At 54.0% G+C, this 55,216-nt stretch carries 61 protein-coding genes, 2 tRNA genes and 1 riboswitch (1 of these 64 cut by a window edge); of the genes, 34 read left to right on the forward strand and 29 right to left on the reverse strand.

Annotation, left to right across the window (positions count from 1 at the left end):
- Positions 1–154 precede the first annotated feature (154 nt).
- The 5 genes from Q0796_RS14175 to Q0796_RS14195 all read right to left on the reverse strand — a co-directional run bounded on the left by Q0796_RS14175 (position 155) and on the right by Q0796_RS14195 (position 5,328).
- Positions 155–1,333: an aminotransferase class I/II-fold pyridoxal phosphate-dependent enzyme gene (locus tag Q0796_RS14175; RefSeq protein ID WP_298444337.1), complete on the reverse strand. Its 1,179-nt coding sequence runs from the start codon at positions 1,331–1,333 to the stop codon at positions 155–157.
- A gap of 153 nt (positions 1,334–1,486) precedes the next feature.
- Entirely contained in the window at positions 1,487–2,956 is a 1,470-nt protein-coding gene (locus Q0796_RS14180; RefSeq protein WP_298444339.1) for a glutathione synthase, read from the reverse strand.
- A 113-nt stretch (positions 2,957–3,069) separates the two neighbouring features.
- Positions 3,070–3,609 carry an RNA polymerase sigma factor SigZ gene (gene sigZ / locus Q0796_RS14185; RefSeq protein WP_298444342.1) on the reverse strand — a complete coding sequence of 180 codons (540 nt, stop codon included), beginning with the start codon at positions 3,607–3,609 and terminating at the stop codon, positions 3,070–3,072.
- Positions 3,610–3,837: 228 nt separating this feature from the next.
- Positions 3,838–4,152 carry a DUF1330 domain-containing protein gene (locus Q0796_RS14190; RefSeq protein WP_298444344.1) on the reverse strand — a complete coding sequence of 105 codons (315 nt, stop codon included), beginning with the start codon at positions 4,150–4,152 and terminating at the stop codon, positions 3,838–3,840.
- 9 nt (positions 4,153–4,161) lie between these two features.
- The gene (locus Q0796_RS14195; protein WP_298444346.1) at positions 4,162–5,328 is read right to left on the reverse strand and encodes a saccharopine dehydrogenase NADP-binding domain-containing protein; all 1,167 of its coding nucleotides are present in this window, start codon (positions 5,326–5,328) and stop codon (positions 4,162–4,164) included.
- Positions 5,329–5,696: 368 nt separating this feature from the next.
- On the opposite strand from Q0796_RS14195, the gene Q0796_RS14200 reads away from it, so the two are divergent.
- Positions 5,697–6,053 (forward strand): DOPA 4,5-dioxygenase family protein, encoded by a 357-nt coding sequence (locus tag Q0796_RS14200; RefSeq protein ID WP_298444348.1) that lies wholly within the window; start codon positions 5,697–5,699, stop codon positions 6,051–6,053.
- Between the two features lie 77 nt (positions 6,054–6,130).
- Here the strand turns inward: Q0796_RS14200 and Q0796_RS14205 are convergent, their stop codons facing one another.
- On the reverse strand, positions 6,131–6,667 hold the full coding sequence (locus Q0796_RS14205; protein WP_298444350.1) for an acyl-CoA thioesterase: 537 nt from the start codon (positions 6,665–6,667) through the stop codon (positions 6,131–6,133).
- 178 nt (positions 6,668–6,845) lie between these two features.
- The gene (locus Q0796_RS14210; RefSeq protein ID WP_298444352.1) at positions 6,846–7,895 is read right to left on the reverse strand and encodes a 2-dehydropantoate 2-reductase; all 1,050 of its coding nucleotides are present in this window, start codon (positions 7,893–7,895) and stop codon (positions 6,846–6,848) included.
- 255 nt (positions 7,896–8,150) lie between these two features.
- On the opposite strand from Q0796_RS14210, the gene Q0796_RS14215 reads away from it, so the two are divergent.
- On the forward strand, positions 8,151–8,573 hold the full coding sequence (locus Q0796_RS14215; RefSeq protein ID WP_298444354.1) for a UPF0158 family protein: 423 nt from the start codon (positions 8,151–8,153) through the stop codon (positions 8,571–8,573).
- Between the two features lie 117 nt (positions 8,574–8,690).
- On the opposite strand, the gene Q0796_RS14220 is transcribed toward Q0796_RS14215, so the two are convergent.
- The 7 genes from Q0796_RS14220 to Q0796_RS14250 form a co-directional block, all read right to left on the reverse strand.
- Positions 8,691–9,416 carry a DUF533 domain-containing protein gene (locus Q0796_RS14220; RefSeq protein ID WP_298444356.1) on the reverse strand — a complete coding sequence of 242 codons (726 nt, stop codon included), beginning with the start codon at positions 9,414–9,416 and terminating at the stop codon, positions 8,691–8,693.
- 80 nt (positions 9,417–9,496) lie between these two features.
- Positions 9,497–10,117 carry an HAD-IB family hydrolase gene (locus tag Q0796_RS14225; protein ID WP_298444357.1) on the reverse strand — a complete coding sequence of 207 codons (621 nt, stop codon included), beginning with the start codon at positions 10,115–10,117 and terminating at the stop codon, positions 9,497–9,499.
- A 38-nt stretch (positions 10,118–10,155) separates the two neighbouring features.
- On the reverse strand, positions 10,156–10,605 hold the full coding sequence (locus tag Q0796_RS14230) for a hypothetical protein (RefSeq protein WP_298444359.1): 450 nt from the start codon (positions 10,603–10,605) through the stop codon (positions 10,156–10,158).
- Positions 10,606–10,660: 55 nt separating this feature from the next.
- On the reverse strand, positions 10,661–12,121 hold the full coding sequence (gene cls / locus Q0796_RS14235) for a cardiolipin synthase (protein WP_298444360.1): 1,461 nt from the start codon (positions 12,119–12,121) through the stop codon (positions 10,661–10,663).
- The gene (locus tag Q0796_RS14240; RefSeq protein WP_298444361.1) at positions 12,114–12,941 is read right to left on the reverse strand and encodes an endonuclease/exonuclease/phosphatase family protein; all 828 of its coding nucleotides are present in this window, start codon (positions 12,939–12,941) and stop codon (positions 12,114–12,116) included. Before Q0796_RS14240 ends, cls begins: the two co-directional genes overlap by 8 nt.
- A 118-nt stretch (positions 12,942–13,059) precedes the next feature.
- Positions 13,060–15,150 (reverse strand): M13-type metalloendopeptidase, encoded by a 2,091-nt coding sequence (locus Q0796_RS14245; RefSeq protein ID WP_298444364.1) that lies wholly within the window; start codon positions 15,148–15,150, stop codon positions 13,060–13,062.
- A gap of 122 nt (positions 15,151–15,272) precedes the next feature.
- Positions 15,273–15,692, reverse strand: coding sequence for a DUF1801 domain-containing protein (locus Q0796_RS14250; protein ID WP_298444365.1), 420 nt, complete (start codon positions 15,690–15,692; stop codon positions 15,273–15,275).
- Between the two features lie 218 nt (positions 15,693–15,910).
- Between Q0796_RS14250 and Q0796_RS14255 the strand changes: the two genes are divergently transcribed.
- The 5 genes from Q0796_RS14255 (at position 15,911) to Q0796_RS14275 (ending at position 20,723) form a co-directional block, all read left to right on the forward strand.
- On the forward strand, positions 15,911–16,300 hold the full coding sequence (locus Q0796_RS14255) for a VOC family protein (protein ID WP_298444366.1): 390 nt from the start codon (positions 15,911–15,913) through the stop codon (positions 16,298–16,300).
- A 132-nt stretch (positions 16,301–16,432) separates the two neighbouring features.
- The gene (gene pdxH / locus Q0796_RS14260; protein ID WP_298444368.1) at positions 16,433–17,071 is read left to right on the forward strand and encodes a pyridoxamine 5'-phosphate oxidase; all 639 of its coding nucleotides are present in this window, start codon (positions 16,433–16,435) and stop codon (positions 17,069–17,071) included.
- A gap of 197 nt (positions 17,072–17,268) precedes the next feature.
- A complete protein-coding gene (locus tag Q0796_RS14265; protein ID WP_298444370.1) occupies positions 17,269–19,488 on the forward strand; it encodes a diguanylate cyclase in 2,220 nt (739 codons plus the stop codon).
- Positions 19,489–19,520: 32 nt separating this feature from the next.
- Positions 19,521–20,171, forward strand: a complete 651-nt coding sequence (gene can, locus Q0796_RS14270) for a carbonate dehydratase (RefSeq protein ID WP_298444372.1) — start codon at positions 19,521–19,523, stop codon at positions 20,169–20,171.
- 21 nt (positions 20,172–20,192) lie between these two features.
- Entirely contained in the window at positions 20,193–20,723 is a 531-nt protein-coding gene (locus Q0796_RS14275) for a hypothetical protein (RefSeq protein ID WP_298444374.1), read from the forward strand.
- Positions 20,724–20,787: 64 nt separating this feature from the next.
- On the opposite strand, the gene Q0796_RS14280 is transcribed toward Q0796_RS14275, so the two are convergent.
- The gene (locus tag Q0796_RS14280) at positions 20,788–20,970 is read right to left on the reverse strand and encodes a hypothetical protein (protein WP_298444376.1); all 183 of its coding nucleotides are present in this window, start codon (positions 20,968–20,970) and stop codon (positions 20,788–20,790) included.
- A gap of 68 nt (positions 20,971–21,038) precedes the next feature.
- The gene (locus tag Q0796_RS14285) at positions 21,039–22,796 is read right to left on the reverse strand and encodes a PDZ domain-containing protein (RefSeq protein WP_298444378.1); all 1,758 of its coding nucleotides are present in this window, start codon (positions 22,794–22,796) and stop codon (positions 21,039–21,041) included.
- A gap of 177 nt (positions 22,797–22,973) precedes the next feature.
- Between Q0796_RS14285 and hinT the strand changes: the two genes are divergently transcribed.
- From hinT to Q0796_RS14350, 13 genes are all read left to right on the forward strand, one after another.
- Positions 22,974–23,324, forward strand: a complete 351-nt coding sequence (gene hinT / locus Q0796_RS14290; protein WP_298444380.1) for a purine nucleoside phosphoramidase — start codon at positions 22,974–22,976, stop codon at positions 23,322–23,324.
- Positions 23,325–23,332: 8 nt separating this feature from the next.
- The gene (locus Q0796_RS14295) at positions 23,333–23,827 is read left to right on the forward strand and encodes a PaaI family thioesterase (protein WP_298444382.1); all 495 of its coding nucleotides are present in this window, start codon (positions 23,333–23,335) and stop codon (positions 23,825–23,827) included.
- Positions 23,828–24,259 carry a PaaI family thioesterase gene (locus Q0796_RS14300; protein WP_298444383.1) on the forward strand — a complete coding sequence of 144 codons (432 nt, stop codon included), beginning with the start codon at positions 23,828–23,830 and terminating at the stop codon, positions 24,257–24,259. It abuts the gene before it with no gap.
- 40 nt (positions 24,260–24,299) lie between these two features.
- A complete protein-coding gene (locus Q0796_RS14305) occupies positions 24,300–24,704 on the forward strand; it encodes a DUF1425 domain-containing protein (RefSeq protein ID WP_298444386.1) in 405 nt (134 codons plus the stop codon).
- A gap of 737 nt (positions 24,705–25,441) precedes the next feature.
- A riboswitch (TPP riboswitch) is annotated at positions 25,442–25,566 on the forward strand.
- A gap of 100 nt (positions 25,567–25,666) precedes the next feature.
- Positions 25,667–27,778, forward strand: a complete 2,112-nt coding sequence (locus Q0796_RS14310) for a TonB-dependent receptor (protein ID WP_298444388.1) — start codon at positions 25,667–25,669, stop codon at positions 27,776–27,778.
- A gap of 11 nt (positions 27,779–27,789) precedes the next feature.
- Positions 27,790–28,050, forward strand: a complete 261-nt coding sequence (locus Q0796_RS14315) for a YkoF family thiamine/hydroxymethylpyrimidine-binding protein (protein ID WP_298444390.1) — start codon at positions 27,790–27,792, stop codon at positions 28,048–28,050.
- Between the two features lie 34 nt (positions 28,051–28,084).
- A complete protein-coding gene (gene pnuC, locus Q0796_RS14320; RefSeq protein ID WP_298444454.1) occupies positions 28,085–28,663 on the forward strand; it encodes a nicotinamide riboside transporter PnuC in 579 nt (192 codons plus the stop codon).
- Positions 28,647–29,495, forward strand: coding sequence for a phosphotransferase (locus Q0796_RS14325; protein WP_298444392.1), 849 nt, complete (start codon positions 28,647–28,649; stop codon positions 29,493–29,495). The genes pnuC and Q0796_RS14325 overlap by 17 nt, the downstream gene beginning before the upstream one ends.
- A gap of 29 nt (positions 29,496–29,524) precedes the next feature.
- A complete protein-coding gene (locus tag Q0796_RS14330) occupies positions 29,525–30,367 on the forward strand; it encodes a DUF6279 family lipoprotein (protein ID WP_298444394.1) in 843 nt (280 codons plus the stop codon).
- Positions 30,368–30,420: 53 nt separating this feature from the next.
- Complete coding sequence (locus Q0796_RS14335) at positions 30,421–31,008, forward strand: DoxX family protein (protein ID WP_298444396.1); 588 nt, start codon at positions 30,421–30,423, stop codon at positions 31,006–31,008.
- An 81-nt stretch (positions 31,009–31,089) separates the two neighbouring features.
- Positions 31,090–32,499, forward strand: a complete 1,410-nt coding sequence (locus tag Q0796_RS14340; RefSeq protein WP_298444398.1) for an Ada metal-binding domain-containing protein — start codon at positions 31,090–31,092, stop codon at positions 32,497–32,499.
- Positions 32,499–32,978, forward strand: a complete 480-nt coding sequence (locus tag Q0796_RS14345) for a methylated-DNA--[protein]-cysteine S-methyltransferase (RefSeq protein WP_298444400.1) — start codon at positions 32,499–32,501, stop codon at positions 32,976–32,978. The genes Q0796_RS14340 and Q0796_RS14345 overlap by 1 nt, the downstream gene beginning before the upstream one ends.
- Before the next feature lie 53 nt (positions 32,979–33,031).
- Complete coding sequence (locus Q0796_RS14350) at positions 33,032–33,580, forward strand: NAD(P)H nitroreductase (protein WP_298444401.1); 549 nt, start codon at positions 33,032–33,034, stop codon at positions 33,578–33,580.
- 4 nt (positions 33,581–33,584) lie between these two features.
- Here Q0796_RS14350 and Q0796_RS14355 read toward each other — a convergent pair whose 3' ends face one another.
- On the reverse strand, positions 33,585–34,670 hold the full coding sequence (locus Q0796_RS14355) for an SMP-30/gluconolactonase/LRE family protein (protein ID WP_298444403.1): 1,086 nt from the start codon (positions 34,668–34,670) through the stop codon (positions 33,585–33,587).
- A gap of 243 nt (positions 34,671–34,913) precedes the next feature.
- Here Q0796_RS14355 and Q0796_RS14360 point away from each other — a divergent pair, with 243 nt between their 5' ends.
- The gene (locus tag Q0796_RS14360; RefSeq protein WP_298444405.1) at positions 34,914–36,104 is read left to right on the forward strand and encodes an ectonucleotide pyrophosphatase/phosphodiesterase; all 1,191 of its coding nucleotides are present in this window, start codon (positions 34,914–34,916) and stop codon (positions 36,102–36,104) included.
- Positions 36,105–36,225: 121 nt separating this feature from the next.
- Here Q0796_RS14360 and Q0796_RS14365 read toward each other — a convergent pair.
- Positions 36,226–36,313: transfer RNA gene (locus Q0796_RS14365), tRNA-Ser, on the reverse strand.
- Positions 36,314–36,490: 177 nt separating this feature from the next.
- Positions 36,491–36,578, reverse strand: a tRNA-Ser gene (locus tag Q0796_RS14370).
- A 390-nt stretch (positions 36,579–36,968) separates the two neighbouring features.
- On the opposite strand from Q0796_RS14370, the gene Q0796_RS14375 reads away from it, so the two are divergent.
- Complete coding sequence (locus Q0796_RS14375; RefSeq protein WP_298444407.1) at positions 36,969–37,919, forward strand: putative sulfate exporter family transporter; 951 nt, start codon at positions 36,969–36,971, stop codon at positions 37,917–37,919.
- On the opposite strand, the gene Q0796_RS14380 is transcribed toward Q0796_RS14375, so the two are convergent.
- Positions 37,904–38,050 (reverse strand): hypothetical protein, encoded by a 147-nt coding sequence (locus Q0796_RS14380; RefSeq protein WP_298444408.1) that lies wholly within the window; start codon positions 38,048–38,050, stop codon positions 37,904–37,906. The two genes, Q0796_RS14375 and Q0796_RS14380, sit on opposite strands and share 16 nt — an antisense overlap.
- A gap of 201 nt (positions 38,051–38,251) precedes the next feature.
- On the opposite strand from Q0796_RS14380, the gene Q0796_RS14385 reads away from it, so the two are divergent.
- From Q0796_RS14385 to Q0796_RS14415, 7 genes are all read left to right on the forward strand, one after another.
- Positions 38,252–38,614 carry a hypothetical protein gene (locus Q0796_RS14385; protein ID WP_298444410.1) on the forward strand — a complete coding sequence of 121 codons (363 nt, stop codon included), beginning with the start codon at positions 38,252–38,254 and terminating at the stop codon, positions 38,612–38,614.
- Positions 38,615–38,780: 166 nt separating this feature from the next.
- Complete coding sequence (locus Q0796_RS14390; RefSeq protein WP_298444412.1) at positions 38,781–39,596, forward strand: phosphate ABC transporter substrate-binding protein; 816 nt, start codon at positions 38,781–38,783, stop codon at positions 39,594–39,596.
- A 68-nt stretch (positions 39,597–39,664) separates the two neighbouring features.
- Positions 39,665–40,579: a phosphate ABC transporter permease subunit PstC gene (gene pstC / locus Q0796_RS14395; protein WP_298444414.1), complete on the forward strand. Its 915-nt coding sequence runs from the start codon at positions 39,665–39,667 to the stop codon at positions 40,577–40,579.
- The gene (pstA, locus tag Q0796_RS14400) at positions 40,579–41,424 is read left to right on the forward strand and encodes a phosphate ABC transporter permease PstA (RefSeq protein WP_298444415.1); all 846 of its coding nucleotides are present in this window, start codon (positions 40,579–40,581) and stop codon (positions 41,422–41,424) included. The genes pstC and pstA overlap by 1 nt, the downstream gene beginning before the upstream one ends.
- A gap of 26 nt (positions 41,425–41,450) precedes the next feature.
- On the forward strand, positions 41,451–42,200 hold the full coding sequence (pstB, locus tag Q0796_RS14405; RefSeq protein WP_298444417.1) for a phosphate ABC transporter ATP-binding protein PstB: 750 nt from the start codon (positions 41,451–41,453) through the stop codon (positions 42,198–42,200).
- A 140-nt stretch (positions 42,201–42,340) separates the two neighbouring features.
- Positions 42,341–42,667: a TM2 domain-containing protein gene (locus Q0796_RS14410; RefSeq protein WP_298444419.1), complete on the forward strand. Its 327-nt coding sequence runs from the start codon at positions 42,341–42,343 to the stop codon at positions 42,665–42,667.
- A 221-nt stretch (positions 42,668–42,888) separates the two neighbouring features.
- A complete protein-coding gene (locus tag Q0796_RS14415) occupies positions 42,889–43,521 on the forward strand; it encodes a YchE family NAAT transporter (RefSeq protein WP_298444421.1) in 633 nt (210 codons plus the stop codon).
- A 113-nt stretch (positions 43,522–43,634) separates the two neighbouring features.
- Here Q0796_RS14415 and Q0796_RS14420 read toward each other — a convergent pair whose 3' ends face one another.
- The 8 genes from Q0796_RS14420 to Q0796_RS14455 all read right to left on the reverse strand — a co-directional run bounded on the left by Q0796_RS14420 (position 43,635) and on the right by Q0796_RS14455 (position 49,408).
- Positions 43,635–43,850 (reverse strand): hypothetical protein, encoded by a 216-nt coding sequence (locus Q0796_RS14420; protein WP_298444423.1) that lies wholly within the window; start codon positions 43,848–43,850, stop codon positions 43,635–43,637.
- Positions 43,851–43,993: 143 nt separating this feature from the next.
- Positions 43,994–45,334, reverse strand: coding sequence for an anti-phage deoxyguanosine triphosphatase (locus Q0796_RS14425; RefSeq protein ID WP_298444425.1), 1,341 nt, complete (start codon positions 45,332–45,334; stop codon positions 43,994–43,996).
- A 31-nt stretch (positions 45,335–45,365) separates the two neighbouring features.
- Positions 45,366–45,977, reverse strand: a complete 612-nt coding sequence (yfbR, locus tag Q0796_RS14430; RefSeq protein WP_298444427.1) for a 5'-deoxynucleotidase — start codon at positions 45,975–45,977, stop codon at positions 45,366–45,368.
- A gap of 8 nt (positions 45,978–45,985) precedes the next feature.
- Entirely contained in the window at positions 45,986–47,200 is a 1,215-nt protein-coding gene (locus Q0796_RS14435; protein WP_298444429.1) for a pyridoxal phosphate-dependent aminotransferase, read from the reverse strand.
- Between the two features lie 242 nt (positions 47,201–47,442).
- On the reverse strand, positions 47,443–47,967 hold the full coding sequence (gene fldA / locus Q0796_RS14440; protein ID WP_298444431.1) for a flavodoxin FldA: 525 nt from the start codon (positions 47,965–47,967) through the stop codon (positions 47,443–47,445).
- A gap of 43 nt (positions 47,968–48,010) precedes the next feature.
- Complete coding sequence (gene ybfE, locus Q0796_RS14445) at positions 48,011–48,298, reverse strand: LexA regulated protein (RefSeq protein WP_298444433.1); 288 nt, start codon at positions 48,296–48,298, stop codon at positions 48,011–48,013.
- A gap of 12 nt (positions 48,299–48,310) precedes the next feature.
- Positions 48,311–48,532, reverse strand: coding sequence for a DUF2788 domain-containing protein (locus Q0796_RS14450; protein ID WP_298444434.1), 222 nt, complete (start codon positions 48,530–48,532; stop codon positions 48,311–48,313).
- A gap of 102 nt (positions 48,533–48,634) precedes the next feature.
- Positions 48,635–49,408, reverse strand: a complete 774-nt coding sequence (locus tag Q0796_RS14455) for an alpha/beta fold hydrolase (RefSeq protein ID WP_298444436.1) — start codon at positions 49,406–49,408, stop codon at positions 48,635–48,637.
- Between the two features lie 208 nt (positions 49,409–49,616).
- On the opposite strand from Q0796_RS14455, the gene seqA reads away from it, so the two are divergent.
- The 3 genes from seqA (at position 49,617) to ylqF (ending at position 52,878) form a co-directional block, all read left to right on the forward strand.
- Complete coding sequence (seqA, locus tag Q0796_RS14460; RefSeq protein ID WP_298444437.1) at positions 49,617–50,171, forward strand: replication initiation negative regulator SeqA; 555 nt, start codon at positions 49,617–49,619, stop codon at positions 50,169–50,171.
- Between the two features lie 18 nt (positions 50,172–50,189).
- A complete protein-coding gene (pgm, locus tag Q0796_RS14465; RefSeq protein ID WP_298444439.1) occupies positions 50,190–51,827 on the forward strand; it encodes a phosphoglucomutase (alpha-D-glucose-1,6-bisphosphate-dependent) in 1,638 nt (545 codons plus the stop codon).
- 121 nt (positions 51,828–51,948) lie between these two features.
- Positions 51,949–52,878, forward strand: coding sequence for a ribosome biogenesis GTPase YlqF (ylqF, locus tag Q0796_RS14470; protein ID WP_298444441.1), 930 nt, complete (start codon positions 51,949–51,951; stop codon positions 52,876–52,878).
- 55 nt (positions 52,879–52,933) lie between these two features.
- Here the strand turns inward: ylqF and msrA are convergent, their stop codons facing one another.
- The gene (gene msrA / locus Q0796_RS14475) at positions 52,934–53,416 is read right to left on the reverse strand and encodes a peptide-methionine (S)-S-oxide reductase MsrA (protein ID WP_298444443.1); all 483 of its coding nucleotides are present in this window, start codon (positions 53,414–53,416) and stop codon (positions 52,934–52,936) included.
- Positions 53,417–53,601: 185 nt separating this feature from the next.
- Between msrA and astE the strand changes: the two genes are divergently transcribed.
- Both astE and Q0796_RS14485 read left to right on the forward strand, forming a co-directional pair.
- Entirely contained in the window at positions 53,602–54,609 is a 1,008-nt protein-coding gene (astE, locus tag Q0796_RS14480; RefSeq protein WP_298444444.1) for a succinylglutamate desuccinylase, read from the forward strand.
- Positions 54,610–54,781: 172 nt separating this feature from the next.
- Positions 54,782–55,216, forward strand: the start of a protein-coding gene (locus tag Q0796_RS14485) for a thiamine pyrophosphate-dependent dehydrogenase E1 component subunit alpha (RefSeq protein WP_298444446.1). The gene runs 750 nt beyond the window's last position; only the first 435 of its 1,185 coding nucleotides appear in the window; it begins with the start codon at positions 54,782–54,784; the stop codon falls past the right edge of the window.

Consider the following 55,216-nt stretch of genomic DNA (forward strand, 5'->3'; position numbering starts at 1 on the left):
AGCAGTGCCATCGAAGCTCGCCGCAGGCGACAATAGCTACCGCGCAGCAACGCCAACAGTTAACTAATACACAGCCCTTTTTTGTGGCGGGATGATTGGCGCAGGGCTGAGCAGCATCGTATGGCTGGGGGCCATCGAAGGCACTAACGGCGAATTAGGCCTCGAATTGCTCAACCGCACGGTGCAAGGCATGAAACGAGGTTTGGAGCTGGGCTAAAGGTGCGGCGAAGTTCATGCGGTAAAAGTGTGCGTCGGGCTCGCCAAACCAGCTGCCCGGCGTTAATGCGAGTTTGGCGTGTTGGGTGAGCAGTAACGTGAGCTGGGTGGGGGTGAGCCCTAAGCCGGTAAAGTCGAACCAAATTTGATTGGTGCCTTCGGGGGCAAAGGTTTTAACTTGCGGCAGCTCTTTGGCCATAAACGCCACAATCCAATCTCGGCTGGTTTCGGTGTAACGCAAAAAGGCATCAAACCACGGCTTACCCTGTTGGTAGGCGGCAATGGTGGCGTAGGTGCTAAAGGCGTTGCCGTGATCAAGCGACATCGACGCTGAGGTGGCTTTAATTTTGTCGCGCAGCTGGGGGTTATCGCTGTAAATATAACCGTTGGAGATGCTGTTTAAGCCGAAGTTTTTCGCCGGAGAACCGATGATGGTCAGGCTGTTGTCGTAATCCAAGGCGGCCATGCTGGTGAAGGTGGCGCCGGAAAAGATGATGTCGCTGTGCACTTCATCGCTGATGATCAGGGTGTGGTATTTGTTGGCGATGGCGACCAGTTGTTGCAGCTCGGCTTTCGTCCAAACTCGGCCAACCGGATTGTGTGGATTACATAGCAGCACCATTTTTACCTTGCCTGTTTTTAACTGATTTTCAAAACCTTCAAAATCAATTACATAGCGGTCTTGCTCGATCTTCAGGGGGTTGCTGACCGCCGTTCGTCCCGCCGATTCAATTAAGCGGCGAAACTGATGGTACACCGGCGTTTGAATCAATACGCCGTCACCTTCGTTGGTAAAATCGCGGATCAATAAACCAATTGCGCTCAATACTCCGGGCACTTGCACAAAATGATCTGGGTTCAGATCCAGATTGTGGCGATCTTTATTCCACGCAGAAATGGCTGAAAACACCGTGTGCGAATCGAATTCGTACGAATAGGATTCTCGCTCAACCAACTGCTGCAGGGCATGGCTGATTGGCGCGGCAATGGGAAAGTCCATGTCGGCAATCCAATAGGGCGTTAATTGATCGGTGCCATAGATTTGGTTCAGCATGTTGCGGTCGTGCTTAATGAACTTATGGCTGACATCGGTGCGGCTAGGGGTAACTTGAAACATCGGTTCTCTCCGTTATTTTCACTTGCTACTGCTAAGACGCAGCAGCAAGGAAAAAGACGCAAACAACAGCCAACGGGGGAGCGGCACATTCAAATTGTTGAGCGTCATTCCTGCACGCCATTCCTGCCCGCCTTGGTGTCGGCGGTGCTGGCGTCAGTTGCTCAGCGTGAGCGAGTCTAAAATGCCTTGGCCACTATGAATGCCCCCCTCATTTTCACTGGCCGGTTTACTGCGGATCAGGTAGCCAGCGTAGCCATCGAGTTCGGTGACGGGTTCGCCATCAAAATAGGCGCTGAACAAGCCGATCTCGCTCACCAGATCATCAATCTGAGTTGGCTTACCATCGCGCACCGCGAGGGTGGGCTGTTCACGTTCATGGGGGTACAAACGCTGCATCAACGCCCAAGCGCCATATTCTGCCGGGGCAAGTTGCGCCAGCTTGTGGCTGATGTCGTCACCAAAAATGCAATGGCCACCGCCTTCCCCTTGGTTTTTGAGGACCCATTGTTGTTTGTTGGCTTCGGTTTGAAACCAATGGATGCTGTCTGGGGTTACGGGCTTCATCTCGGCCAGCACGCTTTTAACCTGCTGGGCTTGCGCTTGGGTGAGCCCCCAACGGGCGTACTCTGCCGCGGGCATCATGGTCAGTAGCATCTGCATGGTTTTACTGGTGGCCAGTTGTTGGCTGAAGGTGGCATTAACGGCCACATGGTGCTGCTCTATAAATTGCCGAGTTTGGCTTAAGGTGTGGCAACAGATGGCTTCATTTAGCTGCGGCGAGCAGTAATCCACATATTGGTAGCCCGCCCGCAGGTACACCACATCAATGGCGCCAACGCCCGCCAACAGCAAACGCTGATCGTCGCCGCTGGTAAGCTGAGTGCTGAGCTGTTCAAAGGTGCGGCGTACCGTGCGCAGCCCCTGCTGTTGCAGCTCGATCTCCAGCAGGTGCTGATCGTATACGTTATCTTCGTCGGCCTGAACCACCATCAAGAAGGTGGGGTTGGGCTGACTGGGATCCACTGGGAAGGCGGCTTTTATTTGCCGAGCCGCCTGTGCAATGCCGTAGGCTAATTGGGTTAGCCCTTGGTTTGGGGCTGGGGTTGCTTGGGGGTGTTCTAACCACGGTTGCTGCGCTTGAGACCACTGGCTGTGCAAAAAGGCGTGCAGTTCGCTGGCGCGCTGGCCGAAGGGCGCCATGCCTGCGGCGATGCCATTAAATTCGATCACCTTGGCCCCATGTTGGCGGTCGTCCATAAAGTCGGTACGCATCAACAACAGTGGTTTGCGCGCGGGTTGGCGATGCTGCTGAGCTTGGCCATGAACCTGCTGGTGCAACGACAGCAACCGCGCAAAAAAGGGATCCGCCTTGGCCACCCCCGCCAGTGACGTTTGCAGAAAGTCGTGATCTTCAGACAGGTTGCTGATCAACTTGGTGATCAGCGGGGTGACTTGGCGTAGGTGCTGAAAGGTGGCGCGCGCCATGGTGATGGGGGCAATGCTAAAAGGGCAGTGGCGGGCGCTGTTGTCTGCTTGGCGAAACGCCACGCCGTGCATGATGGCCCATTCACTGGCAGCGTCGATCACGCTTTGGGAAAGCGCAGGGGCGGTTTGGTGGTTCATGGTGACTCCAAGGTATCAATTTGACGCAGAGGCGCATGAGCTGGTACTGCGGGGAATAAACGCGAGGGGAATGGCCAGCGTCAGTTAGCGCTCAGGTGAGCGCCGCCGAGCCATCAGCATTTCAGTCGCCGCCCCTTTGCTTTGGGGGAATAGTCGGTAATGCCGTATTGGTCAATCTCAAAATCACAGCACGCCATCATCAGCTCTCGAAATTTTACTCGGCTGCGTTGCACCCGACTTTTGGCGCCAGACAGGGATAACCCCAGCTGATCGGCAATCTCTTGCTGGGATACGCCCTCTAATTCCGCCAAACGCAATGGCGTGCCGTATTTCTCTGGCAGTTCGGCAATTAACGGGCGCAAACATTGGGCGACTTCTTCGCGCGCCTGCTTACCTGCATCTTGCTCTTCTGCAACCAGATCCTCTGGCAGGGGGTCATGCACCCGCTGGCCACGATAGAAATCCATGATGGTGTTATGGGCAATGCGGTAGAGCCAGCCTTTCAAGCTGCCTTTGGATTTAAGCTGGTGCAGATTGCCACTGGCTTTGATGTAAACCTCTTGCAGGATGTCATCGACCATATCAGCGTCATCCACCCGCTTACTGACGTAGCGGCGAAGTTGCTCTTTGTGATTTTGCCATTCAGAGATCATAGAAACTCAGCCCCAACTCATAACGATTTTCTGTTCTGTTGCCTTAAGACGCAGGCGGGCGCCAAAAGACGCAAAATTTTTGAAAAAATGTGGCGGCAGTCCGCCGTTGCCTACACGTTAGCATAATCGGTTGGTGCGACACTGGAACGAAGAAGCCCCATCGGGCGATGGGGCTGTGAGGAGAGAGCGTTATCGGTGGTGGCGCTGATTCTGAGTGCCAGTGGTGGGCTAGTCCGGTTGCGGAATGCCCGGCACCATCACCACCGAGCCGCCGTCGGTTAAGATCTGCTGACGCAGCTCAGCCAGTTGGCGATACTCTGGCGATTCCCACCAGCTGATGGCGCTGTCGTAGTCCGGCACCTTGCCAACCACGGTCCAATTGCCAAGCCATTCGCCTTCTTTTACCTCTTTGCTGGCGGTGGCCACTAAGATCTCGCCACCAAGCTGCTCCATCTGCGCGAGCACTTTCAGGCCATAACGCTGATGGTAATCGGCGTGATCTTTTACCTGCATCTGAGCAATAAAAAAGTAGGGCTTTTTCATCGCTGGCCCCTATTCAACGTGGCTGCTAAAACGCAGTACGTTTTTGTCGCTCAGGCGTTCGATTAAGGCCGCACCCATGGCCGAGGCCGGAGTCCAAAATCCGCCGTTCAGCGACTGCTGCAACAAACACAGGGCGGATTCAGCAATCATCATGCTGGTGCAACCGTAGCCGGGATCTTTGTCGCCACTCACGCGCACACTCAGGCGACCTTGGTCGCTGCTGCCGTGGAAGCCCAAGGTAAAGAAGCCATCCTCTTGTTCTTGCGGGCTTGGGCCTTCGCCGGGCTTGGGCGCGTTGCCTTTACCCACTAAGCCATCGCCTTGAGTCAGCGCAATCGCCACTTGTTCGCCTTTGGCACCAGGGCCGGTGGCGATCATCTCGTCGTATTGGAAATCGCTGCCGTAGGGGTGGCCCAACAAGAAATTAGTGCGGTGGACGTTTTTGGTGTTGATCACCGCCATCACAAATGGGCTGGCCCAACTGCCTAACTCTTCGTCGTGCACGGGTTTGGTGCCGGAAGGTTGTTTGCAGCCCGGGAAATCTGGGGTTAAGGCGAAGGGGTTGATCATCAAGGCGCCGATGGCGGGATCTTGCTTGGCGTTTTTGGCTGACACCATAAAGCTGGCCACGGTGCCGCCGGATGGCCCGCCTTGCATTTTTTCCACTCGACCTTTCACTCGCTGCAGCGGCGCGCCGTGGTGCTGTGTGGCTAACTGTTGCAGTTGGAACACCCCCAGATCGGAAGGCACGGAATCAAACCCGCAGGAGTGCACGATGTTGGCGCCGCTTTCCTGTGCTTGTGTGTGGTATTTGTCGATCATCTGTCGCATCCAAGTGGGCTCGCCACACAAGTCGACGTAATCGGTGCCAGCGGCGGCACAGGCGGCCACTAAGGATTCGCCATACAACTGATAAGGGCCGGCAGCGGCAATCACCACTTTGGTGTGCGCCACCAGTTCAGCTAAGGCGCCGCTGTCGTTGGCATCGGCGATGATCAGCGGCACGTCGTTGCTGATGTTTAATTGGCTTCGAACCGCTTGCAGCTTAGCGAGATCCCGCCCAGCCATGCCCCAGCTTAATTCGCTGTTGTGGTAGTGGCGTTGCAAGTACGCCGCAATCAGTTGGCCGGTAAATCCGGTGGCGCCAAACACCACCACATCCAGTTGCTTATCCATGCGCTAATCCTTAAACGTTCGTTTGATTCTTTCTACGATAACAAGGCATCAATGGCAGCAAGGGGGTGAAAAGTGTCAGATCTGCGCGGTGACTACGCCAAGTTGCAGGCAAAGTGAACGAGATTAAGCCGAATAGGGGGGCGGAATGGCACCGCCTGAAACAGAGCTGCACACCGATATTGAGCGGCATTCAGGATCGATTTTTTGTTGCCGTTAATCGGAAAAATAGGATAACGATTTGCGTTAAAGTCAGTTACTCTCGAAATGAAAATGTTAAGAATGGCCAACAGTTAAGCCGTCATGGGCCGCTGTTGTTGGTTTTTATCCTAGATGTTTCGTATTCATCTTTTAGTGTTGAGAGCAAGGGAATGAACTCCATAAAAAGACCGATCAATAGACATCAGATCTATCATGCCCACGTGTATTTTGAGCAAGAGACGTTGGCGCAAGCGCAGCAGTTATGTGCTCAAGCCGGTGAGCAGTTTGGCCTTCGGGTTGGCCGCGTGCACCAGCGCCCCATTGGCCCACACACCATGTGGAGTTGCCAGATAGTATTTGATAACAAAGAGTTTGAATCTTTGATCCCGTGGCTGGACGCCCACCGCAATGGCTTGAGTGTGTTGGTGCACGGGCTGACCGGTGACGATCTGCAAGATCACACCGAGCACGCTTACTGGTTAGGCGAACAGGTGATCTTAGACTTGTCTGAGTTTGTGATGGCTTAGCCGTTACGCAGCGACCAAGCCCCAGAACAACACGCCCCGCACATTGCGGGGCGTTTTTTCTGTTCACCGCGCCGCAGCTATTCTGGCCGCTGGGGCGGCCAGGGGCGATGTTGTTCCGAGTCGATCCATTGGTGCACCCAATCCGGCAGGGTGAATTCGCTCTCTTCCGCCCCCAACGCTGCTTTGATTTCCGCGGGGGCAATCAGCCCTTGTTTGCCGGTGACACCGCCACGGATCAAAATGGACGAGCAGGGCTCGCCGCGTACCCACATCGATTGTTCAAGGTACATCCAGCGATCATCAAAGCCGATAAAGCGGCTGTGCATGGTGATTTTATCGAACATGTGAATGCGCTTGCGATAACGAACCGAGCTGCCTGCCACCACCAGTGCCCATTTGTTTTTCAGCAGTGCTGGCATCAACTTGCCGCGGATCGACAGGTCGATGCGGCCCAGATCGTACAGGGTCGCGACCCGGCCGTTGTTCATTTCGTTAAACAGATCCAAGTCCCACGGGTGGCAACGAAACTCAATGCTGCTGGGATCGGTATAAGCGATCTGACTTTTTTTCTTGGCATTAAAAATGGTTTTTGCGAGGCGAAAAAACGGGTACATCGATTGCGTCCGACACTGCCAGCGCTGCGGGGATCGCGACGCGGCCAAATTGATTTGAGTTAACACTCTATATTGGTGCGAGTGTGAGGTACAGGCAGCGCGGCTGAAATTCCCGCTAATCACCTGTAAATCATTGTGTTTATTTATGATTGCTGCTGCATCAGCAGGCGACAACGGCCTACTTTTGCAGTTGTTGCAGCAAGGCTGGTGCGCTTAACTGCGGCGATCCTACCTCGGCCTGTTCCGCTTGTTTTACCAGTGCCACAATTGCGCCGTTGGCGTTGGCACTGAGCCGATGCTGCTGCGCCAACTGCACGATTTCGCCGTTCAGGTAGTCAATTTCGGTTTTACGGTGCAGCTGCAAGTCTTCATACATGGATGAGCGTGCCTGTGGATCAACCTTGAGCATGGCGCTGGCCACGCGGCGAAACAGAACATTAGGCAGGCGTAAAATGTGCGGCAGCAAAGCGGGCACCACTTTGCCAGAGCGGGCCGGGGTGATCCCCGCTTGTTTGAGGATCCCCAGAGCTTCGGTGATCACTAAGGCCATCACTTGGCGGTACTGACGGTGATTGAGTTGATCCCGCAGCGGAATGCCAGCCAGTGCATTGACCGCGTTGTTGAGGTTGATGATCAGTTTGCCCCATTGTACCTCAAGCATATTCTCGTATTGGCGCAGCGGCAGTTGCGCCTGAGCCAAGCCGCGGATTAACCCCGCCACCGCTGGGCTGTCACTGGCGCTGATCGCCTCTAATGCCAAGTCGCCTTCGGTGCCGCAATGGAAGTGACCATCGCCTTGGTTAAACACATTAAACGGCACCATACCGCGCAGAATGCGCTGATTTGGCAGCAATGATTGCAGCAGTTCTACGTTACTAACCCCGTTTTGAAAACTGATTACCGTGGCGGCAGGATTGGCGTATTGCACTATCTGCGCGGCAGCGGCGGCGCTGTCGCCACTTTTTACTGTCAGCAAAATAACGTCTGCTTTCGCCAGCACAGCGGGAGACAGCGCAAACTGGATCTGGCTGGCCATCACTTGGCTGTTGCGGCCACGCCAGTCGGTAACGGTTAAGCCGTGATCGGCTATTTGTTGCTGTAATCGCTGCCGACCAATCAACGTGATTTTTAAGTCGGGGTTATTGCTGGCCGCAAGGCAGCCACCTAAATAGCAGCCAATGCTGCCAGCGCCGAGGATCGCAATGTTAATGGGCGTAACGGAAGCCATAGTCACCTTGGGGTTATCAGGCTGCCAACAGGCAACAAGGTTGGGATAATGGCGCTAAGGTGCGCTGCATTAGTGCACTAAGTCAACGGTTGGAGCGGGCGGCAGGGCACATCAGCAGCGGCACTTGGTATTGAGCGCGAGGATCATGGCCGCAGATTAAGTGGCGGACATTGCTTAATGTTTCCTCAATGGCGGTCGCCTTGTATGGCTATAACCAATAACAATGGTCGCCGCCGCAGTGTAGGCGAAACAGCAATGACAATAACCGTATCCCGTTTATTGGCGGCGGTGGCGCAGGTGTCCACCGCTTCACTCACCTCGGTCGCTCAGGTTGAAGGCTATTTGTGCGTCGAAAATGGCGCGATTTACTTCGATAACGAGGCCAATGGGGCATTACCCGACGATGTTGATGATTGGGAACGCTACCTTGAGATCCCCAGCTACGATGATCTCGATTTAGGGATCGGCTTACGTTATCGCTTTATTGAGCATCACGGCCAAGAATGGGCGGCAGAATTAACCGAGTTGCTGCAGGGGGCTGGATCGCTGCAGCAGTTTGATCAGCAGCTGCAAGCGCATGCGCTGGGGCCAGCGTGGCAGCACTATCAACAGACCCAGTCGGTGCGCGCGTTGCAGGAGTGGGCGGCAGAGCTGGAGCTGAAGCTGCGCCGTGGCTGAGGCCAAGTGTGTTTTGGTTCGTTGCCGTTTGATGGAGAGGGGCTCGGCGCTTGGCCGAAATGACCAAGGGCAGGGGATCCTGCCCTTGAAAGTACCAGCACATACAGCGGTTAGCCGTTAGCCGCCCGTGGCTTGCAGCTCCAACTGCTGCGCCAACTCTGGGGCAATGTTTAACTGGCGTGCCAGTTCCTGCAGGTAGGATTTCTCCATAAAGCTTTGTTCATCCACCATCATCACCGACACCAGATACAGCTCGGCGGCCAGCTCTGGCTGGCTAACCCCAGCGGCCACATCGGCGGGATCCAGCGGCTTGGCCAGCTCCGTTTCCACAAACTGCAGTACGGCGGGGCTGGCACCGGCCTGTTGTACGGCTTGATTTAGGTGTTGGCGCTCTTGTTCATCCACATGGCCATCGGCCTTGGCTGCGCCGATCATCGCCTTGAGCAGCTGTTTTGATGCGGTTTCATCGACCACGGGCAACTGGGCGGGGGCGGCTTGTGCTGCAACGGGGGCGACATTCGGTGTGGCCGCCGGGGCAGAATTTGGCGCAGCAGTGGCGGCGCTGGCTTGGTTGCTTTGCCAAGTTTGGTAGGCTTTTAAGGCTAAGGCGCCTAAGGCGGCAGCCCCGCCCACTTTGGCGACCCCTTTGCCCATCTTGCGGCCTTTTTTGCTGCCCATCATCATCCCCATGATGGTGCCGCCAATGGCACCGGAAGCTAAGCCGCTCAGGGCAGGGTTGATGCCTGCGCCAGAGGAGGGTGACGATGGCTGGTTGGGATTGTTCGCTGACTGGGGTGACGACTGCGCCCCCAGTACCTGATTGAGTAAACCTTGAAAGTCCATATGTGCTCCTGTTGGCCGTAGGACGGCGTGCCTGTACTCGACAGAGTTAAAGCATAGACAACAGAATTATCAGTTGAGTTTCAAGAAGTAAGCGGATTGGTGTAGGGCTGGCCATTCAGGTAGGGGTGATCCGCTAACGCCAGCATTGGCAGATCCTCGTCGGTATCGCCATAGGCGTACACCGCGTGATAGTGATCCAAATTGTAACGGGCTTGCACGCGCTGCGCTTTGTAGTGATTGGCGCAGTCGCCCGCCACATAACCGCCGGTGGCGCGGCCGCCAACAAAGCGCAGTTCGGAGCACAGCAGCTCAATATTGTGTTGCTGACACCAGGGTTGCAGATACACATGTAACGAGGCCGACACCAAAACCACGGTGTCGCCATTGGTTTGGTGCCAGCGCAGCCGTTCTATGGCTTCTGGGCGGAGGATCTGCTTGGCGCGACCGGCGATATAACGCTGGCCGAGGTGCTCTAAGCTGCGTTGGCGTCGGCCACTGTAGGCTAAGCGGCTAACCCAGCGCCGAGTAAAGGCGCTGGATAACCAGCCCCGTTGCCAACCCCATTTAAGCGGCAGTAACAGAGGGCTGGCCAGCAGCAAGCGCCACCACGGGGTGGCGTACCACAAAAACGCACTGAAATTGTCGTTGTCGGTTAAAGTGCCGTCAAAATCAAACAGGGCGAGATTGCGAGTGCGAGACATCAGCGCAGGTGGTGCATGGTGGGGATCAACACCGGGACTTAGTGCTGACTTGGAAAGATGATGGCGTCGGTTTCTTGGGCAAACATCTCGCCAAATTCCACCTGACCATCAACCAGCTGATAAGGGATAAACACCATCATCGCCAACCCTTGTTTGTGATCCAGATTGATGCCAACGGCATCTTGGGGTTCTTGATCGTCGTCGCTGATTAAAATGCCGGTGTCGTACACTACCGCGGTCGCGATGTATTCCCCTTCGCCAGCGGCTTGGCGTAGCACCAGTTGCAGATCCGCAACCATCGCTTCGCTTGGGTTTTCCTCTTCCAGATCCTCTGGCACATCCACGCTAACAAACTCAGCGGCTGGGGTCATCGCTGCCGCAAACGGCATAAATTCACCGGCTTCATTTAACAGTTTTTCTGCCAGAGGCATGGCGGCGTTCAACAGTTGTTGAGCCTGCGCTTGGCCGTTGTCTTGAGTTGATTCCATCGAAAACTCCGAGGTGGTTAATTGGGTCGGCTAATGTAGTGAGCTTTGGCCGCGGTTACAACAGTGGCGCAAACATATAGAAAAATTGCTCGACCAGTTTGCTGGGCAGCGAGCGTTGTTGCCACAAAGTGTAGTCATGGGCATAGCTCTGATCACGATAGCTGGCCAGCAGTTGCCCCAGCTCTCGGCACAGTTTGGGATCGTCCAGTGCTAAGGTTACTTCGCTGTTCAGCTGCAAGCTGCGCATGTCTAAATTAACGGTGCCCACCAAGCAATGTTCCTCATCAAACAGCACCGCCTTGGTGTGCAGTAAGCCGCCCTGAAACCGGTAGATGGTTACGCCAGCGCTGAGCAGCTCGGCAAAGAAAGAACGGCTGGCCCAGCCCACCATCAATGAATCGTTTTTCTCCGGTAGGATCAGCTCGACTTTGACCCCACGGGCGGCGGCGGTGATCAAGGCTTCCAGCAGGTGTTCACTGGGCACAAAGTAGGGGGCGCATAACGTGATGCGCTGGCGGGCGTGATAGATCCCCAGCAGCAGCACTTTTTGGATCACATTGCTGGGCAGGGCGGTGCCCGATGGGATCACCTGTACCGCATAGGCGTTCAGTTCGGGCTTGGCGCTGGCCAAGCGCGTTGGCAGCAGCGGCAATAGGGCTTCGCCGCCTTCCACCTGCCAATCCCACGCATGAATGGCGCTCAGGGCCGTCACGGCGGGGCCGCTGATCCGCACCATCACATCAATCCACTGGCCAACCCCCACGTTTTGCTTAAAGTGCGCCGGATCCACCATGTTCATCGAACCGGTATAGCCGATTTGATTGTCGATCACCAAAATCTTGCGGTGCTGACGCAGATCCATCCGTCGCAGAAAGATCTTAAATGGGTTGACGCTTAATGCGTCTACCACATTGATGCCGGCGTAACGCATCCGTGTGGGCCAGCGGCCATTAAAGAAGTCGCGGCTGCCGGCGGCATCCAAGATTAAGTGTACCTGCACCCCTCGTTTGGCGGCGGCGATCAGTAACTCTGCGACGTGATCCGCTTGGCCACCGGCGTGCCAGATATAAAACTCCAGCTGAATGCTGTGCTGAGCGGCGCAGATGTCTTGACAGATCTGGGTGAAAATGTGGTTGGGGGTGGTCAGCAGCTGCAATTGATTGCCAAGGGTGCTGGGGATCCCCAGTTGATTAAAGCAAAGGCTGTGGATGGGGTGAGCATGGGGGCCAAGGTTGCCTTGGTATTGTTTGTTTTGTTGTTCGAGCTGCAGCAACCAGTTCCGCAGCTCTTGATACAGTTGCTGGGCGCGGCGGCTGCGGGCGCGGCCAAGGTAACGTTCGCCAAACATCAAATAGATGATCACCCCAACCACCGGCACGATAAAAATCAGCAGCAGCCACGCCAGAGACACGCCCACAACCCGGCGTTTTAATGCCACCCGCAGCGAGACCGCGGCAATCAGCAGGTAGTACGCGCTGAGCCCAAGCCATAGCGCCAATTGATACAGTTTATCCATCGTTTTGTTGTACCTGAAATTGCACCAGCATTGGCGCGTGATCGCTGCTTTGATATTGATCCAGCACCACGGCCGTGGTGACCTTGAGCGCCGGACTGGCAAACACATGATCCAGTGGCGATCCCAAAAAGGCTTTGATTTTATCTGGGTTAGTAAACTGAACGGGGTGCAATCCAAGCTGGCTCATCTGCTGTTGTAACAGGGTTAATCGTTGCGGGCTCCAGCTGTTAAAATCGCCGCTGAGCAGCAGCAAGCCAGAGTGCGCTTGCACGGTGCTGAGCAGATCCGAGAGTTGCCGTTGGTAGGCGCTGTTGCTGACAAAGTTGATGGCGTGAATGTTCACCAGCAACAGTTGCTGATCGCCAATGGAGTAGTGGCTATAAAGCGCCAGTTTCGGGGTGTTGGCCAGCGGCTCGGTATCCTTGCTAAAGCGCACCTGGCTGTGGGTGGGCAACGATGGCGCGGCGTTTAGTAGGCCCGAATAGCCCTCGCTCAGCATCAGATTGGCGGCAAAGACGGCATTGTGGTTGGTTGGGTTCCGCCGTTTTGCGTCCAGCACGACCTCTTGCAGGGTCAGCAGCTCGGGTTGATATTGGCGCTGGATCTGGTCGAACTGCTGCTGCCACTGGGGCTGTTGACTGCGCTTTTGAATGTTCCAGTTCAGCAGGGTGAACTGGCTTGGCAGTGGCGCCTGCGCAGCACTGCGCAGCAACCACGTTTGTGGCGTGGCGGCGTTAGGCAATAAGGCAGTGGCGCTAAGCAGCAATAACGGCAGCGCGAGAGTGGTAAGCAGTAAAGCCAGCTTTGCTTGGCGCGTCACGTGTTACTCCTTACGGTTTAATTAGGGGGAAAGCAGCGAAGCCAACCCATTGTGACCTTTACCATAGCAATAAAAAACCCCTGCACAATGGCAGGGGTTGGTTAGCTAAGGTAATGAATTACCAAATCTTTACGCGTTTATCCGGTTCGATGTACATGGTGTCGCCTTGTTTCACATCAAAGGCTTGGTAGAACGCATCTACGTTGGCCAATGGGCCGTTGGCGCGGAACTGCGGTGGCGAATGCGGATCGGTAGCAACACGGTTACGCAAAGCCGCTTCTTTGTACTTGGCTCGCCAGATTTGGGTAAAGCCAATGAAGTAGCGTTGATCGCCGTTCATGCCATCCAGTACCGGTGCCGGTTGGCCATTCAGCGATAACTTGTAAGCTTTGTAACCAATGGTTACGCCAGACAAATCACCGATGTTTTCGCCAAGGGTCAGCTTGCCGTTTACGTTCAGATCGTCAAACACCGCGAAGCTATCGTATTGGCCGATCAGCGCGTTGCCCAACTCTTTGAAGGACGCCAGATCTTGCTCGGTCCACCAGTTGTTGAGGTTACCATCGCCATCGTAGCGAGAGCCTTGGTCATCAAAACCGTGGCCCATTTCGTGGCCAATCACCGCACCAATGCCGCCGTAGTTCACGGCATCATCCGCTTCCATGTTAAAGAACGGAGGTTGCAAGATGGCTGCTGGGAACACAATCTCGTTAGAGGTTGGGTTGTAGTAGGCGTTCACGGTTTGTGGGGTCATGTGCCATTCCCACGTGTGGATTGGGCCACCGATTTTAGCCACATCACGGGCATGCTTAAGCATGTTAGAACGCATGTGGTTACCCACTAAGTCGTCGGCTTTAATTTCCAGCGAAGAGTAGTCTTCCCATTTGTCGGGGTAACCAATTTTTGGCTTGAACGCGGCCAGTTTGGCTTTCGCTTTGGTCTTGGTTTCTGAGCCCATCCAGGTCAGTTCATCAATCGACTGGCCATAAGCGCTGCGTAGGTTTTCCACCAGTTGGGTCATGCGGGCTTTGGCTTCTGGGGTGAAGTGCTTCTTCACGTACACCTTACCCACCACTTCGCCCAGATCGCTGTTCACAATGTCAACGGCGCTCTTCCAACGCGGCTTCATCTCTTGTTGGCCATTCAGCTTGCGCGAGAAAAAGTCGAAGTTTTCGGCTTCCAGATCGCTGCTAAGCATCGAAGCGTAGCCGGTCAGCACGTGCCAGCTTTGGAACGTTTTCCAATCCGCTAAGCTGAACTGCTTCATCACATCTTCAACGGCGGTGATGTAGTTTGGCTGGTTTACGATCAGGTATTTGGCGTTCCCAATCCCGGCGCTATCTAAGTAGGCTTTCCAATCGAATTCGCCATTCAAATCGGCCAGCTTCGCGGTTTCAAACTTGTTGTAACGCTTTTCGCTGTCACGGTTTTCCACCCGAGTGTTGTGGTGCTCAGCCAGTGCGGTTTCCATCGCCATCACCTTGGCTGCGGCGGCTTTTGGCTGCGGCAGTTTCGCCAGAGTGAACATCTTTTCGATGTGCGCTAGATACTCAGCACGCAGTTGTACCGAGCGCTCATCATCTTTGAAGTAGTAGTCGCGATCCGGCAACGATAGGCCAGCCTGCCACAGGTGGGCGGCGTAGGTGCTGGAGTCTTTGGCATCAATGCTGACGTACGGCACAAATGGGCTGTTTACGCCGATTTGAGTGCTGGCACCAAAGTAGCTAGCCAGTTCCGAGGCGTTGCTGATGGCCGCAATCTTATCCAACTGCGCCTGAATTGGGGCTAGGCCCAACTGGTTGATGGTGTCGGTATCCATGGCGCTGTTGTACAGGGCCGATACTTTTTGCTCGTCGCTGCCATCAACCAGATCGGTTTTGGCGGCCAGCTCGTTGATGATGGTTCTGACATCTTCATCGGCTTTTTCACGCAGATCGTAAAACACGCCGGTGTTGGTGCGATCCGCAGGAACTTCATTGTTCTTTAACCACGTTCCGTTGACGTAGTTGTAGAAATCATCCTGAGGACGAATGCTGTTGTCGAAGGTGCTGAGATCAATACCGGAGCTCAGCACTTGCTTTACTGCTTCGGCAGTGACGCTTGGTGCTGGTTTGGCTGGGGCGGTTTCGGTCACCGGCTGAGCCGACTGGCTGCAGCCAGCTAATGCGATGGCGGAAGCGCAAAGGCCACCTAAGAGTTTCTTTTTCATCCACTTGTCCCTATGGCTTTGAGTCAGACTAACCCAGCGATAGTACCTGCGGAGGGGAAAAGCGTCAAAACTGATGGTAGCCAAAACGTAACGGGATTTGTCTTGTTGTGTTGCAACTTGGGTTAACTGCCGTGTCGTTGCTTCAATGCGGCGACATCGGCCGCGATGATCTGCTGCAAAATTTGGTTATCTACTTTATTTAGTGCCTTGATGTATAAGCAGCTTACCCCATGTTGATAAGGCCCCAGTTGCTGCAGGAGTTCGTGGTGTTGCTCAACGCCGCCCATCAGGTACACCGTCAGTGCCTGTTTGCGGCTAGAGAAACCGGTAAGCAGCCAACGGCCACTGCGGCCCGCATCGGTGCGGTAATGGTACTGGCCAAAGCCGACAATGCTGGTGCCCCACATCACTGCCGTTTCGCCGGTGATGGCACTCATCCATTGGCTTAACTGTTGGCATTGTTGTTGGCGTTCGTCACTCAATTGGGCGAGATAATCCGCCACCGGCATATCATTGGCTTGGTTTTTGTTGCTGCTCGCCATGCTTGGCCTCCATCGCTGCTGCGGGCATGATGACACTGGACATCACCACAGGGTGTAAACCCAGTTTATCCTATCTGCCTGATCCCGCTGCGTTGGCAACGGCGCTGCCGCGATGCATGATGGATGGTCGGCGGTCAGATTGCGGTGGCATTGAGCGAGCCCGGCGGCGCTACATACGGCGGTAACATGGCCGAGAGCTAAGACAAGGACAGTAAAATATGAGCAGCAACATTGGTGACATTCTTTGGCAAGATTTAACGGTGAACAACGCCGACGACGTGGCGGAGTTCTATCAGCAGGTGGTGGGCTGGCAAAAAAAGCCGGTGTCGATGGGCGAGTATGACGATCATGGAATGATGGTGGGCGACACCATGAAAGCGGGCGTATGCCATGCCAAGGGCAGCAACGCTGGGATGCCTCCTCAGTGGCTGATGTACGTTGCGGTTGCGGATCTGGATAACAGCATCGCCACCGCGCAGCGCCTTGGCGGGGAATTGATTGTGCCAGAGCGCGCGATGGGTAAGGATCGAATGGCGGTGATCGCCGATCCGGCTGGGGCCGTATTGGCGCTGTATCAAGTGGCCAGCAGCGACAACACCAACGCATAGCGGTGCCGCAATGGCAGGCTAGGGCGGTTAAGAACCCCGGCGCGGCGAAACTCTAAAATTGCGGTGGCGGCAGGGTTCGCAAACCGTCGCCTTCGGGTACACTGCTCTCATTGAAGGAGTAAGGAGTTTAGGGTGAAAGAGTTAACCGACATCCGCCGCGAGTATTTGCAAGGTGGGCTACGCAGTAATGAACTGCCGGCGTCGCCACTGCCACTGTTTGAACGGTGGATGGCCCAAGCCAACGAAGCGCAATTGATTGATCCAACCGCCATGAGCTTGGCCACGGTCGATCAACATGGTCAGCCATTCCAGCGCATCGTGTTGTTAAAGCAGTATGACCAAGACGGCTTTGTGTTTTACACCAACTTAGGCAGCCGCAAGTCGCAACACATCGCTGACAACAATCAAGTGAGCCTGATGTTTCCGTGGCATGCGTTAGAGCGCCAAGTGCACATTACCGGCCGTGCTGAACGCTTATCGACCACGGAAGTGCTGAAATACTTTGCATCGCGCCCGCGTGACAGCCAATTAGGCGCTTGGGCTTCGCCCCAAAGCAGCAAGCTGTCTGCCCGTGGCGTGTTGGAAGGCAGCTTTATGAAGATGAAAGAGAAATTTGCTAAGGGCGAAGTGCCGTTGCCGGATTTCTGGGGCGGTTATCGAGTGAAAGCCGACAGCATTGAGTTTTGGCAAGGCGGCGCCAAGCGTCTGCACGACCGTTTCTTATATCAGCTCAACCAAGATCAATGGCAGTTGGATCGCTTAGCGCCCTAACCCTCTTTTGAGCTTCCCCCAACAACACAGCTTCGGCTGTGTTTTTTTTATGGAAAAAAGGGCTGGCCGCGGCGGCTTAACATTGCAGCGTTGAAAAAACATTGATCTAGTTAAAAAAATGATACTCAGCTGATGGTTCTTGTTAACATTGGCGTTCCATTATTTTTGTAAGGATTGCGGCCACTGCAAGCGTATTAATGAGTCGCCTTTTCAGCTATTCCACCACCGAGCAGCGTCACTTTTTCCGCTTTGCCGTGGCCTCCATTTTGGGGCTGCTGGGGCTAGAGCTGAACTGCTTGCCGATCCCGCTGTTTGCGAACGCTGAGCTGGCGTTGGGCAATGTGGTGGTCTTGCTGTGCGCCAGTCGCATGGGGCGCTGGCCGGTGTTGTGGTGCGCCTTGGTGGCCTCCACCGGCATGTACATGAGTTGGGGCAACCCGCTGCTGTACGTCACTTTGGGGCTAGAGGCGTTGGTGGTGTGTGAAATGCGCCGCCGGGGCTTTTTCCTGCTTTACGCCGATCTGCTCTATTGGATGTTTATCGGTATGCCGCTGTCCTATTGGGTCTTAAGTTACGCGGCGATGCCAAGCGAATACCTGACCTTTGCGGTGATCAAACAAGGCTTCAACGGCTTGCTTTACACCGCCATTGCCAGCGTGATCCTGTTTATTCTGCCCAAATATTGGTTACGAGGATTACGGCAACAGCCGGTGATGCGGCGCGACTTTCGCGAGAAATTAACCCACGGCGTGGTGGTGCTGATCACCCTGTCGTCGATGTTATCGTTGCTGGTGTACAGCGCCTATTTGATGCGAACTCAGCAAGAATTGCTGTTTCGGCAGATGGAAGTGACCGGTCAGCGGATCTCGACCCACATTGAACGCTACATCAGTCGCCATGCCGATGCGGTGGCGATAGCGGGTAAGTGGCTGCCTGCCACGGTGGAAACTCAGCAACAACAACTGACTCAACTGCATGGCCAGTACGATGGCTTTTTGTCGATGCTGGTGACCAACCAACAAGGTGACATCATTGCCGCCAGCCCCAGCAGCACCAAAGTGTTGGGGCTGAATGTGGCCCAGCGCCCCTATTTTCGGAATGTGATCAACAGCGGCCAGGTCTATGTCTCCAGTGCCTTTCGTGGCCGCGGTTTTGGTAACGATGCCATTGTCGCCATTAGCGCCCCTTGGTTTGATGGCCACGGCCAGATTGCCGGCATTATCGAGGGCTCGTTAGACATTCAACGCTTACGCATGCTGATGGACATCGATTACGAGTTAAAACTGGTGCTTACCGACACCGCCGGTGCCGTTGTCGTGGCGTCAAATGGGCTTGGGATCGAGCCGTTATCGATGGTGGACGTGTTTAATGTTCGCCATGATGGCACCGCCCATCGGGTTGAATTGATCAGCCTTGGGGCCAACAGTAATCAGCGGCAAGATTACTTTGAATTGGATTTCGAGTTGGGGGCGAACTGGATGCTACGGGTGTTGATGCCCTATCGGCCCGTGGCGATGCGTGCAGAGCAGCAGTTTTTGATTGGCCTAAGCCTGCTGATTGGCGGCTTGTTGTTGTCGATTTTCCTGACGCGTCAACTCAGCGGCTTTTTAACCAAGCCGTTAGAGCGGTTGGCGCAAGAGGTTGCAAAACCGTATCACCCAGACCGACCGATGCGTGCTTTGCCGCGGGGCTCAGCGCGGGAAATTTTGCTGCTGCAACGGGAATTGGATAAACAGCGCCACTCGATCTACGAACACCAAGAAGAGTTAGAAGATAAGGTGGCTAAGCGCACCGCCCAGCTGGCGGCGGCGAACACCAAGTTGGCGCGTCTGGCGTTACGGGATGGCTTAACCGGTGCCTATAACCGCCGCCACTTTAACCACAGTTTTGAATCTTTCCGGCAACACAGTTTGCGTTCGGATCAGCCGTTGCTGCTGGCGCTACTGGACATTGACCACTTTAAAGCGGTGAACGACACCTATGGCCACCTGATTGGGGATGATTGTTTAAAATCATTGGTGACGCGCATCAACCTGCACTTTGGCCGCGAAAATGATCTGTTAGCCCGCTACGGTGGCGAAGAGTTTGTGTTGTTGCTGCCCCACCTAACCCATCAATCGGCACGGCAACAGCTTGAAAAGATGCGGCTGGACATTGCAGCCACGTCGATGGCGACCTTGCCGGATGGCCGAGATCTGCACATTACCGTCAGTATTGGGGCCATTTTTGCCGATGCGACCTTTAATGACGAACTGACGGCGTGGCTGGATGTAGCCGACAAGGCGTTGTACCAAGCCAAGCAAAATGGTCGAAATCAGTTACAACTGGAAAACTTTTTAGTCACTTCGATTGAAAAAAAACCAAACAATCAATTTAGTAACACTGCCCTTACCAGTCAGCGAACGGATTCAGGGTAGACTGGCTTAAACCCTATAACGACAGAGATACGATGGCAGAACTACAACATCTGCTTGATCGCAATCGCGATTGGGCAGCACAAGTAAAAACCGATAAACCCGAATTTTTTTCCAATTTGGCGCAGCAACAATCCCCTGAATATCTGTGGATTGGTTGCAGTGACAGTCGCGTGCCCGCCAACCAAATCATCGATTTGGATCCCGGCGAAGTGTTTGTGCACCGCAACATCGCCAACGTGATCAGCCATAACGACATGAATGCGTTATCGGTACTGCAATACGCGGTTGATGTATTAAAGGTGCGCCACATCTTAGTGGTTGGGCATTACGGCTGTGGTGGCGTTAAAGCGACCTTAGACGATCAACGCTTGGGGCTGGCCAGTAGCTGGTTGCGCCCGGTGAAGGCTGTGTTGGATACACACCAGCAAACCCTGCAAGCCCTGCCCGAACAACAACGCTTTCGCCGCCTATGCGAACTTAACGTGATTGCTCAGGTGATGAACACCTGCCAAACCACCATCGTCGAAGGGGCTTGGGATCGTGGCCAGCAGGTGTCGGTGCACGGTTTGGTCTACGATGTGGCAGATGGCCTGTTGCGAGATCTGTCGGTGAAGATCGATGGCACCGCCAAAGCGGCACTGACTTGCTCACAGGCGATAGAGAAGCTGGCAGAGCAGGGCTAATTACCCCGAAGGAGAGGCGTGATGTTCAACAAGATCCGTACTTTAGTTACTGTGGTGTTGCTGTTAATTACGCCTTTTTGCTGGGCTGAAGCTGATCGCAGTAAACCGCTGCAGCTGGCTGAGCCGCTGCAACAGTTTGCCCCATACGTCGGCAAAACCTGGCGCGGTGAATTTTCAGACTCCACCGCAGCAAAGCCGATGATCGACGTGTCTCATTGGTCGGTGGCGCTGCAAGGGCAAGCGGTTCGCATCACCCACAGCTTGAACCAAGGCGAGTATGAAGGCGAAACCATGATCGTCTTCAACGGCCAAACGCAGCAGTTGGAGTTTTTCTACTTTACCACCGCCGGCTTTTACACCATTGGCCGCGCAGAGTTTGATGGCAGTGCCTTTGTCTCGTACGAACAGGTGAGCGGTAACAGCGATGGCATTACCGAAGTGAAAGCGGAAATCAATTTAGTGGATGCCAATACCATGACCCAGCAAGCCCATTACTTAAAAAATGGCCGTTGGGTAAAAGGCCACAGTGCTCGCTACCGCGTGGTGGAGTGACGTTTCGCTAGGCACAAAAAAGCCGCGATTATCGCGGCTTTTTTTATGGGCACTCATGCATCATTCAGTAGCTGTGATGATCCTGTTCGGATTTCTCTTTGTCGGCAAAGCTAGAGAGCTGCTCAGCAAAGACACCGTGTAACTCTTCTTCGATATCACGCAGACGTTCGCGCAGATCGGCAATGGATTTGGCGCCTTTAAAACGATCTTGTAACAGCGATTCTAGGGTGTTCTGGTGCTCTAACATTACTTACCTCCAAATCCCAACATGATGAGTGCGGCAACGAAGGCGCAGTGCCGCCGTTGCCAGTCCCGTTATAGCCAGTGCTGGCTCAGGTTGCTGTCGCGTTCAGTAATAACCACAGTATCTGGCTCAGCCGCTTGCAGTGCAAGGGTTCCTTGCATCAATTCGTCGCGGCGGAACCAATGCACGCTCACTTCCGTGCCGATGGCGTATTTCGCTAAAGCGGCATCAATATCGCCGCTGGCTTGCAGCTGGTTAATGGCGATAAGTTTGTCGCCGGCCGCTAAGCCCGCTTGCTGGGCACTGCTGCCATTACGCACGGTAAGCAGCGTTACTCCGAAGCCGTCTGCTTTATAACGGGCGCCGAAATCGATGCGGTTCACTTTATCGCTGCGGCCGCCCTTGTCGCTGTTGCCGTTGCTGGCACGCAGGCTCATGTCGCAGCCAAATAACGCCAGCATTGCAGGCAGTGGCAGATCTTCAGTGCTGTCGAGCCAAGCAAACAGATCGCTGACATCGCGGCCAAGCAGCTCCGCCACAATGCGCTGATGGCTGTGATTGTCGGTGCCAATGCCCGGCTGGCCATACTCGCGCCATAAGCGCTGCATGACGCAATCTAAGCTGTGCTTGCCTGCGGTTTCATGGCGTAAGGTCAGATCCAGCAGCAGGGCAAACATCGCCCCTTTGGTGTAGTAGCTTACAATCGCGTTTTGGGCGTTTTCATCTTGTTTGTAGAACTTGGTCCACGCGTTAAAGCTGGAATCACGCAGGGTTTGCTTAAAACGACCGGCCGCGCGGGTCACCCGAGTCATGCCGTGGGCGAGTTGATCCAGGTAGGTGGCGGCGTCGATGCACCCGGCGCGGTAGACGATTAAATCGTCGTAGTAAGAGGTGATCCCTTCGTAGGCCCACAACTGAGTGGTGTAGGTCTCTTCGCTTAAGTTGTACGGCGTAAATTCGGCCGGTTTGATCCGCTTGACGTTCCAGTTATGAAAATACTCGTGGCTGCACAACGATAAGAAGGTGCGGTAGCCCTCGCTTTGGCCTGCCTCGTTGATGCTCGGCAGATCGTTCCGGCCACACACCAGCGCAGTCGAAGCGCGGTGCTCAAGGCCGCCAAAGCCATCGCCAACCACTTGGGTAAGGAACAGGTAACGGTCGTAGGGGGCGCCGCCAAACAAATCGATCTGCACTTGGCAGATTTTTTGTAAATCGGCGCAGATCCGTGCGGTGTCTGCCCAGTGCGGCCCCGTTAAGACCAGATCGTGAGGCACGCCGCCGGCTTCAAAGGTGGCTAAGGTAAACTCGCCCATCTCTACTGGATGGTCGATAAGCTCGGCGTAATTGTCGGCTTTATATTGGCCGTAGCCGTACCGCTTGGCACCGTCCAGCGGCATGGCGGTGGCCACGCGCCACTGTTGGTATGATTCGCCCGATGGCGGCAGCAGTTGCAGCGTCACTGGCTGGTCTTCTTGGCCAACCAGCGCTAAAAAGGTGGCCGAGCCATTAAAGAAGCCGTGGCTTTGATCCAGGTGCGCTCCGCGCACAGACAGATCCCACGCGTAAACCTGATAGCGGATCCGCAATTGAGCGCCGTTATTATGGGCTTGCCAGCTTTGTTTGTCGGTTTGGGTTAGCGCGATGGCGTCGCCATTAACATCTTCTGCTTCAATCCCGATAATGTGGCGCGCAAAATCGCGCACCATGTAACTGCCTGGCAACCATGCTGGCAGGGTAAATTGCTGCTGGGGCTGGGCTTGATCGGTAACAATTTCGACGCTGAACAGGTGGGCGTGGGGATCGATCGGCTGGATCTGGTACTGAATCATGCAACGTACTTCTTGTTGTAGAGATATGGCACGATTGTAGGCTCAACTTTACGCTTTTGTCAGCAATTCAACCGCTGGTGGCTGCAATATGGGTGATTGAATTCATTTGTGATTTTTCCTATTGGCCAAGGCTCCGTATAATTACCGCAACATTTACTTCCAGTTAAGGAAACGCCAGTGGCCGACGAGACCATCTTTTCCAAAATCATTCGCCGCGAGATCCCAGCCGAAATCGTCTTTCAAGATGAATTGGTAACCGCGTTCAAAGACATTAGCCCGCGCACGCCAACCCACGTGTTGATTATCCCCAATAGCGTTATCCCCACTTGCAACGACATCAGCGCCGAGCACGAACCCGCGCTTGGTCGCATGTTTACGGTGGCCGCGAAAATAGCCAAAGAGCAGGGCATTGCCGAGGATGGCTACCGCCTGATCATGAACTGCAACAGCCACGGTGGCCAAGAGGTCTACCACATCCACATGCATCTGCTTGGTGGTAAGCCACTGGGCCCGATGCTTTCGGTATAAGCACAGTCATGGCGACCCCAAATCGCGGAACCGTGCCGCTAACAGGATATGCGAAACGCTTTGTGGACCAATTGGCCCAATGTCGTGCGCTTGGAATACGGATATTAGAAGGCAGTGAACGCCATGTGTTGCTGGAACTGCCATATCAGAAACGGATTATCGGTTACCCCGATACTGGGGTGATCCACGGCGGGGTGATCACCACCTTAATGGACACCGCCTGTGGTGCCACCGTGGTGTGCGCGCTGCGCCATGCTACCGGCAATGTCGAGCTTAGCCCTACCTTGGATCTGCGGGTCGACTACATGATGGCGGCCAAGCCGGAGCAATCGGTGTTTTGCTACGCTGAGTGCCACAAACTCACCAGTGCCATCGCCTTTGTGCGTGCGGTGGTGTACCAAGACGACGTGAGCAAACCCGTGGCCCAAGCGGTGGGATCGTTCATGCGGATTGGCCCAGAGTTAGTGACGGAACAGTTCAAGCGCAACATGGAAGGCGGTTAGATGGATTTCAAACAGAAGTTACAGCAGGCCGCCAGTAGCAAAGATTTTGATGCGTTGCTGCAGTTGGTGCCTTATGTCCAGTTTATCGGCATGGAATGCGAACGGTTTGGCGATGAAATGGTGTTCCGGTTGCCACCGAAAGAGGAAAACATCGGTAACCCGATGCTACCGGCGCTGCACGGTGGGGTGATCGCCGGCTTTATGGAGATGTCGGCTATTATTCAGTTAATGGTGATGATGCAAACGCCGCGAGTGCCGAAAATTGTCGATTTCTCGGTGGATTATCTGCGTGCAGGCCACCTACGTGAAAGCTACTGCGAATGCATCATTACCCGCCAAGGGCGACGGGTGGCCAACGTCAACATCATTACCTGGCAAAGCAACCGGAAACAGCCCATCGCCACAGCGCGGGCGCACTTCTTACTGGAGTAGGGGAGGCGACGGCGCAGGTTATTTATGAACAGGAGTCGTCATGAAGCATCGCGGTTGTCGTTATCTTATCCCCTTAGTGCTGGCACTGCTTAGCGCGGGGTGTGCCACCAACAGTGCGGGCATCGCGGTGCGCTCTGATAGCAGCGATCTGCGCGTTGATTCCTCCAGTGTGGCCAAAGCGGTCAACATCAGCCAAGTACGGCAGCGTAGCGTTGCTGGGGTGCTGCAAGGCAGCGCGTTGATCTCGTCCACCGTCAGCAGTGATCGTTACTGGCAGTACAAATTTACCTTTTTTGACCTGCAAGGGCTGCCGGTTGAACTCGACAGCAGCCATTGGCAACCACTGAACTTACACGGTGGTGAACAGCGCGCGGTGCAAGCCGCGGCAGCCAACGCCAGCGCCGCCAGTTTTGAGCTGTCACTGCGGCCAGTAACAAAAAACTAACCTTGGCAACACGCAACGGCCCCGCCTGTCGGGGCTTTTTTGTGCCACAAGAACAATGTTCGTTGCGTAGCCATGCAGCTTACCTTCTTAACGGTTTCGCCTGTTGTGGCTGGCATTGGCGTGGATGAAAACAATTGCTGGCGCATAGTTATTCGTTTTGATTGCGTGCAATCGCTCTTGGCGAAAGTGGCCGTGAACGGCGCTGTTGTTACTGTTCGCTGTTGCATCATTGTTATGATTTGTCTGGCTTTTTAGCTCAATTATTCGCATTAGAAAAACTATTATTTTATCCCAATAAAAGTAGGGATCAGTAACAGTGGATAAACGGTTGAGTGCGATCAAGATCAAAGTTTAACCACCCCCCGGCGTTACAATGCGCACATCTTGAAGGCCTAATTTGATGGAACGAGTTAAGGCCAACGACACCAGTTTTAATAATTTAATTGAGTGAATGCAGCCATGACCGATTTTATCCTGTCCGCCCCAGCCCTTCTGACTCTGCTTGCCGTAGTCGTATTGATTGGTGGCGAATTCCACACCAGCGAAACCATGCCAAAGCTGTGGAAAATGTAATCACAACTTGGCGGTGTTAACCCCAAAGCGTTAAACACCGCAGTTGCCCAAAAAAAGCCGATCAGATGATCGGCTTTTTTTGTGACTGAATTTCAACAGCGCGGAATAACAACCGTAATTTCATTCATGTGGATTGCCAGCAGCTCCGGCTTGTCGATATACTTGCCGCTGCCTCGGGGTGTGTAACTGACAATGTGGCTAAGCCCATTGTCGACTGAGATCCGCAACTGCGGAAACCCGTGAACCTGATCCGGATAGTACCGGCGTAGGAATGGCTGCCACATGCACGTTTTATCCAGCACGGATACCGTACTCCCTTTGTGGCTCAATTCTTTACCCCTTCTGCTTTATCCCGATCGCACGTTTTGTTAATTATTGGATGTACTAACATGCGACGTTCCGTTTTAGCTTTAGCTGTTGTGGCTGCATTTTCTGCCAGCGCTGAAGAATCGATTGAAACCATCACTGTTACCGCCGATCTGCGTAACATCGAATTGTCCCAGTTGCCGGGTTCGGCCACCGTTGTGGGTGAAATGCAGCTGGCGGATGAAGGTGGTGAACACTTTGAACAGATCCTCGATACCATTCCCAACCTGAACTGGTCCGGAGCCACCTCGCGCCCCCGCTATTTCCAAATTCGCGGTGTGGGCGAACAAGAGGAATACCAAGGCGCCCCCAACAGCTCGGTTGGTTTTGTGGTGGATGACATCGACTTGTCTGGCCTTGGCATGGCCGCCAGTTTGTACGATCTGTCGCAAGTGGAAGTGCTGCGTGGCCCCCAAGGCACCCAATATGGGGCGAACGCACTGGCTGGCCTGATCTACGTGAAAAGCAAAGATCCAACCCAAGGGTTTGAATCTGGGGTAACCGCCACCTTAGCGCAGGACGATCAGCAAACCGTGGGCGGCTACGTTTCTGGCGCCGCAACGGATGAGTTGAGCTACCGCATGGTGCTGCACTCGAATCAGCAAAATGGCTTTCGCGACAACAGCTACCTTGGCCGTGACGACACCAACAAACGTGACGAGCTGACTTTCCGCACCAAGTTACTGTGGCAACCAAGCGACAATCTGGAAGCCAAGCTCACCTTCTTACACGCGGATCTTGATAACGGCTACGACGTATGGACGTTGGACAATAACGGTTTTGACACCACCAGCGATGAGCCCGGTGAAGATTCCCAGCGTACTAATGGTGCCTCACTTAATGTGCGAGTTGGCGTTACCGACAAAATGTCGCTTACGTCCATCACCAGCTGGACTAACACCCACGCCACCCACGCCTATGATGGCGATTGGGCTAACTCAGATGAGTGGGCAGGGAAGCTGTGTAACGACTATGCCGGTGGTTTTGAGGCTTGCCAATACGATTACACTTGGGCTAAAGAACAACGACGCGACACCGTTAGCCAAGAGCTGAGGTTAAGTTCGGAGCAGGCGGGGCGGATCTTTAATGACAGTACCGATTGGTTGGTTGGGGTGTACGCCAGTCGTCTGCGTGAAGATAACGATCTGAACAGCTTCTATAACGGCTTTGCCGATGAAGCGCTGAAATCCAGCTACCAGGCAGAAAATGCGGCGCTGTTTGGTCAGCTTGATACCACCTTAGGCGATTGGGTGTTGTCTGCGGGCTTGCGTTTTGAGCAGTGGGACGCGGATTACAGTGACGATGCTGGCGAGCGTTTTAAGCCAGAGGAAGATATGTGGGGCGGCCACCTATCAGCCACTTACCGCTGGAATGAAGATCATAACAGTTACGTACGAGTTGCACGGGGTTACAAGGCTGGCGGCTTTAACATGGGCCTGCCGGATTACCTTAGCACCAATACCGAATACGATTCTGAAACGTTGTACAACTATGAAATTGGCCTGAAGAGCACTTGGCTCAATGGCGATTTGCACAGCAACATAGCGCTGTTCTACATGGATCGGAAAGATCAGCAGGTGGAAGCCTCAATTCAAGATCCGACCGATCCACAGCGGTTTGTGCTTTACACCAATAACGCCACCGATTCGAGTAACTACGGTGCGGAAGTGGAAATGAGCTACCAGCTGCATCGCGACTTAGAGTTGCATGGCAGCGTTGGCTGGTTGGAAACGGAATACGACAATTACGTGGTTACCTTGAGTGAAACCGAAGAACGTGACTTGTCTGGCCGCGAACTCGCTCACGCCCCAAGCTATCAATTCGCCGTGGGCGCCACCTACCGTAACGATTTGGGTTGGTTTGGTAACATCAACCTCAGCGGCAAAGACAAGTTCTATTACTCCGACACCAACGATTCGCAATCCAAGGCGTACCAATTGTTAGACGCCAAGGTGGGCTACGAAGCGATGGATTGGTCGGTGTATTTGTGGGGACGCAACATCACCGATGAAAAATACGGGGTGCGTGGCTTCTTCTTTGGCAACGAACCGGATCAAGACTGGGCGGCGAAGCAGTACATTCGTTACGGCGATCCGCAGCAGTTTGGCATTACCTTTAACTACCACTTCATGTAAGGAACAACACCATGCAACTGAGTGTTGAAATTAGCCTGTACCCGCTTAAAGACAACTATCTGGAAGTGATCCAGTGGTTTATTGAGCGTTTAAAGGCGTACCCACAGATCCAACGCCACACAAATGGCATGAGCACCCAACTTGGCGGTGATTATGATCAAGTGATGGCGCTGCTGGCCAAGGAGATGAAGGCCGCACACGAGCAATGGGGTAAGGAAGTGTTTGTCTGTAAGTTCATTACTGGCGGAGTAAACCTTGACCACAGTGAGTGATTGGTTAAGCGGGATCTTTGCCGATGCCGCGGTAATGACTGGCTGGGAAGCGGTAGCGGTGGTGTTGGCCATCGCTTACTTGCTGCTGGCGATGCGACAAAACTTATGGTGCTGGGCGGCTGCGGCAGCCAGCACCATGATCTACACCTTACTGTTTTGGCATGTGTCGTTGCTGATGGAATCGGCATTGAACGTGTTTTATCTGGTGATGGCCGCAGTTGGTTTTTACCAATGGCGCTATGGCGGCGGCAATGGCAGCGGTACGCCGTTGGTCAGCTGGAGCAGCCAACGCCACGCCATGACCATCGGCGCCACTGCCGTGATTGGCTTGTTGCTGGGTTACATCATGGATCGCAACACCAGCGCCGATTTCGCTTATTTAGATGCGCAAACCACCTGCTTTGCGGTACTGGCAACTTGGATGCTGGCCAAAAAAGTGGTGGAAAATTGGCTCTATTGGGTCGTGATCGATGCGGTGTCGATTTATCTCTACCTGAACAAAGGCTTAGCCCTTACTGCTGCGCTGTTTGTGGTGTACGTGGTGCTGGCGGCGATGGCATATCGCCAATGGGAACAACAGTTACACGGCCAAATTGATGGCCAATCTGCCTGAACAACTGTGGCATCAAGCGATGCCACAGTTTCCTCTTTCTGCGCTGGTGCCGTTAGCGGGCGCCAGCGCCAATCAGCTTTATTTGGTGGATGCCGGCCTGCGCCAGTGGGTGTTGCGGCTGCACGGCAACGACAATCAGTTTGCGGTAAATCGCGATCATGAACGCCGCTGTTGGCAAGCCTGCGCGCAGGCGAATTTAGCGCCGCCACTGCACTATTGGTCGATGGATAATCGCTTCTGCATCAGCGAATTTTGTGGCATTGAACCACCGCAATTACAGCCCGAGCCGTTGGCCCAGTTGCTGCAACGGCTGCATCAACTGGATGGGATCGGTGCCGCCATCGATTATCAGCAAGAGATCCTAGGCTACCTGCAAGGGGTGGATCACACTGCGTTAGCGCCTTATCTGGCGCAACTGCCCCATTGGCTTTCGCTGCTGCACCGCAGCCAGCTAGCGTTAACGTGGTGCCACCGCGATCTGCACCGTGGCAATATTCGCCAATGCGATGGGCGTTATCTGGTGCTGGATTTTGAATACGCCGCCTACGCCCACCCTTTATTTGATCTGGCCCAAGCTCAGGCGCAATTGCCTGCCGCGCAGCAAGCGAGTTTGGTCCAGCGTTATTATCAATTGCGGCAGCAGCCATTTGACCTTGATGAACAACAAGCGCTGCACAGCGCGAGCGCAATTTGGCAACTGACGAACGCCGCATGGGCATTGCGGATGCTGCAGCAAGCGAACCACAACAACAGCGATCCTCTGCAACATACCGATACAGCTTTGGTGCAAAACTGGTATCGCACCGCAGTAGATTGGCTTAACCTCAATTAACGTTAATTGAATGTTGCCAAGGAGATGCGGTGCGCCAGTGGATTGTTGCAGTAACCCTATTGTTTGTACTGAGCGGTTGCAGTGCTCGCTTTGTTTACAACTGGATGGATTGGATTGTGCCGTGGGAGGTGGACGATTACGTTGATCTGAACCGCAGCCAAAGCAAGCAACTGGATGCCATTATCGAGCGCACCTTAGCGTGGCATCGAGTGAACGAATTGCCGCAATACATCGATCACCTCGACAGCTTAACTGCCCAGCTCAGCAGCCCCATTAGTGCCGATCATATACAGCAGCAGCTCGACCGCTTTGGCAGCCACTGGAATCGTTTATACGATCACCTGTTGCCAGACATTATTCCGCTAGTGCAAAGCTTATCGGAGAAACAGGTGGCGCAGATCCTCAGCACGGTGCAAGAGGAAGAGGATGAGCTGCGACAAGAGTACAGCGAACTCAGCCTGAACGAGCGCATCGCCAAATCCAATACGTCGATGCGTAAAGGCATGAAAAAGCGCATCGGTCGGCTAACCGCAGAACAAAAGCAGTTGATTGAGCAATACAACGAAGCCCGCCATCGTTCACTGCAGCAGTGGTTCAGCTATCGCGATCGCTACATGGCGTTGTTGCGCTTAGCGCTAACCGAGCGCAGTAATACCGAAGCGTTGGTGGCGCGATTGCAATTACTGTTAATCGATTACGATCAACTAAAGTCGAAAGAGCACAAACAATTGTTGGAATACAATCAGCAGCTGTTTATTGCCAATTTAGCGGCCATTCACCACAGCCTAACCGATAAGCAAATGAAGAAGCTTATTAGTGACTTAACCACATTGCGCGATGATTTTGCTTACTTGGCGGCAAAGGCGCAATAAAAGCCGAATCGTGGCGGTCTAGTTGTACAGGTTGGTATTTAAGGACACTCAATATGCAAGCAATCGTACAACTGTGGCAACGCCTGTTCGCCAAAACGCAAATCGCCGAAGGGTTAGCCCCATTGGCGCTGCGGCTTTACTTAGCGCCGGTGTTGATGCAGGCCGGTTACAACAAACTGAGCCATTTTGAAGATACCGCTGCATGGTTTGGTAATCCGGATTGGGGCTTGGGTTTGCCGATGCCAGAAGTGATGGCGGCGTTAGCGGCGGGCACGGAATTGTTTGGTGGCGCGTTGTTGTTGGTGGGGTTGTTGACGCGGTTAGTGGCGCTGCCAATGATGGTGACCATGTTAGTGGCTGCGTTTGCGGTGCACTGGGAAAACGGCTGGTTGGCGATCGCCGACAGCAGCTCTTGGTTAGCGAATGAGCGGGTACTGGATGCCGCTGACAAATTAAGTCGCGCCAAAGAGATTTTACAAGAAAACGGCAACTACGACTGGCTGACGAGCTCAGGCAACGTGGTGATCTTAAATAACGGCATCGAGTTCGCGATGACATACTTCATTATGTTGTTGGCGCTGTTCTTTATGGGCGGCGGCAGATACACCAGCGTTGATTACTGGTTAACTCGCAAAGGCTGAGCGTTAAGATCCGCCCAGCCCGCATTAGTCTTGTCCGAAATTGGCTAGTGCATAAAGGTCGTCATGGTTATGCTGCTAATCATGACGACCTTACTGTTATCGGCGCAGCAATGCCGCCAAGCGCGACTGGCCAAGGATCCCCGTTTTGATGGGCGCTTCTTTACCGGCGTACACACCACCAAAATTTACTGCCGCAGCGTCTGCCCCGTGCATCCCCCATTGGAAAAAAACGTCAGTTATTTTGCGACTGCTGCCGCTGCAGAGCAGGCGGGCTTGCGCCCCTGTTTACGCTGTCGGCCAGAATTGGCGCCGCCAGGTGCCGATTGGCGTAGCCATCAACCGCGATTAAGTCGAGCGATGACGCTGCTGCAAAGCCAGCAAGTGCAGGGGGTAGCGCAGTTAGCCCAAGCGTGTTTTATCAGCGAGCGGCAGTTGCGCCGTTTGTTCCAGCAGCACATCGGTGTATCGCCGTTGCAAGTGTTGCAAACAGAACGGTTATTGCAGGCCAAGCAACTGCTGACCGACACCCAATTAGCCATCACCGATGTGGCCTACGCCAGTGGTTATCAAAGTGTGCGCCGTTTTAACGATGCCTTTGTGCACCATTATCGACTCGCCCCCAGTCGCTTTAGAAAACAAGAGAACCACAGCGTGAACAATAACCTACAGCTGCGATTGCCTTACCGCGCCCCGTTTGATTACGACACCTTGCTGGGCTTTTTTCGGGCGCGCGCCATTGATGGCTTGGAGTGGTGTGAAGGCGATCGCTTCTACAAGCGTTTGTCTGCCGAGCAGCAACTGTGTGTGTCGCCAGGGCAGGGGGAGTTGTTGGTTGAACTGACCGGCATTGGCCCGCAACAGCTAAGCGATGTGCGCTTACGCTTGCGGCGGATGTGGGATCTGGATGCGGATCCACAGGTAATTGAAGCACATCTACAGCGCACCCCAGCACTGGCGGCGATAATCGCTCGTTATCCGGGTCAGCGTGTTGGCGCTTATTACGATGGCTGGGAAGCGCTGTTGCGAGCGATACTCGGCCAGCAAGTGACGATAGAAGCGGGGCGCAAGCTGTTATCGGCATTGGTGCTGATAAATCAGCAGGCGGGCGGTTTTGGTTTACCAAGCCCAGCGCAGTTAGCGCAATTGGATTTGACGGCGCTGGGCATGCCCGGCAGTCGCAAACAAACCTTGCTGCGGGTGGCTGTTGCGGCGCAATCGTGGCAATTAGATCAGTGGCCGGATCCGGCAGAGATCGCCGCCCCGCTGTTGGCGCTAAAAGGAATAGGCCCATGGACGGTCGCTTATTGGCGCTTACGCAGTGGTGCCGATCCCGACAGTTTGCCCGACGGCGATGTGGTGCTGCGTAAGGCCGCGAAGCAACAGGGGTTAGCCGACGACAGCAAACAGTTAATCGCCGCCGCAAGCGCCTGGCAGCCGTGGCGCAGTTACGCCACCAATCTATTGTGGCTCAGCACGTTGGAAGAGAAATAATGCATTACAGCGAAATCGACAGCCCGATGGGCACAGTACTGATCGTTGGCAGTGAGCAAGGCTTGCATGCGGTGAGTTTTCAACAGGGCAGCCAACCATTGGCCATTGCCGCGGACTGGCAACGAGACGATCAGGCGCTGTGCGCCGCCCGAACTCAGTTGCAACAGTATTTTGCGGGGCAACGGCAGCAGTTTGAGCTGGCGTTGGCGCCCGTTGGCACCGAGTTTCAGCGGCAAGTGTGGCAGGCACTGTGCCAGATCCCTTATGGGACGACCGCCAGTTATGGCCAGATCGCCAGCGCCATTGGTAAGCCCAAAGCGGTGCGGGCACTGGGGGCCGCGAACGGCAAAAATCCGATTGCGGTGGTGATCCCTTGTCATCGCGTGATTGGTGCCAATGGCAGTTTGACCGGTTATGCCGGTGGCCTTGAATTAAAACAGCAATTGCTGCAATTGGAACAGCCAGATCTGCTGAATTGATTGCGGTACCATAGGCTAAATGCGAATCAACGCTATTTAACAAGGATGTCTTTATGGATGCTCAGCAGCTGCTGCTTAATCGCCATTCTCAACCCCGGCTAACCGCGCCGGGCCCATCGCCGCAGCAGTTAGAACTCCTGCTGCAAGCGGCGTTACGCGCCCCGGATCATGCCATGCTAAAACCCTATGAGTTTGTGGTGGCGCAGCAAGAGGGGTTAAATCGGTTAGGTGAGATCTTCTATCAGGCGGCGCAAGCAGCAGGGCAAGAGGGGGAGGCGTTAGCGCGCGCTCGGTTGTTGCCAACGCGGGCGCCGATGGTGATAACCGTGATTGCCAAAGTAACCGAGCATCCGAAAGTGCCGACGGTGGAACAACACATTACCGCCGGTTGTGCCACGTTACAGATGCAACAGATGGCGCTCTCGCTGGGGTTGGGTGGCTTTTGGCGTACCGGCAGTTACGCCCGTGATCCCTATGTGCGCCAGGCTTTAGGCGCCCAAGGTAACGATGAAATCGTTGGATTTCTCTATCTGGGCACGCCAATGAAAGCCACCAGCGCCAGTGCTGGCAAAGATCCTGCCCAGTACTGGCGCGAGCTGTAACGAGTTACCACAGGGTTTTGATCGGCCACGGCAACATGGCGATGGCCGGTTCATGCAAGCTGGAGATATAGAGAGTGTCGCCGATCCGCTCGGCCCCAGTGATGTGGGCATAACTCCCTTCTGGATCTTGCAGGTTGTAGCGGATCTCGCCAGCGGCATCAAAGCCGATCAGGTGGCCATATCGGCTGGCTTGTGGTCGTAAGAAAGCGGGCAGCCGTTGCACCAGTTTTCGGATCGCCGGTTTATCGGCAATGCTGTCTAACAGGGCATTTCGCGGGGAAACTAAGCCCAACCAGTAGGTGCCATCACTATCGCGACTTAGGTTGTCGGGAAAGCCCGGCAAGTTCTCTAAAAACACCTCGGTTTGCCCCTGTTTGGCTCCGCGCAGGTACAGTTTTAGTACTCGATAATGGCCGGTTTCGGTGATCAATAAGCTGTTGTCGTTGTCGGCCAATTCAATGCCGTTGGTGAAGTTCAGTTTGGTCAGCAGTACTCGGGCGTGGCCACTGGAGGGATCAAACTTAATCACTCGTCCACTGCCGCCGTGTTCGTTGATGTCGATAAGGCTGGTTTCGTAGGTGCCGTAATCGGCGGCGGCGTGACGGGTGCTGGATTCTGACATAAACACGGTGCCATCGGCGGCAAGCGCTAATGAATTGGCGTAGCGAAGGGGTTCGCCCGCCACTTCAGTTAATACGGTTTGCAACTGCCCAGTATTGGTTAAGCGCAGCAACCCTTGGTAGGCGTCGGCAATATAGAGGTTGTCGTCGTGATCAAAACGCAGCCCCAGTGGGCGACCGTTGGTGTTGGCAACAATGTCGATGCCATCGGCGGTTAGCCTGCCGATGTCGCCATTACTTAAGCCAAAATAGAGCTGCTGTTTACTGTTGCTGGCAAAGCCTTCTGGCCCCGGTGCTGGGGTGTTGAGTCGCTCAAGCTGCGCCAAATGTTGATTGGGGTTAAAGGGCAGTTGATAGCCGCGATCGATAGGGGGCTGCCAAGTTGTCGGTTCAATGGGTACGGGCCATAAACTTAAATAGGCCAATAGCGCCACCACGGCTGAGGCAACGGCAAGCTTCCATGCTGGCATTGTTACATCCTGTTGTTGAGGTTATTGCTAAGATCGGCAAAAGCGGCCACGCAGTAAAGAGGAAAGCTGCCACATTAAGCCTTTCTTATCTCTATAACTGCTATGGGCAATCTCTGCATCGACTTCAGTGAATGTCGGTTGCAATGATATGGTGGCATTGATCCCATTAAATAAGGATATACGCCGGTGGCAAAGTGGCTGAAATTTATCGCATGGATACTGATATTTGGGGTTAGTCATGGCGTGGCAGCAGAATTAAAGCCGCACCTATTACTGATTTCGATTGATGGGTTACGTTGGGATTACCTGCAACGGCATCAGCCGACGAACTTGCTGCAACTGGCGGCGAACAGCGCCAAAGTAGAGCGGTTGTTGCCGGCTTACCCCAGCAAGACCTTCCCTAATCATCTGAGTTTGGTGACCGGCTTATACCCCGAGCACCACGGCATCATTTCGAACCATTTTTATAACCCCACCCTTGGCCGCAGCTACAGCTTGCGGGATCCCAGTGCGGTTACCGATGGCCGCTTCTATTCGGGGGTGCCAATTTGGTCGTTAGCCGAACAGCAGGGGCTAACCAGTGCGGTCTATTTTTGGCCGGGCTCGGAAGCAAAAATCGCGGATCAGCGCCCCAGTTATTATCAGCAGTATTCCAATCGCGTCAGCCATAAGCAGCGAATTGAGCAGGTGATTCGCTGGTTGTCGCTGCCAGAGGCACAACGACCACAGTTTGTGGCGCTGTATTTCTCGGCGGTGGACTCGGCTGGGCATAAATATGGCCCTGAACACGCCAACACGGGGAAGGCGTTACGACAGCTTGATCGTCAACTAGGGCAGTTGTTTCGCGCATTGGCCGCGTTGCCGATAGCAGTAAACGTGGTGCTGACTTCGGATCACGGCATGCGGGAGGTTAGCCAGATGCCAACGTTGCTATTGGATCAGCGGTGGCGTAAATGGCGGCAGCTGCGCTCGGCCTTTAAGGTGATGGGCAGCGGTGCCTTGGTGCAGTTTTATCATCAAGGCAAAGGGGATAAAGCCGCCGATCTGGCTAAGCTTGGCAAGATGTTGGCGGGTCATCGGGACAGCCAATTTTATCTGCGTGAGCAGATCCCCGCAGGGCTGCACTTCTCTGCCCACGAGGCGATAGGCGATGCGGTGTTGCTCAGCGACAGCCATTACCTGACTTACAGCAACGCCCGCTCCAGACCCAAGGGCAATCATGGGTTTGATCCCAATCAGGTGGCCGCAATGCAAACCTTGTTGCTGGCCTCTGGCCCCGCCTTCGATCCCACTCAAACCATCGCCCGTGCTGATAATGTGCACCTGTATCCGCTGATGGCAGCGGTTTTGGGATTAACGATCAACACGCCCATTGATGGTGAACTGCACGTGCTGGCGCCACTGTTAAGGCATAAGGACAGCCCGTCACTTTGATGCACTAAGGGACGGGAAATAGCTGGGCGGACAAGGAGTGCGGTGGCGAAGGGCAGCGCTTCCGTACGGCAGCAGAAACGAACAACGCCCCGCACTTGCGTGCGGGGCGTTGTTGTTAATATGGCGGTCAGGGAGAGATTCGAACTCTCGATACGTTGCCGTATACACACTTTCCAGGCGTGCTCCTTCAGCCACTCGGACACCTGACCTTGTTGTTTGTGTTTAGCGAGTCGTCACTCGGGTCGAAACCTTACGTAGGCTGAAGAACCACGTTAGGCGTGCTTGATACCACGGTTGCTTTGCAACGAGCAGCCATTCAAACACAAGACCTTGCGATGTTTATCGAGTTCGCACTCCAGTCGTTTAATGAGGACTTAACTCGAAGATGGCGGTCAGGGAGAGATTCGAACTCTCGATACGTTGCCGTATACACACTTTCCAGGCGTGCTCCTTCAGCCACTCGGACACCTGACCTTGTTTGTGTTTAACGAGTCGTCACTCGGATCAAAACCTTACGTAGGCTGAAGAACCACACGAGGCGTGCCTGACTCTGCCATTGCTTTGCAACGGGCAGCGACGAAGACACCAGATCTATTGATGTTTATCGAGTTCTCACTCAGTGACTGAATCGGTTTCCGTCCTCAGCAACGGGGCGTAACTTTACGGTTGGTCGGCGTCAGGGTCAAGCCTTGTTGCTGCAGAATGTGCTCAAGTGCTTACACACTCACCAACTCGTTGAAATTACGGTCGCTGCTGCGGTTGCGCTGTGCTGTTTTTCGGCAGCGCAATGAGGCCAAGTGTTGTGGAATGGCAGTGAAGCCGCAGCGTAATCATTGGAAAAACGATATAATTCGCGCTCTGTTAATGGCTGGAAAACAAATTTTGCTGTCTCGAGTGGTACAACGCCCCAGCGATTGGGGCTTTTGGTTGGTGGCATTGCTGTGTTTGTTGCCATTGGTTAATTCGCCGATGGCGTTGATGTTTGGCTTGGTATTGGCCACGGTTGGCTGGGTGCCCCAAGGGGTTTCGGTTAGCGCCTTGGCAAAAAAGTTGCTGGGTTGGTCGATCATCGGTTTAGGTTTTGGCATTCAGCTAGAGCAGGCGTTGCAGATCAGTTGGGACAGCCTAGGGCTGATCCTTACCACCATTTTTGGCACCTTAGCGGTTGGGCTCTTATTGGCGCGGCTGCTTAAGGTGGAACGAACCACCGGCCACTTGATCGCGTCGGGTACCGCAATTTGCGGCGGCAGTGCCATTGCCGCGGTGGCGCCAGCCATCAACGCCGATGACAGCAAAACCTCGGTGGCGTTGGCAACGGTCTTTGTTCTGAACGCCATTGCGCTGTTTATCTTCCCTGTGATTGGCCACTACCTTGAACTGAGCCAGCATCAATTTGGCTTATGGGCGGCGATTGCGATCCACGATACCTCATCGGTGGTTGGCGCAGCCGGTGCCTATGGCGATGAAGCGTTGGCGGTTGCCACCACGGTTAAGCTGGCTCGAGCACTGTGGATCATTCCGGTGGCGATGCTGAGCGCGCTGTGGTTTCAGCGCAAGGGCGCCACAACCAAGGTGCCCACCTTTATCTTGTTGTACGTAGCCGCAATGATTTTTGCTTGGGCAGTACCGATGGCAGAGCCGTTTTATCAGCTGATTTTCCAAGGCAGTAAACGGTTAATGGTGCTGTGCTTGTTTCTGATAGGGGCGGGGATCACGCTGAAGAAATTGCAACAGGCTGGGCGGCAACCGTTGCTGCTTGGGATCAGTTTGTGGTTGTTGGTTAGCACCACCTCGCTGGCTTATTTGTGGTTCTGAGCGCGCCACAGCAAGGTGGCCACCACCACAGTGAACAGCGTTAATTCAATCAGCGCCAGCAGCAGCCCTTGGGTCAATAGCGCGGCACCGATGCCGATGGGTAAGGCCAATAGTTGCGGCGGGAACTTCACTGTATCTCCTTGAGGCGATTTATCCTGCAGCTATGGTGACGCTCCGCCGTCGCCGTCTCAACATCGCTTTGCTATAAGCCAGTGCGGTTCGGACTAAGTGCACGGTTCCCAGCAGAGATAAGGAAAACGTGATGGTTAAGCTGCTAATTAACAACAGCGTTTCGCTATACTGTGGCCTCGGTTTCAGCTTACTTTCTTATTATGTTCACCAAACTGTTAATCACCGCGGCGATCGTTGCTGTTATGTTCTGGCTGGCGAAACGCAAGCGCCAACCCGCTGCGGCTAAGCCACTGCCCTCGACGGCCGCCGTTACCTTGCAACGGTTAGCGCCGCTGTTTGCCATTGTGGTGTTGCTGCTGAGCGCGGCATGGATGGGCTACGGCTGGCAACAAGATCAGCAATTGCTGTTGGTTACCGTTACCTCTGCCCAAGGCGAAGTCGCCGAATATCAGGTGAAGAAAGGCCAATTGCAGGGGCGCCGCTTAGTGACAGTGGATGGCCTACAGGTGGAGCTCAGCCAGCTGGACCGGGTTGAAGTGGCGCCACTAGATAGCCAACAATAGCCCCAAAATAAGGGGCTGCTACTTATCTACTTGATTGATTTTAAATGAATAGCTGTCGGTGACATCAAAGCTGCATACAAATGAAATATTACTGTAATGGTATTTTGGCTTAATGCCGTGGCGCCTCTCGAAGAAGAGGCAACACAAGGACATTAAGGTACCCACCATGAAAAAATTTGTAGTTTGCGCATTGGCGTTAGCCTCTGTCTTCACCGCTAATAACGCTATCGCGAAAGACACCATCACCATCTCTGGCTCCACTTCCGTAACCGGTGTGATGGAAGTGTTGGCTGAAACCTACAGCAACAAAACGGGGATCGCCGTTGAAGTGCAGGGCACTGGCTCTTCGGCGGGGATCCGCGCCGCCAATGAAGGCACCTCGATGCTGGGCATGTCTTCACGCAATGTGAAAGACAGCGAAAAACGCGCTGGGCTGGTTGAAACCATCATCGCCCGTGATGGCATCGCCGTTGCGGTGAACAACAACAACCCACTGAAAGAGCTGACCACCGAGCAGATCGCCGCCATCTACAAAGGCGAAATCAAAAACTGGCAACAGGTTGGCGGCAAGCCCGGCCCGATTGTAGTCGTTACCCGTGATACCGCCTCTGGCACCCGTGGCGCGTTTGAATCCATCCTTAAACTGAAGCGCAAAATTAACGGCATGAAAGTCAGTGCCATTACCCCTCGCGCGCAAGTAGGCAACGGCAACGGCATGGTGAAAACCATGGTGGCGAACAACGCGAATGCCATCGGTTACATCTCTTTAGGCTCGGTGGATCAATCACTGCGCGCGGTGAATGTAAACGGCGCCGAAGCCAGTGTGGCCGCCATCCAAGCCGGTCGTTACCCGATTGCACGTCCTTTCATCCTGTTAGCGGATGAAAACGCTCCGAAGTTAGCCCAAGAGTTTACAAGCTGGGTTTTGTCTGCCGACGCTCAGAAAATCGTGGCCAGCAAAGGCTACGTGGCACTGCAGTAACACCGCTTGATTACGCTGCTGACAGCCACAGGGCTGTCAGCTTTTGCGGCTCTATAGGATTTTAACTTATGACAATTGCCCAAAGTAGCGCTGAACCGATGGCGATGGCGCAGCTGCTAGCCAGCTCGAAGCGTCGTGAAATCATGGAACGCCTGTTCCATGGGCTGTTCCTGCTGAGTGCATTTATTGGGGTGGTGTCGGTAGGCATCATCGGCTTTTTCCTTATTAAAGAAAGTGTTGCTGCGGTTCAGTTTGCTGGCGTAGACGAGATCCTGTTTGGCATGGAGTGGTTACCTCCTGCCCTTTACGGCATCGCCCCGATGATTGTCGGTACCTTATTGTCTACGTCCGTGGCGATTGTGATTGGGGTGCCGGTGGGGCTGTTAACCGCCATTTTTTTAGCCGAAATTGCCCCTGCGTCACTGGCTAAGTACATGCGTCCAGCCATTGAATTGCTGGCGGGGATCCCATCGGTGGTGTACGGCTTCTTTGGTTTGGTGGTGATAGTGCCACTGATTGAACAGCTGTTTGAGGTGCCCTCTGGCGCTACGGTGCTGGCTGGCTCGGTGGTGTTGGCCGTGATGATTTTGCCAACGGTGATTGCGGTATCAGAAACCTCTATCCGTGCCTTACCTCCGCAATATAAAGAAGCCTCTTTGGCACTGGGCGCATCGCAGATCTACACCATTTTTAATGTGTTATTACCGGCGGCGCGTTCGGGGATCTTTACCGGCATCATCTTAGGCATTGCACGCGCGATTGGCGAAACCATGGCGATCATTATGGTGATGGGCAATGCCCCGGCCATGCCTGAGGGGATCTTAGAGTCGGCACGCTCGTTAACCGCCAACATCGCCCTAGAGATGTCTTACGCCACCGGCGTGCATGCCAGTGCGTTGTACGCAACGGGCGTGGTGCTGCTGCTGTTTGTGATGCTGCTCAACGCCAGCTTGATGTTCATTAACCGTGAGATAGCCAAATAATGTTTAGTCGAGATAACACCGACCGGCTGTTGCTGGGCCTGATCTGGGGCTCTGCCATCGTCACCATGGCCTTTCTGATTTGGATTTTGTTTTACATTGTCAGTAACGGTTTGAGCTTTGTTGACTGGCACTTTATTACCGACAACTACACCCGCACCGGAGCCGAAGCGGGGATCTGGCCAATGATTGTCTCCACCTTATACATGGTGTTGCTGTCGGTGGCGATTGCCGCGCCTATCGGCATCATGACCGCCATTTACCTAACTGAATACGCCAAGCCTGGCAGCCATATTGTGGCGCTGATCCGTTTTTGCACTGAATCCTTAGCGGGCATTCCCTCAATCATTTATGGCCTGTTTGGATTGACATTTTTTGTCTCGATCATGGGCTTGGGGTTCTCCATTTTGGCGGGGGCACTGACGTTGTCGATGTTGATTCTGCCGGTGATCATCCGCACCAGTGAAGAAGCGATCATGGCGGTGCCTGTAGCCTATCGGGAAGCCTCTTTTGGCTTGGGGGCATCGCGTTTATACACCGTGGTACGAGTGATTTTGCCTGCGGCGATGCCGGGCATTGTCACTGCGTTGATTCTGTCGATTGGCCGCATCATTGGCGAATCGGCGCCGGTGTACTTAACCGCAGGCATGGTGGCCAACATACCGGAGTCGGTGTTCGATTCTGGCCGTACCTTAACGGTACACCTGTACATGCTCACCACCGAACTCTACACCCAACACGATTGGGATATGGCGTTTGCTACGGCAACCGTGTTGATTGTGGTGGTGCTGATGATCAACCTATTCACCAAGTTTGTGTCGAGCCAATTTAGCAAGGCCACCTACTAACGACTGCGGTCACTGAGTTTAAGACGATGAATACCTTTGAAATTGAAAACTTAGATCTGTTCTACGGCGATAACCAAGCGTTAAAAAGCATTAACTTAGCCATTCCCCGCAAGCAGGTAACCGCGTTTATTGGCCCTTCGGGCTGCGGTAAATCCACCTTGCTGCGCACCTTGAACCGGATGAATGATCTGATCCCAGGAGTCCGCATCGACGGTAAGGTAAAGATGGATGGCGCCGACGTTTACGGTGACATCGACGTACGTAAATTACGGATGCGCTGCGGCATGGTGTTTCAAAAGCCCAACCCATTCCCAATGAGCATCTACGAAAACGTAGCGTACGGGCAAAAGGCCCAAGGCAAAACCAACAAAAAAGAGTTAGACGCCATTGTGGAGGAAGCCCTGCGCGGGGCGGCGTTGTGGGATGAAGTGAAAGATCGTTTAGATGGCCATGCCTTTGGGTTGTCTGGTGGGCAGCAGCAACGTTTGTGCATTGCTCGCACCATTGCCATGAAGCCGGACGTGATCCTAATGGATGAACCCACCTCGGCGTTGGATCCCATCGCCACCAAAAAAATTGAAGATCTGATGGAGGATCTGCGCCAAGAGTTTACCGTGGTGATTGTAACCCACTCGATGGCACAGGCGCGGCGCATTGCCGACAAAACCGCTTTTTTCTTAATGGGGGAATTGGTGGAACATGGCCACACCAAGCAGATTTTTTCAGAGCCTGAAGATCGTCGCACCCACGGCTACATTACTGGTGATTTTGGCTAGTAACGGCGGCTAAAGCCAGAGCGAAACGGCGCATAATGCGCCGTTTTTTATTGCTTTTTCAAACTGTGAGCTGACGCTGCGATTTCAGCGTACAACTGTACTTATAATGGCAAAATACACCAACAACCAATAGCGCCGTTATGCCTCGCCACCTTTGCCCTCATTGTCACCAAAGCACTCAATTGGATTTGGCCTTATGCCAGCATTGCCATACCGCCCTGCATCTGGAAGGCTTGGCTGGAGTGGATCCCAAAGCCGTTGTGCGCAGCCAATACCTAGCACAGCGTTACAGCCTGTTCCTTGGCTCCTTTGGGGTACATAAGTTTTATCTGGGCGAGCGCCTGCAAGGCGGTCTCTATCTGGCTTTTTGCTGGACACTGGTGCCGACCTTCTTAAGCGTGCGCGACAGCGCCAAAATGGCCCGGATGGAACCGGAACAGTTTCAGCGGCGTTGGTGCGTAAATTAATCCCTAGCAGCGGTCTGGCTGACGGTCGCGTAATGGGGATTGGCCTCTATACTTAGGGGCAAATTTCATAGGCAGAATTCGCGCCGAATCGACGTTGAATTTGAATTAGAAAAACTAATTCAAACTGGCGTTTTTTGGCGATATTTTTCATTGTTTTCTGTCGCTGAATTCTCCTAAAGTATGCGCGTTTTCTTTGGCCCCTAATTGCGAGACACTGCCTTGTGGATCTGACGCTTTATTTACAATTTTTCTTGGGTTTGGTGGCGATCATCAACCCCATCGGCCTGCTGCCAGTATTTGTGACCTTAACCAGTCACCAAACCGAAGCAGAACGCCGCCGTACTGCGGCGGTGGCCAACTTTGCCACGGTCATTATCTTGGTGGTGACCCTGTTTGCTGGTCAGGCCATTCTGGATATGTTCAGTATCTCGATCCCAGCGTTTCGAATTGCTGGCGGTACCCTAATTTTGTTTATCGCTATGTCGATGTTGCAAGGTAAGTTGGGTGAGGTAAAACACAACCAAGCGGAAGACCGCGAATCGGCGACCAAAGATTCGGTGGCCGTGGTGCCGCTGGCACTGCCGTTAATGGCTGGCCCCGGTGCGATCAGTTCGGTGTTGGTGTTTTCATCCCAGCACAGCCAACCAACCGAAATGGTGGGAATGGCACTGTGTTTGGTGACCGTAGGCGTATTAAGCTGGGCGGTATTTCGGATGGCACCGATCATCTTCAAGATCTTGGGTCAAACCGGCATTAACGTTATTACCCGTATTATGGGTCTGTTGATGTTGTCGATTGGCATTGAAGTGATCGCCGCAGGCTTAAAAGGCGTGTTCCCTATCTTGGCCAACTGATTGCCGTGGCTTATGGCGGCAATGACGCCGCGAGCAACAAAAACCGGCCCAGTGCCGGTTTTTTTGTGTCCGTTTATCCCCCAATGCAATGCAGGCGATTGCTGCGACGGTGGCTACCACACGATGGTATTGGCAATCGGGGCGATCAGCATCACCAAGATGATGGCAACACAGCTAAATTGCACCCAATAATCACTGATCTGCTCAAGCTGTTGCTGCTTATCAATGCTTCGATCTGGGGGCTGCTTGGCCGCACGGAAGTAGCGGTAGCCCCAATACAGATTACCGAAAATGAAGATGGCTAAAACCAGCAATAGTCGCGCTTCCATGGATCACTCCTGCAGGCATTACTGGCAGTACTATAACCAGGCCAGCCCAGGGATCGGGGCTGCCTTCACTGGTGGAACTGTTGTTAATGGCTTGTTGCTGTCAGGCTTTCTTTACTGAGCCATGCTGGCGCGAGGTTCGGGGATCATTCGATTGAATGAAAGTCGCCGGATCTGGGGCTGCTGGAGAACAGATCGTGGTGTAATTTGGCGGCGAAATCATCGGTCATGCCGCTGAGGTAATCACTGAGCACACGATAGCCACGCTGATCCCCTTGTTGCTGCGCTTGCTGCCATTTGAGCTTGGTGCCACTGGGCAGCAGTCGTTCTGGTTCACTGGCTAAGGCACTGAACAGTGCCATCACCACCTGTTGGCCTTTAAACTCCTGCCGTTGCACTGAGCTGTGCAGAATGACGTTGCGATAAACAAACTGCTTTAAGCAGTCTAACAACAGGGAAAAAGCATCGGGCAGGCCGGCTTGATACGCCAGTAAGGGGTCACAAAACTGGTTGTGTTGGCGTACTTCAATGGCGGTAACAAAGCCGTTGACCAAGGCGCCAATCGCTTTTTTCCGGTGGTGATTCTCGCTGGCGAACAAACGCTGGGTTAATGAGGCCAGTTGCTTAGGGGTGTACGGGCTGAGCGGATCATGGCTTAAGGGATCGATCACCTGCTGTTGCCATTGGGGTTGGGTGATGATCCCTAATACGATGGCATCTTCTAAATCGTGCACCGAATAGGCGATATCGTCGGCCAACTCCATGATGGTGCAATCTAAGGATTTTGCCGCGCTGCGGCCATGCTCTTGTGCGGTTGGGGCTTGGCGCAAGGCGAGAAAGTGCTCGCGATCGGCCTCGTTTAGTGGCTGCAACACCCAGTTATAGATGTCGAGATCATCATCAAAGATCGCCTTGGCCGGTAACCAAGATTGGGTGTGCAAAAAGCCGCTGCTGTGGGCTGGCGGCAAGGCCAATCGTTGCACCTTGGATTGCAGCACGGGGTATTTCAGCACACCCAGCAACGTTCGGCGGGTTAGGTTCATGCCGTGGCTTTCAGTGTAGGGCTCAAGCTTGGCCAAAATGCGAAAGGTTTGGCCGTTGCCTTCAAAGCCGCCGTGATCGCGCATCATGTAGTTCAGCGCCACTTCGCCGCCGTGGCCATAGGGTGGGTGGCCAATATCGTGGGCCAAGCACAGCGCTTCGATCAGTTGATCGTCAAACAGCGGCGCTAGGTGGGGGTAACGATTACGCAACTGCGCGTTGATGCCACTGCCAATTTGTGCGGATTCAATCGAATGGGTTAAACGGGTACGGTGAAAGTCGTTAAGGCCAATGCCCAGCACCTGAGTTTTGGATTGCAGCCGGCGAAATGCCGCGCTGTGCAGCACCCGTGCTTTGTCACGCTGAAAGCGAGAACGCTGATCTTGCTGTTTGCTCGAGTTGCCCGGCAAGCGCCGTTGCTGCCAATCGGTGGTGACTGCGGTCATGGTGCGCTTCCTCTGGATGTTGGGTGCTGGCTTAACGGCGCTGCTGCGATTGGGTCAAACTGTCGAGGGTGTTGTTGCACGAAGCCAAGAACACATCCAAAAAGTAGGCCACCTCGGGCTGCTGCCTTAGCTCGGCGATCCGTGGTTCCATCTTCGCCACCACATGATCAAATTCGTGGTTGTGGTGGGCAAGTTCATCTTTGGCTTTGACGTAAGCGCAGATGATGTCGGCGGCTTTGACCACCGCAGCGTATTCAGGCTCGATGTTGTTTTGCACCACCAGATCGGCAAAGGCGCCGCGCAGCTCAGGCGGTAAACTGTCAAGGCACTGTTGCTCCGCCGCTTGTTCCAGCAGTTTAAATTCTTTGGTGATCTGCGGGTTGGAGTACTTTACCGGACTTACGATGTCCCCCAACCAGGTTTCTGAGCACTCATGATACAAGGCGGTAGTGGCGGCCTTTTCTGGGCTGAGGGTGCCACCAAACTTGCTGTTTTTAATCACCGTTAATAGGTGGGCGACAATCGCCACTTGGTGGCTGTGCTCGGCAACGTTTTCTGGCTTAACGCAAAACATCAACGACCAGCGCCGGATCAGCGGCATCCGGAATAGCCACGCAAGAAAAGTACTGGAGGGTTGGCTCATGGGGGCTCCTACTGGCGATAGCGGCTTAAGAAGTGCTCGAAGTTGTCCATCGCTTTGGACAGATCCTCAAGGTGGGGCAAAAACACCACGCGCACGTGATCCGGCTCGGGCCAATTAAAGGCGGTGCCTTGCACCAGCAGGATTTTCTCCTGCATCAACAAATCCAGCACCATCTGCTGATCGTCCACCAAGTTGAATTTTTTCACATCGAGCTTGGGGAAGGCGTACATTGCGCCTTTGGGCTTGTAGCAGCTGACCCCATCAATGGCATTGAGCCGTTCGACCACCAGATCCCGCTGTTGGCACAAGCGGCCGCTGGGCAGGATCAGCTCGTTAATGCTTTGGTAGCCCCCGAGGGCGGTTTGGATGGCGTGCTGCATCGGCACGTTGGCGCACAACCGCATTGAGGCCAGCATCTCTAAGCCATCGACGTAATCACGAACATGATCACGACGGCCAGAGAGCATCATCCACCCCACCCGAAACCCGGCCACGCGGTAGGCTTTGGATAAGCCATTAAAGGTGATGATGAACAGATCATCGGCCAAGCTGGCGGTGGGGATGTGTTGCACGCCGTCGTACAGCACGCGATCGTAGATCTCATCGGAAAAGACAATCAGGTTGTGTTCGCGGGCGATCTGCAGCAGCTCCAGCAGCATCTCGCGGCTGTACACAGCACCGGTGGGGTTGTTGGGATTAATGATCACCAAACCACGGGTTTGAGGGGTGATCTTGCGGCGAATGTCGTCTAAATCCGGCATCCAGTCGGCTTGTTCATCGCACAGGTAATGTCGTGCTTTGCCGCCGGCCAGATTAACCCCTGCGGTCCACAGTGGGTAATCAGGGGCGGGCACCAAAATCTCGTCGCCGTTGTTGAGCAAGCCTTGCATCGCCATCACGATCAGCTCGGAGACGCCGTTGCCGATGTAGATGTCTTCTACGTCCACATCGCGAATGCCCACCTGCTGATAGGACTGCACAATTGCTTTACGGGCGGAAAACAACCCTTTGGAATCGCAGTAGCCTTGGCTTTCCGGCAGGTTGTGGATCACGTCGCGGATGATCTCTTCCGGCGCTTCAAAACCGAAGGGGGCAGGGTTGCCAATGTTCAGCTTCAGTACCCGGTGGCCTTCCTCTTCTAAGCGCTTGGCCTCTCGCGCCACCGGACCGCGAATGTCATAACAAACGGAGTTAAGTTTGTTGGATTTGGTCAGTGGCTTCATCAGCGGATCCTTACTGCTAAGACTTGGATTTACAGCAAATTTATCGGTTTGCTTGCATGGTTTAGTCACCATAACCAATTCGTTTACGCTGGGAAAGGCTGCAGTGGCCACAATTTGCTGGTCGGTTAGGCCAACGGGGCCAGTGGTTATCGTTGCAGAATCGTCGCGCGCTGGGGCGCCGTTGCTGAATTTTGGCCACAAAAAAGGCCGCACATGGCGGCCTTTTTGATGTGGGGCTTGGCTTATGCCAATTCTGCCAGACACATCTCTTCGTAGATCTGCTTAACCCAAGCGTCTACGCGGTCGTTGGTCAGTTCTGGCTGACGATCTTCGTCGATGCCCAAACCAACAAAACACTTGTCGTCTTCCACCAAGGCTTTAGAGGCTTCAAACTCGTAGCCTTCAACCGAGGTGTGGCCCACGATGATGGCGCCGCGATCGCGAACGATGTCAGCCAGCTGGCCCATCGCATCCAAGAAGTACTCGGCGTAGTCTTCTTGATCACCACAACCGAAGATCGCAACCAGCTTGTCGGTGAAGTCCAGTTGCTCTAATTCTGGGAAGAAATCATCCCAGTCACACTGAGATTCGCCATAGTACCAAGTTGGGATCCCGAACAGCAGCAGGCTAAACTCGTCGATCTCTTCCTTGCTGCTTTTGGCGATGTCTTTTACTTCAACCAAGTCGCCAAGTTTCTTTTGGATCATTTTAGCTACGGCTTCGGTGTTACCGGTGTCGCTGCCAAAGAACAGACCTACGCTTGCCATTCTTTATACCTATGCATTTTCTTAATGTGGATACGAACACTCATTAGGAGTGATCGGCGTCAATATCAAACTGCTCTTGCAGGATAGACTCGATCAGTTGACCACGAGTGAGGTTACTGTCCAATGCTTTGTCATTCAAGGCGTTAAAAAGCGCCTCTGACACCTTAAACTCAATGCGTTTAAGGCCGTTGGACTTGTCACGTTGCATTTGATTTCGCTTATTAATGCGAAGTTGCTGCTCACGCGACATCGGATTCGTTCTGGGGCGACCACGGCGTTTTTCCGTGGCAAACATATCCAGAGTCGTTCTATCGGATTTTTCTACTGCCATGAGTGAAACGATTTAGCTGAGCCCCGAGCCTTCCCAAAACATTTGGATCAGACCCTTGGCAATAAACCCGGCACAGCCTAAAAACAGTACCAGCCATACAACAAAGCGGCCAAAAGGAGGCACTTTACCTTGTTTAAGAACGTCCTTGATGGATAGGCCAATCAAGAGGAATACTCCCGCAAAAAACAGGTTTAGGCCCAAAGCCTCCAACTGTTCATAGTGGTCGATCAACATATCCCTACCTTCCTGGCATTCCGAGGTCGCGCACTATAGCACAGCGGCGCCATTCCATTCCAACCTTACGGCGGATCCAGACTAAGTAACTTTGGCGAGTTATCAAGAGTTTGGCAGGGATCGAAAAAATCGAATTGCGAGCCGGTTAAATTGCGCCGGTTTTTCTGCGTGCAGCCAGTGGCCGGTGCCGTTAATGATGTGGGCCCGCGCCTGCGGGAAACGGCTTAAAATTTCCGCTCGGTGCTCTGCCAAAATGTAATCCGACTGTTCGCCTTTCACCATGATGACGGGGCCTAAGAAGGGCGGCAGCGGCGGCAGGGCGCCAATAATGTGGTCATAACTGGCGATGATTGCCGCCAAGTTGATGCGCCAATGGAAACCGCCCTGAGCGTCACGGGTGAGGTTTTTGGTCAGAAACGCGGCGGTGGCCATGTCGATGCCCAACTGCTGCAGCTGCTTTTGCGCTTGGCTGCGCTGGCTGATGGCGGTTAATTCTAAACGGGGCAGTGCGGTTAAAATGGTGTCGTGGCGACGGCCATAAGCGACCGGAGCAATGTCGGCCACCAGTAAGCCATCCACCTGAGCAGGGAACATCTGCGCGTAGGTCATGGCCACTTTGCCGCCAAGGCTGTGGCCGAGTAGGCTCCAGCGGTCGATCTGCAGTTGTTGGCGCAGTTGCTCTAACTGTTCTGCGACCTGATCAAACTGAAATAATCCCTCTAATGGCGAGCCGCCATGACCGGGCAAACTGACGCGTAAGGTCGCGAAACCGGCCTCGCGCAGGGCACTGGCGCAGCCTGCGAGGTTGTCTAAGTCGCCAAAGAGGCCGTGGATCACCACGACAGTGGGGCCATCACCTTGCCATTGATACTGCATTGTCATCCTTAAATTGCTGCGGCAGCTTTGTTGCGGCGCATTTTGATCAAACTCATGGTGTAAATGCAACTGCGGCGCAACTTCGGGGCTGTAAAAGTAGACAACTGAAATTGACGACGACAGCTTTTGCCACTTTGCCGTAGCCAGCGTCAATTTTGGCTGGTTATAATGCGGGGAATTGGGATCAGCAAAACGATACGAAAAAGCAATGAAATACATTGAAATCGATGACGAGCTGTATCGTCATATCGCCGGTAATACGCAACGGATTGGTGAAAGCGCTTCAGACATTTTGCGCCGTTTATTGGGGCTGCAAGTGGCGGCCAACGCTGAAGAAGCACCAAAGCAAGTTAGCCAGCCGAGCCTAGACGCCGCGCCAGCACAGCCACGAACGGTGACACCAGTGCGCTCTGCGTCTGCCGAAGCCGGTGTGTTTGAAGAGCTTTTAAGTGATAAAGCGTTGGGTAAGCAAAAAGGCGCCGTTGGCCGCTTTATCTACTTGCTGGACGCCACGTATCGTCAGTTCCCAAGCAGTTTTGATGCGGTGTTGCAGATCCGAGGCCGAGATCGCCTTTATTTCTCCACCAGCAAAGAAGCGCTGTTAAAAGTCAGTAAAACCGCCAATCCAAAACAGATTGGTGCCAGCCCTTACTGGGTGAGCGCAAACAATAACACTCGGAAAAAACAGACTATTCTTGAAGAGGTACTGGTAAGCCTGGGTTGCGATAGCGACATTGCTGGCCAGATCGCCACTCAGATCTAATCTGCCCAAGGACATTGAATGACAATGCATGACCGAGCGGGCACTGTTGCCCGCTCTGTTGATCTGGTTGATATCCCACAGCTGATCAGCAGTTACTACACCCTTACCCCACAGATGGACAACACCGCCGAGCAAGTCAGCTTCGGCACCTCTGGCCACCGTGGCAGCGCCTTTAAGCGCAGCTTTAACCAAGCGCACATCTACGCCATCACCCAAGCGGTGATTGATCACCGTCGACAGGCGGGGATCAACGGGCCGATGTTCTTGGGGTTTGATACCCACGCATTAAGCCAGCCGGCGTTTTACTCTGCGTTAGAGGTGTTGGCGGGTAATGGCGTGCCGGTACGGATTCAAAGCAACCACGGCTTTTTGCCAACGCCGGTGTTGTCGTTTGCGGTGATCCGCCATAACCGTCAGCACAGTGAACTGGCCGATGGCTTGATCCTCACCCCAAGTCACAATCCACCCCAAGATGGCGGCATCAAGTACAACCCGCCCCATGGTGGCCCGGCAGATACTGACGTCACCGGTTTTGTGGCCGAGCGCGCCAATTTTTATCTGCGGAATAATCTGGATGGGGTACGCCGGGTTAATCGCGATGTGGCTGAAGCAACCAAGCTGATCAAAGCGGTTGATATGATTGGCAGCTACATCGATGCCCTTGGCAGCGTGGTGAACCTAGACGCCGTCGCCAAAGCTGGCGTGAGCATTGGTGTTGATCCCATGGGCGGTGCAGCGGTCTCGGTGTGGTCGCGCATCGCCGAACGCTACAACCTTAAACTGACGGTAACCAACGATCGCGTTGATGCTGCCTTTGGTTTTATGGCGCTGGATAAAGACGGCGCCATTCGCATGGATTGTTCCAGCAGCGCCGCGATGGCACCGCTGCTGGCACTAAAAGATCAGTTCGACTTGGCCTTGGCGAACGATCCCGACGCGGATCGCCACGGCATTGTTTGTGCCGACGGCGGCCTGATGAACCCGAACCACTACTTAGCGGTGGCCATCGATTACCTGTTAGGGCATCGAGTGGGTTGGGGCACCGATGCGGCCATTGGTAAAACATTGGTGTCAAGCGCGATGATCGACAAGGTTGTGGCGATGCATCAGCGCGCCTTGATGGAAGTGCCTGTTGGCTTTAAATGGTTTGTTGATGGCTTAGCAAACGGCACCGTGGTGTTTGGCGGTGAAGAGAGCGCCGGCGCCAGCTTCCCAGACTTCGGCGGTGAAGCATTCTCTACCGATAAAGATGGCTTCATCTTGTGTTTGTTGGCGGCGGAGATCTTAGCGGTAACCGGCGCATCCCCAGCGGCGCATTACCGCAAGCTGGAACAGCAGTTTGGTCGCCATCACTACCGCCGTGTTGACGCGCCGGCCACTGATAACGTGCGTAATGCGCTGAAAAACCTCAGTGCGGACGATCTGGATCAAACCGAACTGGCTGGCGACGCCATTACCGCCACACTGACTGCAGCACCGGGCAACGGCGCGGCCATTGGTGGCTTAAAGGTGGTGACGGATCGCGGCTGGTTTGCGGCGCGCCCATCGGGCACCGAGCCCATCTACAAGATTTACGCTGAAAGCAGTGACAGCGAAGCGCACCTTGAGCAACTGCTCGACCAAGCGCAGCAGTTGATTGCTAAAATCAGTGGCTAAGGGTTAGCCCAAAACGGACAAGGGAAGCCAGCGGCTTCCCTTTGTTTTATCTGCGTTAGTGGAGCCTTGCTTACAAGCAGGGTAAACTTGCGCGCCTGTTAATTTGTTGAAGAGAAGAGTTATGGCACTGCAGTGGTTCCCTGGCCATATGAATAAGGCCCGTCGCGAGATCAAAGAGGTGATGCCGCAAATGGACGTGATCATCGAAGTGCTCGATGCTCGTGTGCCGTACAGCAGCGAAAACCCAATGGTGGCGCAGCTGCGCCGTGACAAACCGGTAATCAAGATCTTCAACAAAGCGGATCTGGCCGATCCGGTGTTGACCGAGCAATGGATGGCCTATCTGGAACAGCAGCGCGGGGTAAAAACCTTAGCGCTGGATACCGATAAGTCGAACCATGTGCATAAGATCAGCGAGCTGTGTAAGAAGATGGTGCCCCATAAAGTGGGCAACGATAAGCAGATCAAGGCGATGATCATGGGCATTCCCAACGTGGGCAAATCCACGTTGATCAACACCATGGCGAAGCGCATTGTGGCGAAAACCGGTAACGAGCCTGCGGTAACCAAAGCGCAGCAGCGGATTAAGCTGGAAGACGGCATCATGCTGTACGATACCCCTGGCATGCTGTGGCCCAAGCTGGAAAACGAACATTACGGCTTCCGTTTAGCGGCCATTGCTGCCATTCGCGATACCGTGGTTAACTACGAAGAGTTAGGCAGCTATGTATCGGAATACCTGCTGGCCACCTACCCAGAGCGTTTGTCGGAACGTTATAAGCTGGAGCAACTGCCAGAAACGGACTGGGAGTTTATGGAAGCGGCGGGTAAGAAACGCGGTTGTGTGAAAGGCGGTGGTCGAGTTGATTTAGAGCGTTTTGGCGCCATTTTGATCAACGAACTGCGCGACGGCACCTTAGGTGGCATCACTCTGGAAACCCCAGTGATGATGGAACACGAAGAAGCGGAACTGCAGAAAAAGCGTGACCGTGAAGAAGCGGCCAAACTGGCCAAAGAGGAAGAGAAGAACCAGCGTCGTCGTCGCCGCTGAATGACTTCTTGCCTAACAAAGCCCGGATGATTCCGGGCTTTTTTGTGGCTGCGAATTAAAAAAACGGCAGATGACAAGTGGGCAGTTGATGCTTACCGAGGTAGTTTTGGTGGTATTCCTCGGCCAGATAGAAGGTTTGTGCCGGGCTTATCTCCGTCACAATGGTTTTCCCAGCCCAGTAGCCACTCTGGCCTTGCTGTCGTTTCGATAGCAGTGCCTGTTGACGTTGGCTGTCATCATGGAAAAACACCACGCTTCGATACTGGCTGCCCACGTCTTCCCCTTGTTGAAACAAGGTGGTGGGATTATGGAACTGCCAAAACACCGCTAAAATCTCGGGAAAGCTGACAACCCGCTCATCAAACTCCAACTGCACCACTTCGGCGTGGCCGCTGTCGCCTTGCTTTACCTCGGCGTAGCTTGGGTGCTCAATATGACCGCCCATATAACCACAGCGTACGGCAGTAACACCGTCAATCTCTTTCAGAAATTGCTCTACACCCCAAAAACATCCGGCGCCGATCGTTGCTGTGGCCATATCTTTTCCTCTTTGCTGCAGACTTAACCGTGATCTAATTCGTCATGGCAGTTAAGCCGTTTGGATGGCTATATGTCCGTAAGCTTAATGTAACAGCAGCAAGATCACAACATCGGCGCAAAAGAGAATTCTGTTGGGGCGATTGTTACAATGCGTCGATAGTCGAACGCCCAAGGAGAGGTGCTGTGCTACAACACAATCAAGATCTGCTTGCTCATACGCTGGCCCATCCACAATCCCTGCCACAAACCGAACGCTTTACTCTGACCGATGGCACTGTGGTGTCGTTAGCGGAAGTGGGCGTACTGCGGTTTGAACCCCAGCAGCCGCAAGGGGCTGATCTGGTGCTGTCTGCCGGTGTGCACGGCAATGAAACCGCCCCCATCGAGTTAGTGAACCGCTTGGTTAAACAGTTGCTTAGTGGTGTGTTGCCATGCCGTAACCGCTTACTGATCTTATTGGGTAACCCACCGGCGATGGTGGTGGGCAAGCGCGAGCTTGAACACAACATGAATCGCTTGTTCAGTGGCAATCACCAACGTTATCAAGGCGACGAAGCCAACCGGGCCAAGGTGCTAGAAGCAGCGGTTCAGGACTTTTTTGAGGCGCGCGCGGGCGAGCGTTATCACTACGATCTGCACACTGCGATCCGTGATTCGAAACGAGAAAAATTTGCCATCTACCCGTTTCGCCATGGCAAGCCATGGAAAAAGCAGCAACTGCGTTTTCTGGCCAATTGCGGAGTCGACACCACCTTATTGATCCATTCGCCGCAATCCACTTTCAGCTATTTTAGCTCGAACCAGTTTGGTGCCGACGCCTTCACGGTAGAGCTTGGTAAGGTGCGCCCCTTTGGTCAAAACGATCCCAAATCCTTGGCTCAAATCGAGGCACAACTGCAACGCTTTATTGCGGCACAGCCACTGCAATTGGGCGAAGACGCGGCGATGACGGTGTTTGATGTGGCGCAAGAGATCAATAAGAACTCGGCCGATTTTGCACTTAACTTTGCCGATAACGCAGCTAACTTCAGCGAATTCAAACAAGGCGAGCTGTTGGCCAGTGATGGCGAACAGGAGTTTAGAGTGCAAGCCAAGCAAGAAGCGATTGTGTTCCCTAATGCCAAGGTCGCCACTGGCCAACGGGCACTGCTTACAGTCGTGCCGGTGGGGCCAGATCAACCGTTTGTGTAAAAAGGTCTGACCGAAGGCGGTTGTAAATAGCGATTTACAGAACCGCGCAAAGCCAGTGGTGGCGCAATCTCTCCCTTGGTTGCACCACCTTTCTGTGGCAGGTAGTTTTCAACAAGCTGATAAAAATAATCACAATTTGGCAACCCCACACATGACAACCGGACGTTAAGTGATGACAGACAATTCTGCCCAGTTAGGGCAACAGCATCAGGCGCAACTGGTCGATGGCCACGCCTTCAACTTCCCTACGTTGAAGGTGCTGCAAGCTGATGGCAGCGTGTATGAGCAAGCTCAGCTGCCGCAAATCGACCAAGCGTTAGCGCTGAAGATGTACCACAGCTGCGTATTCACCCGAGTATTGGATGAACGCATGCTGGCGGCCCAGCGTCAGGGGCGGATCAGCTTCTACATGACCTGTACCGGCGAAGAAGCCGCCGTGATTGGTGCCGCAGCCGCGTTAGACGCAGAAGACATGATCATGGCGCAGTACCGTGAACATGCGGCGTTGCACCTGCGCGGTTTTACCACCGAACAATTTATGAACCAGATGTTCTCTAACGAGCTGGATCTGGGCAAAGGTCGGCAGATGCCGATCCATTACGGCAGC

The sequence above is a fragment of the uncultured Ferrimonas sp. genome, from assembly GCF_947489035.1.
GTDB lineage: Bacteria > Pseudomonadota > Gammaproteobacteria > Enterobacterales > Shewanellaceae > Ferrimonas.

Excerpts from the sequence above, each read along its gene's own strand:
- Q0796_RS14195 (WP_298444346.1), bottom strand. The coding sequence starts at position 5,328 with ATGGATAAGCAACTGGATGTGGTGGTGTTTGGCGCCACCGGATTTACC.
- sigZ (WP_298444342.1), bottom strand. The coding sequence starts at position 3,609 with ATGATCTCTGAATGGCAAAATCACAAAGAGCAACTTCGCCGCTACGTC.
- Q0796_RS14315 (WP_298444390.1), top strand. The coding sequence starts at position 27,790 with ATGCAACTGAGTGTTGAAATTAGCCTGTACCCGCTTAAAGACAACTAT.
- Q0796_RS14265 (WP_298444370.1), top strand. The coding sequence starts at position 17,269 with ATGAGTCGCCTTTTCAGCTATTCCACCACCGAGCAGCGTCACTTTTTC.
- fldA (WP_298444431.1), bottom strand. The coding sequence starts at position 47,967 with ATGGCAAGCGTAGGTCTGTTCTTTGGCAGCGACACCGGTAACACCGAA.
- Q0796_RS14295 (WP_298444382.1), top strand. The coding sequence starts at position 23,333 with ATGGCGACCCCAAATCGCGGAACCGTGCCGCTAACAGGATATGCGAAA.
- Q0796_RS14390 (WP_298444412.1), top strand. The coding sequence starts at position 38,781 with ATGAAAAAATTTGTAGTTTGCGCATTGGCGTTAGCCTCTGTCTTCACC.
- Q0796_RS14205 (WP_298444350.1), bottom strand. The coding sequence starts at position 6,667 with ATGTACCCGTTTTTTCGCCTCGCAAAAACCATTTTTAATGCCAAGAAA.
- Q0796_RS14255 (WP_298444366.1), top strand. The coding sequence starts at position 15,911 with ATGAGCAGCAACATTGGTGACATTCTTTGGCAAGATTTAACGGTGAAC.
- pstB (WP_298444417.1), top strand. The coding sequence starts at position 41,451 with ATGAATACCTTTGAAATTGAAAACTTAGATCTGTTCTACGGCGATAAC.
- pstA (WP_298444415.1), top strand. The coding sequence starts at position 40,579 with ATGTTTAGTCGAGATAACACCGACCGGCTGTTGCTGGGCCTGATCTGG.
- Q0796_RS14350 (WP_298444401.1), top strand. The coding sequence starts at position 33,032 with ATGGATGCTCAGCAGCTGCTGCTTAATCGCCATTCTCAACCCCGGCTA.
- Q0796_RS14300 (WP_298444383.1), top strand. The coding sequence starts at position 23,828 with ATGGATTTCAAACAGAAGTTACAGCAGGCCGCCAGTAGCAAAGATTTT.
- ylqF (WP_298444441.1), top strand. The coding sequence starts at position 51,949 with ATGGCACTGCAGTGGTTCCCTGGCCATATGAATAAGGCCCGTCGCGAG.
- Q0796_RS14345 (WP_298444400.1), top strand. The coding sequence starts at position 32,499 with ATGCATTACAGCGAAATCGACAGCCCGATGGGCACAGTACTGATCGTT.
- Q0796_RS14355 (WP_298444403.1), bottom strand. The coding sequence starts at position 34,670 with ATGCCAGCATGGAAGCTTGCCGTTGCCTCAGCCGTGGTGGCGCTATTG.
- Q0796_RS14250 (WP_298444365.1), bottom strand. The coding sequence starts at position 15,692 with ATGGCGAGCAGCAACAAAAACCAAGCCAATGATATGCCGGTGGCGGAT.
- cls (WP_298444360.1), bottom strand. The coding sequence starts at position 12,121 with ATGGATAAACTGTATCAATTGGCGCTATGGCTTGGGCTCAGCGCGTAC.
- Q0796_RS14340 (WP_298444398.1), top strand. The coding sequence starts at position 31,090 with ATGACGACCTTACTGTTATCGGCGCAGCAATGCCGCCAAGCGCGACTG.
- Q0796_RS14210 (WP_298444352.1), bottom strand. The coding sequence starts at position 7,895 with ATGGCTTCCGTTACGCCCATTAACATTGCGATCCTCGGCGCTGGCAGC.
- Q0796_RS14310 (WP_298444388.1), top strand. The coding sequence starts at position 25,667 with ATGCGACGTTCCGTTTTAGCTTTAGCTGTTGTGGCTGCATTTTCTGCC.
- Q0796_RS14190 (WP_298444344.1), bottom strand. The coding sequence starts at position 4,152 with ATGAAAAAGCCCTACTTTTTTATTGCTCAGATGCAGGTAAAAGATCAC.
- Q0796_RS14305 (WP_298444386.1), top strand. The coding sequence starts at position 24,300 with ATGAAGCATCGCGGTTGTCGTTATCTTATCCCCTTAGTGCTGGCACTG.
- Q0796_RS14375 (WP_298444407.1), top strand. The coding sequence starts at position 36,969 with ATGGCTGGAAAACAAATTTTGCTGTCTCGAGTGGTACAACGCCCCAGC.
- Q0796_RS14200 (WP_298444348.1), top strand. The coding sequence starts at position 5,697 with ATGAACTCCATAAAAAGACCGATCAATAGACATCAGATCTATCATGCC.
- Q0796_RS14410 (WP_298444419.1), top strand. The coding sequence starts at position 42,341 with ATGCCTCGCCACCTTTGCCCTCATTGTCACCAAAGCACTCAATTGGAT.
- Q0796_RS14335 (WP_298444396.1), top strand. The coding sequence starts at position 30,421 with ATGCAAGCAATCGTACAACTGTGGCAACGCCTGTTCGCCAAAACGCAA.
- can (WP_298444372.1), top strand. The coding sequence starts at position 19,521 with ATGGCAGAACTACAACATCTGCTTGATCGCAATCGCGATTGGGCAGCA.
- Q0796_RS14435 (WP_298444429.1), bottom strand. The coding sequence starts at position 47,200 with ATGAAGCCACTGACCAAATCCAACAAACTTAACTCCGTTTGTTATGAC.
- seqA (WP_298444437.1), top strand. The coding sequence starts at position 49,617 with ATGAAATACATTGAAATCGATGACGAGCTGTATCGTCATATCGCCGGT.
- pgm (WP_298444439.1), top strand. The coding sequence starts at position 50,190 with ATGACAATGCATGACCGAGCGGGCACTGTTGCCCGCTCTGTTGATCTG.
- Q0796_RS14175 (WP_298444337.1), bottom strand. The coding sequence starts at position 1,333 with ATGTTTCAAGTTACCCCTAGCCGCACCGATGTCAGCCATAAGTTCATT.
- Q0796_RS14285 (WP_298444378.1), bottom strand. The coding sequence starts at position 22,796 with ATGATTCAGTACCAGATCCAGCCGATCGATCCCCACGCCCACCTGTTC.
- Q0796_RS14215 (WP_298444354.1), top strand. The coding sequence starts at position 8,151 with ATGACAATAACCGTATCCCGTTTATTGGCGGCGGTGGCGCAGGTGTCC.
- pstC (WP_298444414.1), top strand. The coding sequence starts at position 39,665 with ATGACAATTGCCCAAAGTAGCGCTGAACCGATGGCGATGGCGCAGCTG.
- Q0796_RS14385 (WP_298444410.1), top strand. The coding sequence starts at position 38,252 with ATGTTCACCAAACTGTTAATCACCGCGGCGATCGTTGCTGTTATGTTC.
- Q0796_RS14325 (WP_298444392.1), top strand. The coding sequence starts at position 28,647 with ATGGCCAATCTGCCTGAACAACTGTGGCATCAAGCGATGCCACAGTTT.
- Q0796_RS14455 (WP_298444436.1), bottom strand. The coding sequence starts at position 49,408 with ATGCAGTATCAATGGCAAGGTGATGGCCCCACTGTCGTGGTGATCCAC.
- Q0796_RS14230 (WP_298444359.1), bottom strand. The coding sequence starts at position 10,605 with ATGGAATCAACTCAAGACAACGGCCAAGCGCAGGCTCAACAACTGTTG.
- Q0796_RS14225 (WP_298444357.1), bottom strand. The coding sequence starts at position 10,117 with ATGTCTCGCACTCGCAATCTCGCCCTGTTTGATTTTGACGGCACTTTA.
- Q0796_RS14180 (WP_298444339.1), bottom strand. The coding sequence starts at position 2,956 with ATGAACCACCAAACCGCCCCTGCGCTTTCCCAAAGCGTGATCGACGCT.
- pnuC (WP_298444454.1), top strand. The coding sequence starts at position 28,085 with ATGACTGGCTGGGAAGCGGTAGCGGTGGTGTTGGCCATCGCTTACTTG.
- Q0796_RS14245 (WP_298444364.1), bottom strand. The coding sequence starts at position 15,150 with ATGAAAAAGAAACTCTTAGGTGGCCTTTGCGCTTCCGCCATCGCATTA.
- msrA (WP_298444443.1), bottom strand. The coding sequence starts at position 53,416 with ATGGCCACAGCAACGATCGGCGCCGGATGTTTTTGGGGTGTAGAGCAA.
- Q0796_RS14275 (WP_298444374.1), top strand. The coding sequence starts at position 20,193 with ATGTTCAACAAGATCCGTACTTTAGTTACTGTGGTGTTGCTGTTAATT.
- Q0796_RS14220 (WP_298444356.1), bottom strand. The coding sequence starts at position 9,416 with ATGGACTTTCAAGGTTTACTCAATCAGGTACTGGGGGCGCAGTCGTCA.
- Q0796_RS14280 (WP_298444376.1), bottom strand. The coding sequence starts at position 20,970 with ATGTTAGAGCACCAGAACACCCTAGAATCGCTGTTACAAGATCGTTTT.
- yfbR (WP_298444427.1), bottom strand. The coding sequence starts at position 45,977 with ATGAGCCAACCCTCCAGTACTTTTCTTGCGTGGCTATTCCGGATGCCG.
- ybfE (WP_298444433.1), bottom strand. The coding sequence starts at position 48,298 with ATGGCAGTAGAAAAATCCGATAGAACGACTCTGGATATGTTTGCCACG.
- Q0796_RS14425 (WP_298444425.1), bottom strand. The coding sequence starts at position 45,334 with ATGACCGCAGTCACCACCGATTGGCAGCAACGGCGCTTGCCGGGCAAC.
- Q0796_RS14420 (WP_298444423.1), bottom strand. The coding sequence starts at position 43,850 with ATGGAAGCGCGACTATTGCTGGTTTTAGCCATCTTCATTTTCGGTAAT.
- Q0796_RS14450 (WP_298444434.1), bottom strand. The coding sequence starts at position 48,532 with ATGTTGATCGACCACTATGAACAGTTGGAGGCTTTGGGCCTAAACCTG.